Source organism: Rhodoferax bucti (assembly GCF_005876985.1).
Lineage (GTDB): Bacteria > Pseudomonadota > Gammaproteobacteria > Burkholderiales > Burkholderiaceae_C > Allorhodoferax > Allorhodoferax bucti.
Genome location: NZ_VAHD01000001.1, coordinates 844,771 through 899,319, shown reverse-complemented (window position 1 = coordinate 899,319; position 54,549 = coordinate 844,771). Strand labels below are relative to the sequence as shown.

Annotated in this window: 59 protein-coding genes (1 of these 59 only partly in view); 34 read left to right on the top strand and 25 right to left on the bottom strand. The window is 63.3% G+C overall.

Annotated features, from left to right (window positions below; all coding sequences use genetic code 11):
* Window positions 1-103 precede the first annotated feature (103 nt).
* Window positions 104-853, top strand: a complete 750-nt coding sequence (locus FDM28_RS04320) for a TerC family protein (protein ID WP_138513372.1) — start codon at window positions 104-106, stop codon at window positions 851-853.
* On the opposite strand, the gene FDM28_RS04315 is transcribed toward FDM28_RS04320, so the two are convergent.
* The 3 genes from FDM28_RS04315 to FDM28_RS04305 all read right to left on the bottom strand — a co-directional run bounded on the left by FDM28_RS04315 (window position 850) and on the right by FDM28_RS04305 (window position 6,220).
* A complete protein-coding gene (locus FDM28_RS04315) occupies window positions 850-3,939 on the bottom strand; it encodes an efflux RND transporter permease subunit (protein WP_138513370.1) in 3,090 nt (1,029 codons plus the stop codon). The two genes, FDM28_RS04320 and FDM28_RS04315, sit on opposite strands and share 4 nt — an antisense overlap.
* The gene (locus FDM28_RS04310) at window positions 3,936-5,195 is read right to left on the bottom strand and encodes an efflux RND transporter periplasmic adaptor subunit (RefSeq protein WP_138513367.1); all 1,260 of its coding nucleotides are present in this window, start codon (window positions 5,193-5,195) and stop codon (window positions 3,936-3,938) included. The genes FDM28_RS04315 and FDM28_RS04310 overlap by 4 nt, the downstream gene beginning before the upstream one ends.
* Window positions 5,196-5,293: 98 nt before the next feature.
* Window positions 5,294-6,220 carry a DMT family transporter gene (locus tag FDM28_RS04305; RefSeq protein WP_138513365.1) on the bottom strand — a complete coding sequence of 309 codons (927 nt, stop codon included), beginning with the start codon at window positions 6,218-6,220 and terminating at the stop codon, window positions 5,294-5,296.
* A gap of 96 nt (window positions 6,221-6,316) precedes the next feature.
* Between FDM28_RS04305 and FDM28_RS04300 the strand changes: the two genes are divergently transcribed.
* On the top strand, window positions 6,317-7,108 hold the full coding sequence (locus FDM28_RS04300; RefSeq protein ID WP_138513363.1) for an AraC family transcriptional regulator: 792 nt from the start codon (window positions 6,317-6,319) through the stop codon (window positions 7,106-7,108).
* A 16-nt stretch (window positions 7,109-7,124) separates the two neighbouring features.
* Here the strand turns inward: FDM28_RS04300 and FDM28_RS04295 are convergent, their stop codons facing one another.
* The 7 genes from FDM28_RS04295 to FDM28_RS04265 all read right to left on the bottom strand — a co-directional run bounded on the left by FDM28_RS04295 (window position 7,125) and on the right by FDM28_RS04265 (window position 14,652).
* Window positions 7,125-8,090: an AraC family transcriptional regulator gene (locus FDM28_RS04295; protein ID WP_138513361.1), complete on the bottom strand. Its 966-nt coding sequence runs from the start codon at window positions 8,088-8,090 to the stop codon at window positions 7,125-7,127.
* 57 nt (window positions 8,091-8,147) lie between these two features.
* Window positions 8,148-9,548, bottom strand: coding sequence for a D-arabinitol 4-dehydrogenase (dalD, locus tag FDM28_RS04290; protein ID WP_138513359.1), 1,401 nt, complete (start codon window positions 9,546-9,548; stop codon window positions 8,148-8,150).
* Window positions 9,549-9,583: 35 nt separating this feature from the next.
* Window positions 9,584-10,324 carry an SDR family oxidoreductase gene (locus tag FDM28_RS04285; RefSeq protein WP_138513357.1) on the bottom strand — a complete coding sequence of 247 codons (741 nt, stop codon included), beginning with the start codon at window positions 10,322-10,324 and terminating at the stop codon, window positions 9,584-9,586.
* Between the two features lie 24 nt (window positions 10,325-10,348).
* Window positions 10,349-11,392, bottom strand: coding sequence for an ABC transporter ATP-binding protein (locus FDM28_RS04280; protein ID WP_138513355.1), 1,044 nt, complete (start codon window positions 11,390-11,392; stop codon window positions 10,349-10,351).
* Window positions 11,393-11,545: 153 nt separating this feature from the next.
* Complete coding sequence (locus FDM28_RS04275; protein WP_138513353.1) at window positions 11,546-12,376, bottom strand: carbohydrate ABC transporter permease; 831 nt, start codon at window positions 12,374-12,376, stop codon at window positions 11,546-11,548.
* Window positions 12,377-12,391: 15 nt separating this feature from the next.
* Window positions 12,392-13,252 carry a carbohydrate ABC transporter permease gene (locus FDM28_RS04270; RefSeq protein ID WP_138513351.1) on the bottom strand — a complete coding sequence of 287 codons (861 nt, stop codon included), beginning with the start codon at window positions 13,250-13,252 and terminating at the stop codon, window positions 12,392-12,394.
* A 95-nt stretch (window positions 13,253-13,347) separates the two neighbouring features.
* Window positions 13,348-14,652: an ABC transporter substrate-binding protein gene (locus FDM28_RS04265; protein ID WP_138513349.1), complete on the bottom strand. Its 1,305-nt coding sequence runs from the start codon at window positions 14,650-14,652 to the stop codon at window positions 13,348-13,350.
* A 372-nt stretch (window positions 14,653-15,024) separates the two neighbouring features.
* On the opposite strand from FDM28_RS04265, the gene FDM28_RS04260 reads away from it, so the two are divergent.
* On the top strand, window positions 15,025-16,077 hold the full coding sequence (locus FDM28_RS04260; RefSeq protein ID WP_138513347.1) for a sulfate ABC transporter substrate-binding protein: 1,053 nt from the start codon (window positions 15,025-15,027) through the stop codon (window positions 16,075-16,077).
* Window positions 16,078-16,157: 80 nt separating this feature from the next.
* A complete protein-coding gene (locus FDM28_RS04255; RefSeq protein WP_087495629.1) occupies window positions 16,158-16,373 on the top strand; it encodes a TOBE domain-containing protein in 216 nt (71 codons plus the stop codon).
* A gap of 50 nt (window positions 16,374-16,423) precedes the next feature.
* On the opposite strand, the gene FDM28_RS04250 is transcribed toward FDM28_RS04255, so the two are convergent.
* Complete coding sequence (locus tag FDM28_RS04250) at window positions 16,424-17,314, bottom strand: DMT family transporter (protein ID WP_138513345.1); 891 nt, start codon at window positions 17,312-17,314, stop codon at window positions 16,424-16,426.
* A gap of 132 nt (window positions 17,315-17,446) precedes the next feature.
* Between FDM28_RS04250 and FDM28_RS04245 the strand changes: the two genes are divergently transcribed.
* On the top strand, window positions 17,447-17,989 hold the full coding sequence (locus FDM28_RS04245; RefSeq protein WP_138513343.1) for an RBBP9/YdeN family alpha/beta hydrolase: 543 nt from the start codon (window positions 17,447-17,449) through the stop codon (window positions 17,987-17,989).
* Between the two features lie 42 nt (window positions 17,990-18,031).
* Here the strand turns inward: FDM28_RS04245 and FDM28_RS04240 are convergent, their stop codons facing one another.
* Genes FDM28_RS04240 through FDM28_RS04225 form a run of 4 tightly spaced genes read right to left on the bottom strand, consistent with a single transcriptional unit; the run spans window position 18,032 to window position 22,152 of the window.
* A complete protein-coding gene (locus tag FDM28_RS04240) occupies window positions 18,032-19,384 on the bottom strand; it encodes an LLM class flavin-dependent oxidoreductase (RefSeq protein ID WP_138513341.1) in 1,353 nt (450 codons plus the stop codon).
* A gap of 47 nt (window positions 19,385-19,431) precedes the next feature.
* Window positions 19,432-20,292, bottom strand: a complete 861-nt coding sequence (locus FDM28_RS04235) for an ABC transporter permease (protein ID WP_138513339.1) — start codon at window positions 20,290-20,292, stop codon at window positions 19,432-19,434.
* Complete coding sequence (locus FDM28_RS04230; protein WP_138513337.1) at window positions 20,285-21,142, bottom strand: ABC transporter ATP-binding protein; 858 nt, start codon at window positions 21,140-21,142, stop codon at window positions 20,285-20,287. Before FDM28_RS04230 ends, FDM28_RS04235 begins: the two co-directional genes overlap by 8 nt.
* A complete protein-coding gene (locus FDM28_RS04225) occupies window positions 21,139-22,152 on the bottom strand; it encodes an ABC transporter substrate-binding protein (RefSeq protein WP_138513335.1) in 1,014 nt (337 codons plus the stop codon). Before FDM28_RS04225 ends, FDM28_RS04230 begins: the two co-directional genes overlap by 4 nt.
* Before the next feature lie 199 nt (window positions 22,153-22,351).
* On the opposite strand from FDM28_RS04225, the gene FDM28_RS04220 reads away from it, so the two are divergent.
* The 4 genes from FDM28_RS04220 (at window position 22,352) to FDM28_RS17580 (ending at window position 25,896) form a co-directional block, all read left to right on the top strand.
* Window positions 22,352-23,281, top strand: coding sequence for a TauD/TfdA dioxygenase family protein (locus tag FDM28_RS04220; protein WP_138513333.1), 930 nt, complete (start codon window positions 22,352-22,354; stop codon window positions 23,279-23,281).
* Window positions 23,281-24,468 carry an MFS transporter gene (locus tag FDM28_RS04215; RefSeq protein WP_138513331.1) on the top strand — a complete coding sequence of 396 codons (1,188 nt, stop codon included), beginning with the start codon at window positions 23,281-23,283 and terminating at the stop codon, window positions 24,466-24,468. The genes FDM28_RS04220 and FDM28_RS04215 overlap by 1 nt, the downstream gene beginning before the upstream one ends.
* A gap of 215 nt (window positions 24,469-24,683) precedes the next feature.
* Window positions 24,684-25,625: a CysB family HTH-type transcriptional regulator gene (locus tag FDM28_RS04210; protein WP_138513329.1), complete on the top strand. Its 942-nt coding sequence runs from the start codon at window positions 24,684-24,686 to the stop codon at window positions 25,623-25,625.
* 127 nt (window positions 25,626-25,752) lie between these two features.
* The gene (locus tag FDM28_RS17580; RefSeq protein ID WP_170211583.1) at window positions 25,753-25,896 is read left to right on the top strand and encodes a hypothetical protein; all 144 of its coding nucleotides are present in this window, start codon (window positions 25,753-25,755) and stop codon (window positions 25,894-25,896) included.
* Between the two features lie 48 nt (window positions 25,897-25,944).
* On the opposite strand, the gene FDM28_RS04205 is transcribed toward FDM28_RS17580, so the two are convergent.
* The gene (locus tag FDM28_RS04205; protein WP_138513327.1) at window positions 25,945-27,876 is read right to left on the bottom strand and encodes a 3'-5' exonuclease; all 1,932 of its coding nucleotides are present in this window, start codon (window positions 27,874-27,876) and stop codon (window positions 25,945-25,947) included.
* Between the two features lie 210 nt (window positions 27,877-28,086).
* Between FDM28_RS04205 and ssuE the strand changes: the two genes are divergently transcribed.
* The 7 genes from ssuE (at window position 28,087) to FDM28_RS04170 (ending at window position 33,376) form a co-directional block, all read left to right on the top strand.
* Window positions 28,087-28,677 carry an NADPH-dependent FMN reductase gene (gene ssuE, locus FDM28_RS04200; RefSeq protein WP_138513325.1) on the top strand — a complete coding sequence of 197 codons (591 nt, stop codon included), beginning with the start codon at window positions 28,087-28,089 and terminating at the stop codon, window positions 28,675-28,677.
* A 227-nt stretch (window positions 28,678-28,904) separates the two neighbouring features.
* On the top strand, window positions 28,905-29,837 hold the full coding sequence (gene osmF, locus FDM28_RS04195; protein WP_138513323.1) for a glycine betaine ABC transporter substrate-binding protein OsmF: 933 nt from the start codon (window positions 28,905-28,907) through the stop codon (window positions 29,835-29,837).
* 9 nt (window positions 29,838-29,846) lie between these two features.
* Window positions 29,847-31,040, top strand: a complete 1,194-nt coding sequence (locus FDM28_RS04190; RefSeq protein ID WP_138513321.1) for an ABC transporter permease — start codon at window positions 29,847-29,849, stop codon at window positions 31,038-31,040.
* Window positions 31,037-31,990, top strand: a complete 954-nt coding sequence (locus FDM28_RS04185; RefSeq protein WP_138513318.1) for an ABC transporter ATP-binding protein — start codon at window positions 31,037-31,039, stop codon at window positions 31,988-31,990. Before FDM28_RS04190 ends, FDM28_RS04185 begins: the two co-directional genes overlap by 4 nt.
* A complete protein-coding gene (locus FDM28_RS04180) occupies window positions 31,990-32,763 on the top strand; it encodes an ABC transporter permease (RefSeq protein ID WP_138513316.1) in 774 nt (257 codons plus the stop codon). Before FDM28_RS04185 ends, FDM28_RS04180 begins: the two co-directional genes overlap by 1 nt.
* Before the next feature lie 130 nt (window positions 32,764-32,893).
* A complete protein-coding gene (locus tag FDM28_RS04175; RefSeq protein WP_138513313.1) occupies window positions 32,894-33,115 on the top strand; it encodes a hypothetical protein in 222 nt (73 codons plus the stop codon).
* A gap of 3 nt (window positions 33,116-33,118) precedes the next feature.
* A complete protein-coding gene (locus FDM28_RS04170; RefSeq protein ID WP_138513311.1) occupies window positions 33,119-33,376 on the top strand; it encodes a hypothetical protein in 258 nt (85 codons plus the stop codon).
* Here the strand turns inward: FDM28_RS04170 and FDM28_RS04165 are convergent.
* On the bottom strand, window positions 33,361-33,543 hold the full coding sequence (locus tag FDM28_RS04165) for a hypothetical protein (RefSeq protein ID WP_138513309.1): 183 nt from the start codon (window positions 33,541-33,543) through the stop codon (window positions 33,361-33,363). The genes FDM28_RS04170 and FDM28_RS04165 overlap by 16 nt on opposite strands.
* A 225-nt stretch (window positions 33,544-33,768) precedes the next feature.
* Here FDM28_RS04165 and FDM28_RS04160 point away from each other — a divergent pair, with 225 nt between their 5' ends.
* The 7 genes from FDM28_RS04160 to FDM28_RS04130 all read left to right on the top strand — a co-directional run bounded on the left by FDM28_RS04160 (window position 33,769) and on the right by FDM28_RS04130 (window position 38,564).
* Window positions 33,769-34,173: a hypothetical protein gene (locus tag FDM28_RS04160; protein ID WP_138513307.1), complete on the top strand. Its 405-nt coding sequence runs from the start codon at window positions 33,769-33,771 to the stop codon at window positions 34,171-34,173.
* A 137-nt stretch (window positions 34,174-34,310) separates the two neighbouring features.
* Window positions 34,311-34,592 carry a hypothetical protein gene (locus FDM28_RS04155; protein WP_138513305.1) on the top strand — a complete coding sequence of 94 codons (282 nt, stop codon included), beginning with the start codon at window positions 34,311-34,313 and terminating at the stop codon, window positions 34,590-34,592.
* Window positions 34,589-35,818 (top strand): TolC family protein, encoded by a 1,230-nt coding sequence (locus FDM28_RS04150; protein ID WP_138513303.1) that lies wholly within the window; start codon window positions 34,589-34,591, stop codon window positions 35,816-35,818. The genes FDM28_RS04155 and FDM28_RS04150 overlap by 4 nt, the downstream gene beginning before the upstream one ends.
* A gap of 27 nt (window positions 35,819-35,845) precedes the next feature.
* Window positions 35,846-37,273, top strand: a complete 1,428-nt coding sequence (locus tag FDM28_RS04145; RefSeq protein WP_138513302.1) for a multicopper oxidase family protein — start codon at window positions 35,846-35,848, stop codon at window positions 37,271-37,273.
* Window positions 37,274-37,305: 32 nt separating this feature from the next.
* Window positions 37,306-37,788 (top strand): cupredoxin domain-containing protein, encoded by a 483-nt coding sequence (locus FDM28_RS04140; protein WP_138513300.1) that lies wholly within the window; start codon window positions 37,306-37,308, stop codon window positions 37,786-37,788.
* A complete protein-coding gene (locus FDM28_RS04135; RefSeq protein WP_138513298.1) occupies window positions 37,788-38,243 on the top strand; it encodes a DUF411 domain-containing protein in 456 nt (151 codons plus the stop codon). The genes FDM28_RS04140 and FDM28_RS04135 overlap by 1 nt, the downstream gene beginning before the upstream one ends.
* A gap of 12 nt (window positions 38,244-38,255) precedes the next feature.
* A complete protein-coding gene (locus tag FDM28_RS04130) occupies window positions 38,256-38,564 on the top strand; it encodes a copper-binding protein (RefSeq protein ID WP_138513296.1) in 309 nt (102 codons plus the stop codon).
* A 13-nt stretch (window positions 38,565-38,577) separates the two neighbouring features.
* Here FDM28_RS04130 and FDM28_RS04125 read toward each other — a convergent pair whose 3' ends face one another.
* The 3 genes from FDM28_RS04125 to FDM28_RS04115 are packed head-to-tail and all read right to left on the bottom strand — an operon-like array spanning window position 38,578 to window position 41,391.
* On the bottom strand, window positions 38,578-39,837 hold the full coding sequence (locus FDM28_RS04125; protein ID WP_138513294.1) for an MFS transporter: 1,260 nt from the start codon (window positions 39,835-39,837) through the stop codon (window positions 38,578-38,580).
* Entirely contained in the window at window positions 39,834-40,469 is a 636-nt protein-coding gene (locus FDM28_RS04120; protein ID WP_138513292.1) for a DUF599 family protein, read from the bottom strand. Before FDM28_RS04120 ends, FDM28_RS04125 begins: the two co-directional genes overlap by 4 nt.
* Before the next feature lie 13 nt (window positions 40,470-40,482).
* Window positions 40,483-41,391 (bottom strand): MBL fold metallo-hydrolase, encoded by a 909-nt coding sequence (locus tag FDM28_RS04115; protein WP_138513291.1) that lies wholly within the window; start codon window positions 41,389-41,391, stop codon window positions 40,483-40,485.
* A 109-nt stretch (window positions 41,392-41,500) separates the two neighbouring features.
* Here FDM28_RS04115 and FDM28_RS04110 point away from each other — a divergent pair, with 109 nt between their 5' ends.
* Genes FDM28_RS04110 through FDM28_RS04095 form a run of 4 tightly spaced genes read left to right on the top strand, consistent with a single transcriptional unit; the run spans window position 41,501 to window position 43,140 of the window.
* Entirely contained in the window at window positions 41,501-41,845 is a 345-nt protein-coding gene (locus FDM28_RS04110; protein WP_138513289.1) for an ArsR/SmtB family transcription factor, read from the top strand.
* A gap of 25 nt (window positions 41,846-41,870) precedes the next feature.
* The gene (locus tag FDM28_RS04105; RefSeq protein ID WP_138513287.1) at window positions 41,871-42,302 is read left to right on the top strand and encodes a YeeE/YedE family protein; all 432 of its coding nucleotides are present in this window, start codon (window positions 41,871-41,873) and stop codon (window positions 42,300-42,302) included.
* Between the two features lie 30 nt (window positions 42,303-42,332).
* On the top strand, window positions 42,333-42,785 hold the full coding sequence (locus tag FDM28_RS04100) for a YeeE/YedE family protein (RefSeq protein WP_138513285.1): 453 nt from the start codon (window positions 42,333-42,335) through the stop codon (window positions 42,783-42,785).
* 7 nt (window positions 42,786-42,792) lie between these two features.
* A complete protein-coding gene (locus FDM28_RS04095) occupies window positions 42,793-43,140 on the top strand; it encodes a protein tyrosine phosphatase family protein (protein WP_138513283.1) in 348 nt (115 codons plus the stop codon).
* Window positions 43,141-43,271: 131 nt separating this feature from the next.
* Here the strand turns inward: FDM28_RS04095 and FDM28_RS04090 are convergent, their stop codons facing one another.
* On the bottom strand, window positions 43,272-43,802 hold the full coding sequence (locus tag FDM28_RS04090) for an Rrf2 family transcriptional regulator (RefSeq protein WP_138513281.1): 531 nt from the start codon (window positions 43,800-43,802) through the stop codon (window positions 43,272-43,274).
* Between the two features lie 133 nt (window positions 43,803-43,935).
* Between FDM28_RS04090 and nhaR the strand changes: the two genes are divergently transcribed.
* The 7 genes from nhaR to FDM28_RS04055 all read left to right on the top strand — a co-directional run bounded on the left by nhaR (window position 43,936) and on the right by FDM28_RS04055 (window position 50,311).
* The gene (nhaR, locus tag FDM28_RS04085) at window positions 43,936-44,829 is read left to right on the top strand and encodes a transcriptional activator NhaR (protein WP_138513279.1); all 894 of its coding nucleotides are present in this window, start codon (window positions 43,936-43,938) and stop codon (window positions 44,827-44,829) included.
* Between the two features lie 70 nt (window positions 44,830-44,899).
* Complete coding sequence (locus tag FDM28_RS04080) at window positions 44,900-45,370, top strand: hypothetical protein (protein WP_138513277.1); 471 nt, start codon at window positions 44,900-44,902, stop codon at window positions 45,368-45,370.
* 14 nt (window positions 45,371-45,384) lie between these two features.
* Window positions 45,385-46,221 carry a MipA/OmpV family protein gene (locus FDM28_RS04075; RefSeq protein WP_138513275.1) on the top strand — a complete coding sequence of 279 codons (837 nt, stop codon included), beginning with the start codon at window positions 45,385-45,387 and terminating at the stop codon, window positions 46,219-46,221.
* Between the two features lie 156 nt (window positions 46,222-46,377).
* Complete coding sequence (locus tag FDM28_RS04070; RefSeq protein WP_138513273.1) at window positions 46,378-47,379, top strand: sulfate ABC transporter substrate-binding protein; 1,002 nt, start codon at window positions 46,378-46,380, stop codon at window positions 47,377-47,379.
* On the top strand, window positions 47,380-48,222 hold the full coding sequence (gene cysT, locus FDM28_RS04065; protein WP_138513271.1) for a sulfate ABC transporter permease subunit CysT: 843 nt from the start codon (window positions 47,380-47,382) through the stop codon (window positions 48,220-48,222).
* A complete protein-coding gene (cysW, locus tag FDM28_RS04060; protein WP_138513268.1) occupies window positions 48,219-49,196 on the top strand; it encodes a sulfate ABC transporter permease subunit CysW in 978 nt (325 codons plus the stop codon). Before cysT ends, cysW begins: the two co-directional genes overlap by 4 nt.
* Before the next feature lie 23 nt (window positions 49,197-49,219).
* Window positions 49,220-50,311 (top strand): sulfate/molybdate ABC transporter ATP-binding protein, encoded by a 1,092-nt coding sequence (locus tag FDM28_RS04055; protein WP_138513266.1) that lies wholly within the window; start codon window positions 49,220-49,222, stop codon window positions 50,309-50,311.
* Between the two features lie 17 nt (window positions 50,312-50,328).
* Here the strand turns inward: FDM28_RS04055 and FDM28_RS04050 are convergent, their stop codons facing one another.
* From FDM28_RS04050 to FDM28_RS04035, 4 genes are all read right to left on the bottom strand, one after another.
* A complete protein-coding gene (locus FDM28_RS04050; RefSeq protein ID WP_138513264.1) occupies window positions 50,329-51,003 on the bottom strand; it encodes a FecR family protein in 675 nt (224 codons plus the stop codon).
* Between the two features lie 8 nt (window positions 51,004-51,011).
* Window positions 51,012-51,407, bottom strand: coding sequence for a hypothetical protein (locus FDM28_RS04045; RefSeq protein WP_138513262.1), 396 nt, complete (start codon window positions 51,405-51,407; stop codon window positions 51,012-51,014).
* Window positions 51,408-51,490: 83 nt separating this feature from the next.
* Entirely contained in the window at window positions 51,491-53,431 is a 1,941-nt protein-coding gene (locus FDM28_RS04040; protein ID WP_138513260.1) for a caspase family protein, read from the bottom strand.
* Window positions 53,428-54,549: the 3' portion of a CHASE2 domain-containing protein gene (locus tag FDM28_RS04035; RefSeq protein ID WP_138513258.1), read on the bottom strand. It continues 585 nt past the right edge of the window; only the last 1,122 of its 1,707 coding nucleotides appear in the window; the start codon falls outside the window, past its right edge; it ends in the stop codon at window positions 53,428-53,430. Before FDM28_RS04035 ends, FDM28_RS04040 begins: the two co-directional genes overlap by 4 nt.

The following is a 54,549-nucleotide window of genomic DNA, read 5'->3' as shown; positions in this document are numbered from 1 at the left end:
AAAACAGGAGCAAAACAGAGACGTCCCCGCAAGAAGATGCCCCACACGGCAGGCCAAGCCGCTAGGATGCCACGCACAACCACCCTCTCTCAAGGACCTGACCATGGAATTTCTCACCGACCCGAATGTCTGGATTGCCTTCGCCATGCTGACCGCGCTGGAGATCGTGCTGGGCATTGACAACATCATCTTCATCTCGATTCTGGTGGGCCGCTTACCCCCGGATGTGCGCGACAAGGCCCGCCGCCTCGGGCTGGGTTTTGCCATGGGCTCGCGCCTGTTGCTGCTGTTTTCGCTGAGCTGGGTCATGGGCCTGACCGAAGACTTGTTCAGCGTGGCCGGCAAAGGCTTTAGCGGGCGCGACCTGGTGCTGTTGGCCGGCGGCCTGTTTTTGCTCTACAAGGCGTCGCACGAAATTTTTGTAGAGGTGGAAGCGCAGGATGAACATGCCCCTGCGGCCACCGACCCGGCAGTGGTCAAGTCGGCCGGCGCCAAGTTGTTTTGGTCGGTGATCGGGCAAATCGCCATCATCGACATCGTGTTTTCGCTGGACTCGGTGATCACCGCCGTGGGCATGGTGGACCAGATCAGTGTGATGGTGGCCGCCGTGGTGGCCTCGGTGGGGGTGATGCTGGTGGCGGCCAAGCCCATCGGGGAGTTTGTGGACCGCCACCCCTCTGTGAAGGTGCTGGCGCTGGCGTTTCTGGTGATGGTGGGCATGGCGCTCACCGCAGAAGCCTTTGACCAGGAAATCCCCAAGGGCTACATCTACGCGGCCATGGCGTTTTCGCTGGCGGTAGAAGCCTTGAACATCCGGGCCCGCGCCAAGCGCAAAGCCCGGACGGGTGCTTAAACCTCGACCTGCGCGGCCTCCGGCGTCTGAATAGGCCCGGTGCCGCTGAAGCGCTCCAGCATCAGGTAGAGCACCGGCGTGATGAAGAGGGTAATGGCCTGCGAGAAGATCAGGCCCCCCACCACCGCCAAGCCCAGGGGCTGACGCAGCTCGGCACCCGCACCCAGGCCCAAAGCAATCGGCAAAGCGCCCATCAAGGCCGCCAGCGTGGTCATCATGATGGGGCGGAAGCGCAAGATGCAGGCCTCGCGGATGGCCTCGGCCGGCGTCATGCCCTGGTGGCGCTGGGCGTCAAGCGCGAAGTCGATCATCATGATCGCGTTCTTCTTCACGATACCGATCAGCAGCACCAAACCGATGGTGGCAATCAGCGTCAGGTCCTGGCCGAAGAACATCAGCGTGGCCAAGGCACCGGTCGCGGCCGACGGCAAGCCCACCAGAATCGTGATGGGGTGGATGTAGCTCTCGTACAGCACGCCCAGCAGCACATAAATCACCAGCAGCGCCGCAACCACCAAAATGGCCTGGCTGCCCTGCGAGTTCTTGAACACCGCCGCATCGCCGCCCCAGGTGCTGATGATGGACACCGGCATCTGGATGGCTTCGCGCGCCGCATCGATATGGCTGGTGGCATCGCCCAAGGCCGCACCGGGCGCGAGGTTGAAGGACACCGTCACCGCCTGCAACTGGCCCACGTGGTTGATGGAGGTCGGCCCCACCGCGCGTTCCACCGTGGTGAAGCTGCTCATGGGCACCAGGCCGCCGTTGCTGGAGCGCACATAAATGCTGTTGAGGGCCGCCTCATCCTGCTTAGCCTCGGGCGCCACTTCCATGATGACCTGGTAACTGTCGGTCGGCAGGTAGATGGTGGAGACCTGGCGCTCACCGAAGGCGCTGAAGAGTGCGGTGCGGATGCTGTCCACCGACACGCCCAGGGAGTTGGCGCGGTCGCGGTCGATCTTGAGCTGGGCCTGCAGGCCACGCAGCTGCGAGTCGCTGGTGACGTCGCGGAACAGCGGGTCTGCGCGCAGCTTCTCTTGCAGCTTCTGGGCCCAGGTGCTGAGCTCATCAGCCTTGATGCTTTGCAGGATGTACTGGTACTGCGCCTTGCTCTGGCGGCCGCCCAGTTGCAAGTTTTGGGTGGGCCGCATGAACACGTTGATGCCGGCCACGCCGCGCAGCTTCTTGCGCAGGCCTTCCACCACTTTCTTCATGGGCTCGCGCTCGCTCTGCGGCTTGAGGGTCACAAACATGCGCCCGGTGTTTTGCGCACCATTGCCGCCGTTGAAGGAACTGACCATGGCCACATTGGGGTCCTTGCGGATGATCTCGGCAGCACGCTCCTGCAGGGCCACCATGGCGGGGAAAGAGGTGTCTTCTGCGGCTTCGGTGGTTACCTGGATCTGGCCGATGTCTTCTTCCGGGAAGAAGCCTTTGGGAATCACTTGCAGCAACCAACCGGTAGCCACAAAGGTGGCAATCGCCACGCCCAGAATCACATAGCGGTGCGCCAGCGCCAGGTCCAGCATGCGGGTGTAACCCGCCAGAGTGGCATTGAAGGCACGCTCAAAACTGCGTACCACAGCGCCCGGCGGCTTCATGTGCGCCTCGTCTTTGAGGAAGCGGCTGGCCAGCATGGGCACCAAGGTCAAAGACACAAAGGCCGATACCACGATGGACAAGGCCACCACCACCGCAAACTCGTGGAACAAGAGGCCGATCACGCCGGGCATGAAGAAGATCGGGATGAACACCGCAATCAACGACACCGAAATCGAGATGATGGTGAAACCCACTTCGCGCGCGCCGCGCAGCGCGGCCTGGAAGGAGTTCTCCCCGTTTTCAACGTGGCGGATGATGTTCTCCAGCACCACAATCGCGTCGTCCACCACCAGGCCCACGGCCAGCGTGAGGCCCAGGAGCGAGATGTTGTCCAGGCTGTAGTTCAGGCCCCAAAGCAGCGCCACCGCACCAATGAGCGACACCGGCAGCGAGAGCGTGGGAATGACCGTGGCCACAAAGCGGCGCAGGAACAAGAAGATCACCAGCACCACCAGCGCGATGGTGCCAATGAGCGTGAGCGTCACATCGTGCAGGGCTTCGCGCACCGACAGGGAGCGGTCGTTCACCGGCGTCATCTTCACCGAGGCGGGCATCTGGCTTTGCAGGTCCGGCAAGGCGGCACGGATGGAGTCCACCACGCGCACGGTGTTGGCGCCCGGCTGGCGCTGCACCGCCAAGGTGATGGAGGGGTCACCATTCAAGGTGGCCCAGCTCTTGAGGGTTTCCAAGCTGTCTTCCACCGTGGCCACATCGCGCAGGCGCACCGGGTTGCCGCCTTTGGTGCTGACGATGAGGTCGGCGAACTCCGCCGCGCTGCGCAGCTGTTTGTTGGCCTGCAGCACCAGGGTCTGCTTGGGGCCTTCCAGCGTGCCGACCGGCGTGTTGACGTTGGCCGCCTTGAGCGCCGCACTGATTTCGTCCAGACCGATGTTGCGCACCGCCAGCGCGTCGGGCTTGACGCGCACACGCACCGCATAGCGCTTGGCACCGAACACGTTGACCTGGGCCACGCCATCCACCGTCGACAAGGTGGGCACGATCAAATGCTCGGCGTAGTCTTGCAACTCGGCAGGCGAGAGCGAGGGCGACTGCAGCGCCACCAGCAGCACCGGCGCATCCGCCGGGTTGACCTTGCGGTACGACGGCGGGTTGGTCATGTCGCTGGGCAGCGAGCGTTGGGCGCGCAGCAAGGCGGCCTGTACGTCCACCGCAGCGGCATCGATGTTGCGGGACTCTTCGAACTCCAGGGTCAGCGAGGTGCTGCCCAGTGTGCTCGTCGAGCTGATGGTTTTGAGCCCGGGCACGGTCTGGAATTGCTTTTCCAGCGGCAAGGCCACGGAGGTCGCCATGGTCTCCGGGCTGGCGCCCGGCAGGGCGGCCGACACGTTGATCACCGGTGTGTCGTAGCTGGGCAAAGCCGACACGGGGATGCTGCGAAAACCGATCACCCCGGCCAAGACGATGGCCAGGTTCAGCAGCACCGTCATCACCGGACGGCGGATAAAGTGTTCGGAAATACTCATGGCTTCACCGGTGCTGCGGCGTCACTGGTGGACTTGGGATCGGTAGGCTTGGGATCGGTGGCTTTGGCATCGCCTTCTTTGGGCTTGTCTTTGCCATCCTTGCTCTCTTTGGCGCGCTCCACCACGGGCACATTGGGGCGCAAGTTCTGCTTGCCTTCCTGCACCACCACGTCGCCGGGCTTGATGCCGGTGACCGCGGCTTCGCCCGCCTCGGAGTACACCAACTTGATAGGCTTAAGCACGGCCTTGCCGTCTTCCACCACGTAGACGATGGTGCCGCGCGCACCTTGCACGATGGCCGCGACCGGAATGACAACGGCATCTGCAATCGTGCTTACCGTCTGCTGCACTTCGGCAAACGCGCCGGGCCACAACTTGTTGTCCTTGTTGGGGAACACGGCCTTGGCCTTGACGGCGCCCGAGCTGGCATCCACCGCGCTGTCCACAAACTGCAACTTGCCTTTGAACGTGCCGCCACCATCGGCCAGCGTGGCTTTGACCGCCGCACCGTCCTTCAGGGCCGCCAAGGCGTCACTGAGGTTGCGCTGGGGAATGCTGAACTGAATACCCACCGGGTCCAGCTGGGTGATGGTGACCAGGCTGGTCACGTTGGCTTGCACGGCACTGCCCGCAAACACATTGACGGCGCCGGCACGCCCCGAGGCGGGCGCCACGATGCGGGAGTACGACAAGGCCACCTTGGCAGCATCCAGCGCGGCCTGATCGGCATTCACCGTGGCGTTCACGCTGTCCACCAGCGCCTGGGCCGTATCGACCGAGCCTTGGGAAATGAAGTTCTGGGCAAACAGCTGCTTGGCGCGCTCGAACTGGCGCTTGGCATCCGCCAGCGACACATTGTCTTTGGCCAACTGCGCGGCAGCTTTGGCCACGTTGGCTTCGTCCGTGCGGGCATCCAGCGTGAACAGGAGTTGGCCGGCTTGGATGAACTGGCCTTCCTTGAAATGCACCGCCTTGATGGTGCTGCTGACTTGGGTGCGTACATCCACCACGTTCAGGGGCACCACGGTACCAGTGGCCTTGAGGGTGATGCTCAAGTCTTTCTTTTGTGCCTTGACCGTGCTCACAGATGCCGGCCCTCCGGCAGGAGCGCTGGCGGCCCCACTGGCCGGGGTTGCCGCCGGGCTGGCCGCTCCTGAGGAGGCGGCCGGAGGGGAATCTGTTTTGCCGGAGCAGCCCAGCATCAACAAGGGAAGGGCTGAGCAAGCCAGCGCAACTTTGGCACGGTAAAGATTCATGGGCGGGGCTTCAAAATCAAAAAAAGAGATACGGCGTCAACGCGAACGTTGTGCCTGCATTTTTGATGATATGTCGCCCAGATGTGAATTGATCGTGTCTATTCCGACTGCAATGCAAAGCGTCTGTAAAGTACGGGCCCGGCGCTCACCAGCACAATGCCCAGCAACACCGGAATGGCCCCCACGAGAAAGCCCGCCTCGATCGGCTCGCCCAGCAGCCAAGCGCCAAACAGCATGCCGAACAACGGTGTCATGAAAGAAAACACGCCCAAGCGCGAAGCCAGGTAGGTGCGCAACATCCAGAACCAAGCCAAAAAACTGGCGAATGACACGATGATCCCGTGAAAGGCCAGGCTCGCCCAGACCGCAGGCGTCCAATGCACCTGGGTTTGGCCTGTCCACACGGCTCCCGCCAGCAAGCACACACAGGCGATGACCAGCTGGTATTGCAGGGTTTGTGCCGGCGGCGCCGTGGACAACACGGAACAGCGCACCACCACCGTCGTCGCCGCCCACGACATCGCGGCCAAAACCCCCAGAAAGTCTCCCCACAAAATGGAGGCGGCATCTGCGCTGCCCGACTGGCCGCGCCCCAGAAAGGTCATGGCAATACCCGAGAAGGCCAGCGCGATGCCCAGCCATTGCACGGCACTCAGCCGCTCTGCGGGCAGACGCCAATGCAGGCCCAGCGCGGCAAAAATCGGTGCGGTGTACAAAAACACCACCATGTGCGAGGCACTGGTGTGGCGCAGGCCTTCGGCCACCAGCAAAAACTCCAGGGCAAACAACACCCCTACCGTAATACCCGGCCGCAACGTACCGTCGCGCAAGGACATGCGCTGCCCCCGCCAGCGCATAAAGCACCCCACAAGCACCGCCGCAATGCCCGAGCGCAGGCCGATCTGCAGGGCCGGCGAGATATCGGCCGCCGTGGCCTTCAGGACCACCTGCTGCATGCCCCATGCGGCGCAGAGCACCATCATCACGGCGATGGCCTGACCATCGATTGCCTTGCGCGTATCCATACCACTTCCTATCTAGCTACTTGGAGTCATTATTGAAGTGACGGCTTTCCTTGATATAGTGAAAAACCGACAAGCCATACGCCGTAGCCGACAAGCATGCCCATCCTGCGCCCGAAACTGGAAATACCACTCTCCAGCGCCAGCCTGCCGGCGCCCATCATGTTCCGCAGCGCCTATGTGCCCGACCACGGGCTCTACCCCGAGCACCAGCATGCCTGGGGCGAGTTTGTGTACTCCTTCAGCGGGGTGATGGAGGTAAAGGTGCTCGGCCACCACTACCTGGCGCCCCCGCAATACGGCATCTGGCTGCCCCCCCACCTGGAACACGTGGGCCTGAACCGCAAAGCCGCCCACCACTGCTCGCTGTATGTATCTACCCCGCTGTGCCACCACCTGCCGTCCGAGCCCTGCGCGCTCACGGTGAGCCCCTTGGTGCGGGCCTTGCTGGAGCATTTGCGCCAGCAACCCGCCGGCATTCCCGCCGCAGGGGCGGAGTCGCGTTTGCTCAAAGTGCTGTTGGACCAACTGAGTGCCGCACCGCGTGCCGGCAGCTACCTGCCGGGCTCTGACGACCCGGCGCTGGGCGCCGTGCTGCGCATGCTGGAGGCACAGCCCGGAGACAACCGCTCCCTGCCCGAATTTGCCAACGCCGTGCACAGCACCGAGCGCACCCTGATGCGCCGCTGCCAGCGTGACCTGGGCATGACCTTTGCCGAATGGCGCCAACGCCTGCGGGTGGTGCGGGCCATGCCGCTGCTGGAAGCGGGGCAAACGGTGGAAACCATTGCCCTCGATTTGGGCTATGGCAGCGCGTCCGCCTTCATCACCATGTTCAAAAAGATGGCCGGCAGCACGCCGGACGAGCTACGTAAGGCCGCCCACGCCTGACGCGCGAGACAGGCCTTTACACGCCGGCTGGTGCGCCGCCGAAACGGGTTTCCGCCTGCTTGCGGAACTCCGACGGCGTCATGCCCTTGAGCTCCAGAAAGCGGCGGTTGAAATTCGCCACGTTGTTGAAGCCCACGTCGTAGCAGATATTGGTCACATAGCGGTCCGAAGTCATCAGCAGCTGGCAAGCCCGGTTGATGCGCACCCGATTCACAAAATCAGTGTAGGTGTTGCCGGTAGCGCGGCGGAAGAAGCGCGAGAACCGGCTCTCGCTCATGGCCAGCTCGGCCGCCACCTCTGCCGCCGATTGGGAGTGCGAGGGGTTCTCCGTAATGCGGTTGACGATGGTGTTGATCTGGTCCAACTCGGTGTCGTTTTCCACCCCGCGCATCTGCACGTTCGAGAGCAGGCGGTAGTCCCCCCAGCGGGCCAGATCGGTCATGAAATCGCAAAACGCCGAGAAACGCTTGAGCCCCCGCGAACCCTTGATGGCACGCCAATGGGTTTCCGCTTGGTCCGACAGGCCGAAGAACTCGATACCGTGCCGCGCACGCTCCATCAAGGGCAACAACTCGCCTAACTCCGGGATGGACTGGCAAGCTTTCTCCAGGGGCTCGTGGCGGAACTGGATCACCAGGTCCCGGCGGGCCACGCCTTCCTCGGGCACATCCAGCGAAATCCAGTTGTGCGGCAAGCGGGGGCCGCAGAGCACGAGTTGCCCCGCCTCAAACGGGCCGATCCAATCGCCCACAAAAGCCTTGCCGGAAGTGGCCGTGATCAGGTGCAGCTCGTATTCGTCGTGGCAGTGCCACCGCGCCAGCGGCGTGGGGTAGCCGTGGTCCAGGCAACGGATAAAGCCGACCTCATTGGTCGGCTCATAACCCAAGGACGGGTTGCGGTTGTAGTCGGCCTCCAGCTCGGGCGCTTTGCTGCGACCGGCCGGACTTCCCGCCTGCGGATGTGATGAATAGGTCGCAACCATGGCAACTTCCTCACAAAAACGTCAAAGAAGCACCTTACCAGCATTCCAGCCGGCGGCTCAGCCCAAGTGGTTTTTGACGAACAACTGCACACGGGCACTCGCCACGCGCAAAGCGTCCACCAACTGGGGCTTGGAAGCCAGAGGGCCCCACAGCACCGGGTCGGCCGCGAAGGCCGCCACCGGGTCGGCCGCCTCGCAAATAGCGTGGGCAGCGGCCGGGTCCATGGCCTGGTCCTGGTAGGTGTAGGCAATTTCGCCTTTGTGCCAGCGCTGCAAGTAGGCCAGGAACAAGGCCGGCAGCATGGACACGCTGGCAATCGACTCGCCACGGGCCAAGCGCTCGCGGATGGTGGGCACGATAAAGCCCGGAATCTTGGAGTAACCATCCATGGCCACGCGCTGGTTGGTGTCGCAGATAGCGGGGTTGCCAAAGCGGTCCAGCACCACATCGCGGTAGGCGCGCAGGTCCAGCGGGCTGGGCTTTTCGGGCGTGTCCAGCACCGGGATGGTGTCATCCGTCACATAGTCGTAGGCGAAGCGGCGGATGACCGCATCGTGGGTGCCTTCGTGGATGTACTGGTAGCCCACCAAGGTGCCGGCCCAAGCGATGCAGCTGTGGGTGGCGTTGAGCAGGCGGATTTTGGCTTCTTCATAAGCGTCTACCGAGGCCACCATTTCCACCCCGACCGTCTCCCACGCGGGGCGGCCGGCGATGAAGTTGTCTTCAATCACCCACTGGATAAAGCTCTCACCCATGAGGGCGGCTTTGTCGTCCCAGCCGGTGGCGGCTTTCACGCGCTCGGCCACATCGGGTGTGGGGCGGGGGGTGATGCGGTCCACCATGGCATTGGGGCTGCGGGTGTTCTGCTCCACCCAGGCCTTGAGCGCGGCATCGCCGAGGGCATCGATGAATTGCAACAGCCCGCTGCGTGAACGCTCGCCGTTGTGGCGCAGGTTGTCGCAGTTCATCAGGGTGACTGGGCCGGCCCCGCTGGCCATGCGGGCCCGCAAGATGCTCACCAGGCCGCCATAAATGGTGTGGCCGGCCTTGCCGGCTTTGACGGCTTCCAGGTCCGCGCGCAAATCGGCAAACGTGGCCCAGTCCAGCTGGTTCTTGGCATCGAGGTAGTAACCGGCTTCGGTCACAGTGAACGAAATGATGCGCGTATCAGCATCCGCACCCGCGGCAATCAAGGGGGCCAAATCGTCTTGGTAAGGAATGACTTTTTGAATCGACTCAATGCGGGTGTAGCTGCGCTCGCCTTGGGGCGTCACCGTTTCCAGCGTGTAGGCACCACCTTGGGCTTGCAGGGCAGCCATGGTGTCGAGCATGTCGGGGCGCAGGTTGCCTCCGGTGATAGACCATGCGGCATCGCCCAACTGGCGCAGCTGGTGGATATACAGCGCTTGGTGCGCGCGGTGGAAGGAGCCCAATCCGAGGTGAAGAATCGTGGTCATGGTCAGCAATAAAAAGGAATAGGGTCAGAAAGCGCTCAAAGGTCGAACTGGGTGGGCATCATCACCACGTCGCGGATGGTCATGCCGCGCGGACGGGTGAGCATGAAGATGACCACATCGGCCACTTCGGAGGCCTCCAGCAAGCTGCCTTTGGCCTTGGCCTCGGCCAGTTTTTCCGCAGGCCAATCGGCCAGCAAGGACGTAATCACCGGGCCGGGAGAAATGGAGCCGACGCGGATGCCGTGCTTGAACACCTGGCGGCGCACCGTTTGTACAAAGCAGTTGATGGCCCATTTGGACGAGGCGTACACCGGCTCCCAGGGAGTCGGAAAGTGGGCAGCCAGCGAACTGGTGACGATGATGTCGCCCACGCCGCGCTCGATCATGTGCGGCAGCACGTTGTGCACGTTCTTCATCACCACGTTGACGTTGAGGTTCAGCATGCGGTCGATGGCGTCCGGGTCGTTCTCCACCAGATCGCCGCCCACATACAAACCGGCGTTGGCGTGAAAAATATCCAGACGTCCGGCCAGCTCCAGCACGCGCGCCAGCAAAGTGGCACATTGCTTGGGGTCCAGCAAATCCAGCACCAAGGGCAGCGCCTGCGCGCCCAGCGCGGCACAGGCGCGGTCCAGTGCCGCCTGATCGCGGTCGACCAGCACCACACGGGCACCGGCCTGCACGAGAGCCTGCGCGCTGGCAAAGCCGATACCGGAGGCCGCACCGGTCACAGCAGCGACCTGGCCTTGCAAAGGAGTTGTTGTGGAAGTTGTCATGGCAATCGGGCGGATAAGTTGGAATCAGGCAGCAGGCGCCGCCACGATGCGGCCGTTGGCGTCAAACAAGTGCGCAGCCTGGGAGTCGATCTGCACCTCCACGGCGTTGCCCACATGCAGGTCGGTGCGAGTGTTCAAGCGGGCGACCAGCTGGGCACCGCTGTCGGTGGTGACGTAGATCAGGGTTTCGGCACCCAGGGCTTCGATCAACTCCACCTTGGCTTGCACCGCACCCTGGCCGGCAGGCACCAGCGTGATGCTCTCGGGGCGCAGTCCGATGGAGCCCAGGGCAGGCACTTGCACACCGGCCACGTCGGTAATCGAGGGCAGCTTGGCGGCTTCGACCACGTTCATTTGTGGCGTGCCGATGAACTGGGCCACGAACTGGTTGGCCGGGCGGTCATACAGCTCCAGCGGGGTGCCGACTTGCTCGATGTTGCCGTCGCGCAGCACCACCACGCGGTCGGCCAGAGTCATGGCTTCCACCTGGTCGTGGGTCACGTAGATGGTGGTGGCGCCCAGGTCGCGGTGCAGCTTGGCGATCTCGATACGCGTTTGGCCCCGCAGTGCGGCGTCCAGGTTAGAGAGCGGCTCGTCAAACAAGAACACCTTGGGCGCGCGCACGATGGCACGGCCGATGGCCACGCGCTGGCGCTGTCCGCCCGACAACTCTTTGGGCGTGCGCTCCAAGTAGTTGGTGAGGTTCAGAATCTTGGCAGCGCGGTCCACCTTGTCTTTGATGATGGCGGGGTCCACATTGGCCAGCTTGAGCGCAAAGCTCATGTTTTCGAACACGCTCATGTGCGGGTAGAGCGCGTAGCTCTGGAACACCATGGCCAGGTCGCGCTTGCTGGAGGGCTGGTGGGTGATGTCGCGGCCGTCGAGCTGCAAGCTGCCGCCGTCGATGGTTTCCAGGCCGGCAATCAGGCGCAGCAGCGTGGACTTGCCACAGCCCGACGGGCCCACAAACACCACGAATTCGCCTTGCTTGATGGACAGGTCAATGCCCTTGATAACACGGTGTTCGCCGAACAGTTTTTCAACACCGCTGAGTTGGAGGTAAGACATGAAAGAGGTCTCCTGAATGTATTTGTTAGGAACGTTGACGTACCAGGCACACAGGCCCAGGGGTGCCGCAGAACCGGCTCAGCCGGGCTGCTGGCACCGCCCCCTGCAAGGGGGAGCGCGGCCACACGCAGTGGGCAAGCCGGGGGGTGTGCATCACTTCACGGCGCCGAAGGTCAGGCCTTGCACCAGTTGTTTCTGGCTGAACCAGCCGAAGACCACGATGGGGCCGATCGCCATGAAGGACGCGGCGGACAACTTGGCCCAGAACAAGCCTTCCGGGCTGGAGTAGCTGGCAATCAAGGTGGCCAGCGTGCCGGCCTTGGCCGCACTCAGGTTCAGGGACCAGAAGGCCTCGTTCCAGCTCAGCACCAGGGTCAACAGACCGGTGGAGGCCAGACCGCCCATGGTGAGAGGCAAGAGCACGTAGCGGAACTCGCTCCAGAGCGTGGCGCCGTCCATGCGGGAGGCTTCCAGGATCTCGTTCGGAATCTCCTTGAGGTAGGAGTACAGCATCCACACCATGATGGGCAGGTTGGACAGGGTGAACACGATCACCAAGCCGGTGCGGGTATCCAAGAGGCCACTGGTCTGTGCCATCACATACACCGGCACCAGGGCGCCGACCGCCGGCATCATCTTGGTGGAGAGCATCCACATCAGGATGTCCTTGGTGTACTTGCCCTTGAAGAAGGCCATGGCGTAGGCCGCAGGGAAGGCCAAGGCCAGGCCCAGAATGGTAGACGCCACGCTGGTGATGAGTGAGTTCTGGGCGTAGAGCATGTAGTCGCTACGCTCTTGCACGATCTCGAAGTTCTCCATCGTGGGCGTGAAAAACAGCAGGGGCGGCACCGAGATGGCTTGCAACTCCGTCTTGAAGGCGGTGAGCACCAGCCAGCCCAAGGGGAAGAACAGCATCAGGGTGACCAGCCACGCCACGATAGTGCGCAACCAATGCAGCCAGGGGAAAGATTTGGGTTGTGTCATGTGCAGCTCACTTACTCACTTGTCGAGGTTTTTGCCGACCATGCGGATCAGGAAGACGGCAGCAATGTTGGCCAGCACCACGGCAAAGAGCGCGCCTGCGGAAGCCACACCGGCATCAAAGTTCAACAGCGCCTGCTTGAAGATCAAGAAGGCCACGTTGGTGCTCGCATCGCCGGGCCCACCACCGGTGGTGGTATAGATCTCGGCGAACACGCTGAGCAGGAAGATCATTTCAATCATCACCACCACCGCCACCGAGCGGGCCATGTGGGGCAGGTAGAGGTAGCGCAGCTGTTGCAGGTAGTTGGCGCCGTCCATGCGGGAGGCTTCCAACTGCTCGCGGTTCATGCTTTGCAGCGAGGTGATGAAGATCAGGGTCGCAAACGGCAACCACTGCCAGGAGACGATCACGATCACGCTGAAGAGCGGGAAGTCGGTGAGCCAGTCCACCGGCGCAGCACCGAAGAAATGCCAGACCTGGGCCAGCACCCCGTAAATCGGGTTCATCATCATGTGCTTCCACAGCAAGGCATTCACGGTGGGCATCACGAAGAAGGGCGAAATCAGCAGAATGCGCACCAGACCACGGCCGGGGAAAGGCTCGTCGATCAGCAACGCAATCAAGGTGCCAAACACCACGGTGATCAGGATCACGCTGCCCAACAGCAGCAAGGTGTTCATCACCGCCGTGCCGAACGAAGGGTCGGTCACGAAGTATTCAAAGTTTTCCAGTCCGATGAAGCCGCTCTGGTCGGGCTGCATCAGGTTGTAGCGAATGACCGAGAAGTACAGGGTCATCACCAAGGGCACGATCATCCACAGAAATAGCGTGGCGATCGCCGGCGTCATGAGGGCGCGGGGGATAAATCGGTTCATGGGGAAGTCTCTCGCTGAGCGTCGCTCGAAAAGCGGTGAAAAAGGGCGCGCAGGTTTCCCCGCGCGCCTGAAGTCAACCTACCGGAGAGAAAGGCTTACTTGTAGTAGCCGGCCTTCTTCATTTCGCGGTCTGCCGCGACTTGAGAAGCCTTCAAAGCTGCATCCACCGATGTCTTGCCGGCCAAAGCTGCGCTCATTTGCTGGCCTACAGTGGCACCGATCGCCTGGAACTCAGGAATCGCGGCGAACTGCACACCGACATACGGAGACTTGGGCAAAGTGCTGTCGTTGGGGTTGGCAGAGTCGATCGCAGCCTTTTCAGCAGCAGCGAACTTGGCGGCCTTGGTGAACTCAGGGTTGGCGTAAGTGCTCTTGCGGGTACCGGTAGGCACGTGGGCCCAGCCATTGGTCTTGGCCACCAATTCGATGTATTCCTTGGAAGTCGCCCAGGTCACGAACTTGGTTGCTGCGTCCACTTTCTTGGAGCCGGAAGGAATGGCCAATGCCCATGCCCACAGCCAGTTGGCACCCTTGGGGGTCACAGCAGTAGGTGCTTGTGCGAAGGCCACCTTGTCAGCCACTTTGGACTGCTTGGGGTCGGTGATGAAGGACGCTGCAATGGTCGCATCGATCCACATGCCGCACTTACCTTCGTTGTACAGCGCCAAAATTTCGTTGAAGCTGTTGGCAGAAGAGCCGGGAGGGCCGTAGTTCTTCAGCAGGTCCACGTAGAAGTTGATGGAGTCTTTCCAGGGCTGGCTTTCCAGTTGGGGCTTCCAGTTCATGTCAAACCACTGGCCGCCGTTGGTGTTCACCAAGGTGCTCAGGAAGGCCATGTTGTCGCCCCAGCCTGGCTTGCCGCGCAAGCAGATGCCGTACACGCCGTTCTTGGGATCGTGAATCTTGGCAGCCAGGGCCTTGATGTCGGTCCAGGTGGGCTTGTCTGCCACCTTGATGCCGGCCTTGTCAGCCAAGTCCTTGCGGTACATCAGCATGGAGGATTCGCCGTAGAAAGGCACGGCAAACATCTTGCCGTCCACGCTCAAACCATTGCGCATGGCGGGCAGGATGTCGTCTGCGTCGTACTTGGCGTCGGTCTTGAGCTCTTGCAGCCAACCCTTTTTGCCCCAGATGGGGGTTTCGTACATGCCGATGGTCATCACGTCGAACTGACCACCCTTGGTGGCGATGTCGGTCGTCACGCGCTGGCGCAGCACGCCTTCTTCCAACGTCACCCATTTGAGCTTGATGTCGGGGTTGGCGGTTTCGAAGTTCTTGCTCAACTTTTGCATTTCGATCATGTGGCCGTTGTTCACGGTCGCCACGACCAACTCTGTCTGCGCAAACGCAGCACTAGCAACCAGACCGAAGGCCAAAGCCAAAGACGCTTTGAGTTTCATGTAACTGTCTCCTGTTGTTAATTTCCGGGGGTGTTCAGCCAATGCCAACTACGCATCGACAGGCCTGAATGGTAGGAGTCGGCCTAAATGGAGGTTAATACTTTTGGCACGATTGCATGTATTTTTATGCATCATGTGACTAGGGTTTTCCCATACAGATGCGATAACGTATTGATATTGGGAAATATTTGCAAAGTTCGGGCAGAGAAGTCCGGTGGCAGCGACAGGCCAACCCCACGCAGAGAAAGCATGCAAATCACCCGTCTAAGGATGTTTTAGTTATTAAGAACTGAAAATTCCGTAGTTCCAGTTTGATTAAAGGCTCTCCAGAATCCTCCTTATCGCATTAACGCGTTGTTTTCTGGAGTTGATATGCCCTTTGCTTCTATCGCCACCGCAGTTCGCGGCACCACTCTCACCCGCCGCGCTTTGGGCGGCTTGGTACTCGCTGGTACTTTGGCTGCCGCTGCGGGCCCTGCCCTTGCGCAACAAAGCATCACCCTGCTCAACGTGTCGTACGACCCGACCCGCGAGCTGTACGTGGAATTCAATGCCGCCTTTGCCAAGTACTGGAAAGCCAAAACCGGCCAGGACGTGACCATCAAGCAAAGCCACGGTGGCTCCGGCAAGCAAGCCCGCTCCGTGATTGACGGCCTGGATGCCGACGTGGTGACCCTGGCTTTGGCCGGCGACACCGATGCCATCGCCAAGAACGGCGGCTGGATCAAAGCAGACTGGCAAAAACGCCTGCCCCACAACTCCACGCCCTACGCCTCCACCATCGTGCTGGCCGTGCGTGAGGGCAACCCCAAGAAAATCAAGGATTGGGATGACCTGATCCGCCCTGACGTCAAAGTCATTACCCCCAACCCCAAGACCTCGGGTGGCGCACGCTGGAACTACCTCGCCGCGTGGGAATTTGCCAAGCGCAAATACGGCAGCGACGCCAAGGCCAAAGAGTTTGTGGCCAAGTTGTACGGCAATGTGCCTATCTTGGACACCGGCGCGCGCGGCTCCACCATCACCTTCGCCCAGCGCAACCAGGGCGATGTGCTGATTGCATGGGAAAACGAGGCGTACCTGCTGGAAAAAGAATTCGGCGCCAAGTTCGACGTGATTGCGCCGCCCCTGTCCATCCTGGCCGAGCCTGCCGTGGCCGTGGTCGACAAGAACGTGGACAGACGAGGCACCCGTGCCGTGGCCGAGGAGTACCTGAAATACCTGTACAGCGAAGAAGGCCAGGACATTGCCGGCAAAAACTTCTACCGCCCCGTGATTTCCGAGAAGGCCCGTGCGAAATACGCCAAGCAGTTCCAGCCTCTCAAGACCTTCACCATTGAAGAAGCATTCGGAGGCTGGGAAAAGGCAGACAAGGAACACTTTGCCGACGGCGCCAGCTTTGACCAGATTTACACCAAAAAGTAATCAAAAGTGCTGCTAGCGCTTATAGAACATGCGCAAGCAGCTACAAAAAATATAGCAAACTACAGCAAGGGAAAACTGCCATGTCCATTCAAGCCATCAACGTACGCAACCAGTTCAAGGGCAAGGTACGCGAAATCATCCGCGGCGACGTGGTCTCGGAAATCGATGTTGAAACCCCCTGGGGCATCGTCACTTCTGTCATCACTACGCGCTCTGTGGACGACCTGCAACTCGCCATCGGGTCGGACGTCGTCGCTCTGGTGAAGTCCACCGAAGTGTCCATCGCCAAGCTCTGATCGCCCGCATTCCAGCCAGCACAGCCCGCGGCCTCACGGCCCGGGCTTTTCTATTTGCGCGCCAGCCAGACTCCGAACACGGTGAGCCCCATGCCGGCCAGCGCCAAGCCCGTCAGCGTCTCGCCGAACAAGGCCCAGGCTACCAGCGCAGTGCAAGGCGGTACCAGGTAAAACAAGCTGGCCACATTGACGGCGCTGCCGCTGCGGATCAGCACATTGAGCAGCGTGACGGCCCCCAGCGACAACACCAGCACCAACCAGGCCAACGCAAACACGAAGGACCCGGTCCACTCGATGTGCAAGGTCTCGGTGGCAACGGCTGCCAAGCCGGTCAACATCAGGCTGGGAATGAACTGAATGAGCGAGCCCGTGCGCAAATCAAACGAAGGGCAATAGCGCTTTTGGTACAGCGTGCCGGCCGTGATGGCCAGCAGGGCCACAACCACCGGGAACAACAAGGTCCACAGCGTGGCCAACCCCGCACCGGCGGCCACCTTGTGCGCCACCACCAGCGCCACACCGGCAAAGCCTGCCGCCAAGCCCGCCCACTGCGTCGCCCGCACTTTTTCACGCAGCAACCAGCCAGCCCCCAGCGCGGTGAGCAAAGGCTGCAGCCCCACCACAATGGCCGCCACACCGGCCGGCAGACCATGGCCGATGGCAATGAACACACCACCCAGATACACCGCATGCACCAGCACGCCGGTCACGGCAATGTGCCTGCACTCGCGCAAGGTGGCCGGCCAGGGTGCGCGGGTGCGCCACACCACCACGCCCATCAACACCAACACCGCGGCGTAGCGCACGGCCAGAAAAGTGAGCGGCTCCACATAAGGCAAGCCGAACTTGGCTCCGATGAAGCCGGTGCTCCACAGGGCCACAAACAAGAGCGGATACAGGGCGGCCAAAGGCGAAGCGGAAGAGGTAGAGCGCAAAGTCATGCACCGATCTTAAAGACCCACCTTCAGCGCGCGTGGCCGTGCGTGCTGCGCATAAGCAAACAACAAAGTATTCGTTGGGTTTCGAAGGCGGCTTGCGCAGAATGGCCCCTCGCAAGTTTTGAAGGTGAGTCCATGTCTACTGTGTTGATTGTTCCCGGCTGGCGCGACTCCGGCCCCGGCCACTGGCAAACCCTGTGGGCCGAGCAGCTGCCGGGTGCCGTGCGTGTGCATCAGGACGACTGGATCACCCCTACGCGCTCCGCATGGGTCGCCTCCATCACCCGCCACATTCTGGACATTGAGGGCCCCGTGGTCATTGCCGCCCACAGCCTGGGCTGCATCGCCACCAGTCACTTGCCACCCGAAGCAACTGATCGGATTGTGGGCGCCCTGCTAGTAGCCCCGGCCGACCCCGAGCGGCGCGGCATTCTGGCGGACTTTGCGCCTGTGCCCTACCAACCCCTGCCCTATCGCAGCATCGTGGTGGCCAGCACCAACGATCCATTTTGCCCGGTGCGCACCGCAGGTGCTTACGCGCGGGCGTGGAAGAGCGAGTTTGTGCGCCTGCCCGACGCCGGCCATATCAACGTGGAAGCCGGCTTCGGCCCCTGGCCGCTGGGTAGCGCGCTGTTGCAATCGCTGCTGCCCCAACCCAGCACGGCCTTGGCCGCCTGAACACGCCAAACGGGCCGGGCATGCACCCGGCCACGCCTATGACTACGCGGCTTTCTGTTTGCGCACAGTGAACTGGTTGGCCGGGCGGTCCAGGCCCAGGTTCTCGCGCAAGGTGTTGCCTTCGTACTCGGTGCGGAACAGGCCGCGGCGTTGCAACTCCGGAATCACCAGCTCCACAAAGTCGTCCAGCGATTCAGGCAGTACTGGAGGCATCACATTGAAGCCGTCGGCCGCGTCGTTCTCGAACCAGGTCTGGATCTCGTCGGCAATCTTCTCGGGCGTGCCCACCACCACCCAGTGCCCGCGCGCACCCGCCAGGTACTCGTACAACTGGCGCACGGTGAGCTTGTCGCGGCGGGCTAACTCCAGCACCACGTGGGCGCGGCTGTTGCGGCCCAAGGGCGGCTGGGGAATGTAGGGCGGTGGTGCATCCAGGTCCCACTTCGACAAATCTTCACCGGGCCAGAACGGTGCAATCGTGCTGAGACCCACCGAAGGGTGAATGAGCTTTTGCAACTCGGCCCATTTGGCATCCGCCTCTTCTTGCGTGCGGCCCACCACCGGGGATATGCCCGGCAGCACCAGCAGCTGCTCGGGGCGGCGGCCGTACTTGGCCAGACGACCTTTCACATCGGCATAAAAGGCCTGCGCCTCGGCCAGGCTGGTCCAGGCGGTAAAAATGGCCTCGGCAGTGGCTGCCGCCAGCTCCTTGCCCGGCTCGGACGAGCCGGCCTGCACGATCACCGGGTAGCCTTGGGGGGAGCGCTCGATGTTGAGCGGGCCCTTCACCTTGAGGTACTTGCCCTCGTGGTTCAGGGTGTGCAGCTTGGCGGGGTCGAAGTACACGCCGCTGGCCGCGTCGCGGCTGAAGGCGTCGTCTTCAAAGCTATCCCACAAACCTTTGACCACATCCACAAACTCATGCGCTTTTTCGTAGCGCGTCTCGGGGTCGGGGTGCTTGTCGAAACCGAAGTTGCCGTACACATTCTCGGCGCCAGTGGTCACCACATTCCAGGCCGCACGGCCTTTGCTGATGTGGTCCAGCGACGCGAACTTGCGCGCCAACAGATACGGGTCTTCGTAGGTGGTGGACGCGGTGGCCACGAAGCCGATGTGTTTGGTGGCCGTGGCCAGTGCAGCCCAAAGCGTCACGGGCTCGAAGTGCGAGACCCGGCCTTGGCGGCTGAAGGCTTCGTCGTCTCCATCGAACCACAGGCCGGGGCTATCGGCCACAAAAACCTGGTCAAACAACCCGCGCTCGGCGGTTTTGGCCACCTCGATGTAGTGGTCGATATTGGTGCCCGAGTCGATTTGCGACCCTGGGTGGCGCCAAGCGGCAATGTGGTGGCCGGTGGCCATGATGAAGGCGCCCAGGCGCAGTTTGCGTTGTGACATAGCAGTTCCTTTTTTGCGAATGAAAGAATGAAACGTGGAGTGAAAAATCAGGTGTTGCCCGCGCCGGGTTTCCAGGCGGTCAGGCGGCGCTCGGCCACTTGCAGCAGCGCGTTGAAGAGCACCCCAATCAGCGTGATGGCGATGATTCCGAAGTACATGTCGGCAATCAGAAAGCTGTATTGCGCGTAAATGATCAGGTAGCCCAGGCCGGACTTGGCCCCCACCATTTCGGCCGCCACCAACACCAGAATGGAGGTGGCACTGGCCAGGCGGATACCCACAAAAATGGTGGGTACCGATGCGGGCAGGATGACCTTGAGAAACAGCTGCCGCGCGCTCGCCCCCATGGTGCGGGCCGACTTGATGAGCAGTGGGTCTACCTGCTTCACCGCTGCAATGGTGTTGAGCAACAGCGGCCAAGAGCAGGCGTAGACCACCATGGCCACCTTGGACACCTCGCCAATGCCCAGCAACAAAATGAACACCGGCAACAAGGCCAGTGCCGCGGTGTTGCGCAGCAGCTCAATCAGCGGGTTCAAAAACTCCCCGAGGCTGCGGTACCAGCCAATGGCCAGCCCCAAGGGCACGGCATACAACACCGCAATGCCAAAGCCCCCCAGCGCTCGGCCTACGCTGGCCGAGGTGTGCTGCCAGAGCTGGCCATTCAAAGCCAAGGCCCAGCCGGCAGCCAGCACCTCGCTCAATGGCGGGAAGAAGGCCGGGTCGGTCAGCTCCAGGCGCGGAGCCAGCTCCCACCACGCGGCCAATGCCACCACCAGCGCAGAGCGCCAGCCTATGTGTAGCACATGGCGCCACACCCGCAGCCAGGCGGCGGGCGGCGCAATCGCCAACGGCCCGGGGGCCGATACGCTGCCGGCATTGGCAGCACTCAAACTGATCTCAGACATGGCTGTTCTCCTTGCGGGTGGTGGGCAGCGTGGCGATATGGGCGCGGCGCTGTTGGCGGGCTGCGGCCACTTCGTCGTGCAGCAGGTTCCAGATTTCATGGCGCAATGCGCCGAACTGCGGCAGCGAGCGCACATCGGGCGTGCCGGCGTGCAGGCTCTCGGGGATGTCCACGATCTGCTTGATGCGCCCCGGGCGCGAGGTCATCACCGCGACCCGCTGGCCCAGCACCACGGCTTCGTCGATGCCGTGGGTGATGAACACAATGGTCTTGCCCGTACGGCGCCAGATGTCCACCAGCTCCTCTTGCAGGGTCTCGCGGGTTTGCGCGTCCAGTGCGGCAAACGGCTCGTCCATCAGCAGCACTTCGGGCTCATAAGCCAGGCTGCGCGCGATGGCCACGCGTTGCTTCATGCCCCCTGACATTTCGTGGGGGTAGTGCTTGGCAAAAGCGCTCAAGCCCACCAGGTCCAGATAAGCGGCCGCCTTGGCACGGCGCTCACTGCGGCCCAGCCCGGCGATCTCCAGCCCGAAGGCCACGTTGTCCAAAGCAGTGAGCCACGGAAACAGCGCGTATTGCTGGAAGACCACCCCGCGGTCCCGCGCAGGGCCGGTGATGGGCTTGCCATCAATCAACACCCGGCCGCTGCTGGGCAAGGTGAGGCCGGCCAACAAGTCCAGCAAGGTGGACTTGCCGCAGCCGCTGGGCCCGACCAGCACCAGAAATTCACCGGCGCGCACCTCCAGGCTCACGTCGTCGAGCGCCACAAAGCTGCTGGCGGGAGCGCCATCGTCAGCACGCACGGTGAAGGTCTTGCTCACGTGCTCGAATTGGATTTTGGCGGCGCTCATTTCAGGGCCACCTTGGCGCCGTTGGCGTAGGGGTTGAGGGCGTTGGTGTACAGATCGGTGGGCTTGACCTGGCCGGCCTTGATGATGTCTTCCTTCACCAGCCAGTCGATCCAGGTCTGCAGGTCTTTGTCCAGCACCAACCCGCCGGTGGAGGGCACGCCGGTGCTCTTCCAGTACTGGATGGCGTCGGCGCTCTCTGCACGACCCCGGGCTTTGATGATGCCTTCAAAGGTGCTGCGCACCTGGGCAGCGGGTGTGACTTTGGCCCACTCAATGGCCTTGGCTATGGCGCCCACCAGGTGCTTGGAAGCCTTGGGGTTTTGCTCAATGAACTTGTTGCGCAGCACATACGAGCCCGCAGTGAAGTTGCCGAACAAATCACGGTCCGTGAAGAGTGGGCGTATGCCGCCACGCTCCAGTGCCTTGTCGCGCAAGATGCCACCCAGGGTGGTGACTTCTACCTGCCCCTGGCGCAGCGCCTGCTCGCCGGTCACCGGCGGGGTGATCACAAACGTGACTTGCTTGGCTTCTGCATCCGTCACTTTGCTGCGCTCCAGGTATTCGCGCACCATGAAATCGTGGTGGGCACCCAGGGTGTTCATGGCCACTTTTTTGCCCAACAGGTCGCGGGCGGTTTTGATGTTGCTGTCGTTTTTGACGTAGTAGCCCGTCCAGGTGTTGTCGTCCACCCCGTAGTAGCCAATCACCGCCTTGACCGGTGCGCGCTTCACGATGAGCTTGACCAACGCGCCATTGAAGGCACCGCCAATGTCGATGTCGTTGGTCACCACCGCCTGCACATCCTGCGGGCCGCTGATGGTGTTGCCCACCCACTTGGCTTTGAGCGGGGCCAGATAGCCCAGGTGCTCGGCCAGTTCGATCCAGACCACGGTGCCCACACTGCCCTGGTAGCGGATGTCGGTGAGCTCCAGCGCCTCCTGGGCGGTAGCACTGTTGACGGTGCCCCACGCCAGCCAGGCGGCGGTGAGGAGCTTGAAGATTTTTTGCATGGGTTTCCCTCGTTGGTTGTTGATGGGGTGTCAGCGTAAAGACGCATCACCCCACCGACAACGAAGGAAAACAAGCAAGCAAATACCCCCGCAAAAAGCACATGTGCACATGCGAAATGCGCGCTTCGCAAAGCGCTTGCCGCTTCCTAGGATGCAGACCTCTTCTCTATTTTTTAGCTGTCACTTCAAGGAGTTTTTTATGTCTGCTGTTTTGCAAAGCCCACTCGCCACCGCGCCCGCAGCGCTGGAAATCAAACCCCTGGCGGGCCGCATTGGCGCCCTCATTCAGGGGGTGCGCCTCTCGGGCGACTTGGCACCTGAAACCTTCGTGGCCATTCACCAGGCATTGCTGCGCCACAAGGTGATCTTCCTCCGCGGCCAGCACCACCTGGACGACGCGGCGCAACAAGCGTTTGCCTCCCTGTGGGGCGAGCTGGTGGCTCACCCCACTGTGCCGGCCAAAGCGGGCACCCAGAATTTTGAACTCGACTCGCAACACGGCGGGCGCGCCAACTCCTGGCACACCGATGTGACCTTCACCACCGACTACCCCAAGGTGTCGGTGCTGCGCGGAATCACCATTCCCGATTCCGGCGGCGACACGGTGTGGTCCAACACCGCGGCCGCTTACGAGGAGTTGCCCCCTGAACTCAAAGCCCTGGCCGAGCAGCTCTGGGCCGTCCACAGCAACGACTATGACTACGCCGCCACGCGTATCGACATCGACGCCACCGGCGCCCAACACCATAAAGAGGTATTTGCCTCCCGCCTGATTGAGGCCCAACACCCGCTGGTGCGTGTGCACCCTGAAACCGGTGAGCGCACGCTGGTGGCGGGCCATTTCATCAAGCGCTTTGCGGGCTACAACACCCACGACTCGGACCGCTTGTTTGAGATCTTCCAGCACCACATCACCCGCCTGGAAAACACCGTGCGCTGGCAGTGGACCACGGGCGACGTAGCCATCTGGGACAACCGCGCCACCCAGCACTACGCCATCAACGACTACGGCAAGCAACACCGCGTGGTGCGCCGCGTGACGGTGCGCGGCGAAGTACCGGTGGCGGTGAACGGCCAGCACAGCTTTGTGCCCGGCGACGCGGCCAACGCTGTCACGCACACAGCCTGATGCGCGGGTTCCTCACCCGCCATGCCTTTCTGCTTCGCTTTGCCCTGCTGTCCTCATTCATGGGGACCAGCGTGGGCCTGGCCAAGTTCACCACCACGCTGTATGCGCTGGAGCTGGGCGCCCACGGCTGGTTGCTGGCCGCCATGGCGGGTGCGCAATCAGTGGGCATTCTGTTCATGAGCCTGCCGGTGGGATTCTGGGTGGAGCGCTTCGGGCCGGCGCGGCTGTTCATCGCGGGCAGCTGGCTCATGGGGGCGCTGTATGCGCTGATTCCTGCGGTTCCCCATGCCTTTTTCTTGCTGGGCGTAACTGCGTGTATCAGCTTTCTGATGCCACTGCGCTTTGTGTCGCTCAATACCGTGTTCATGGCGGCGCTGGAGCGCATCGGCCACGCGCAAGCGGGTTGGCAGCGCGGAGCGCACATGTCAGGCATGTTTTTGCTCGGGCCGGTGGCGGCTGCCAGCGTGATCCACTGGGGCGGCCATGCCGGCAGCTACTGGCTGATTGCCGGCATGTTTGTGCTCACCGCCCTGCTCGCCGGGCCGGTGTTGCGCGCACAGCCGCACACCCCGCCTGCAGCGGGTGCGCGCGTGGGCATCTTTCGCTCGGTGCGTGCGCTGTGGGCCGAGCCCGCCGTGCGCACCCTGGCCAGCCTGGAGTTTGTGGTGCAGGCGGCGCACATGTATTACGCCTTTTACATCGTGGTGATTGCGGTGCAGCAGCTGGGCCTGCCCGCGCTGGGGGCCGGCACGCTGGTGGCGGTGCAGGGCAGCGCATTCATCTTTGCGCTGATTTTTCTGGGGCGCTGGGCAGCGCGGCTCGGTCCCTTGCGCACGGTGGTGGGCGGCGCAGTGGCGGCGGCGCTGGCCATGGTGCTGCTGGCCAGCGCCCGCAGCATGGGCGGGCTGTGGGCGGGCGGTGCGCTCTTGGGCTTGGGCTTGGGGCTGCTGCAGATCCACACCCTGAGCCAGTTCGCGGTGTGGGGCGCCAAGCTGGGGCGGGGGCGGGTATCGGGCCTGAGCGCGCTGGCCGGGCCCACAGGTGGCTTTCTGGGCGGACTGCTGGGCGGCACCGCAGGTACGGCAATCGGGCTGCAAACCATGTTTGTCTGTTTTGTGCCGCTGTTTGCGTGGCTTGCATGGAACAGTGTGCGGGCCCGCAGCGCGCCTCAGATGATTTCGGCGTAAAGAATCAACTTTTTATTCGTTTGCGTTTTGAAAGTGGATGGCTACAGTCCCCCACACCCGACTGCCATCCACGCACTGCAGCACAGACTTTTAGGCATTCAATAGGCCTCTAGCGCAGGTGCAACAAGCGCAAGCAGCTACAAAATCAATAGCAAAAAAGAGATTCCCATGTCACACCCCCAGAATGCCGCCGCCCTCACATGGAAGGAGCGCGCATGAATTTCCAACAACTGAGATCCGTGCGCGAGGCCGTGCGCTGCGGCTACAACCTGACCGAAGTAGCCGGCATGCTGCACACCTCGCAACCCGGCGTGAGCCGCCAGATTCGCGAGCTGGAAGAGGAGCTGGGCGTTGAAATATTCAACCGCGCCGGCAAACGCCTGACTGGCCTGACGCCGCCCGGCAAAGACCTGCTGCCCATCGTGGAGCGCTTGCTGCTGGATGCCGACAACCTCAAGCGCGCCGGCCAGGACTACAGCGCGCAACTCGAGGGCCAGTTGTCGGTAGCCGCTACCCACTCGCAGGCACGCTACGCCTTGCCCCATGTGGTGAAAGATTTCCGCGACAAATTCCCCAAGGTCACGCTGCACCTGCACCAAGGTTCGCCCAAACAAGTGGCAGCCATGCTGCTCTCGGGCGAGGCGGACATCGGCGTGGCTACCGAAGCACTGGCCGACTACGCCCAGCTGGTCACCCTGCCCTGCTACCGCTGGACGCACAGCATCGTGGTGCCCCCGGGCCACCCACTGCTGGAGCAAACGGAGCCCGTCACGCTGCGCCAGTTGGCGCACTACCCCATCATCACCTACGAGCTGGGCTACACCGGCCGGGCCCACATCGATAACGCGTTCGCGGCAGAAAACCTGCACCCCGATGTGGTGCTCACCGCCATGGATGCGGACGTGATCAAAACCTATGTGGAACTGGGCATGGGCGTGGGCATCGTCGCCTCGGTGGCGCTGGATGCGGAGCGCGACCGCAATCTGCGCATCCTGGATGCGGGCCACCTGTTTCAGGTGAATGTGACCCGGCTGGGCCTGCGCAAAGGCGCGTGGCTGCGCGGTTATGCCTACAGCTTCATCGAGACCTTTGTGCCTACGCTGAACAAAGCGGTGGTGGCCCGCACGCTGGCCGAGGCCAGCCACCTGGACGCATGAAGCCCGGGGCAGCCCGACCCGGGCTGCCCTTATGCAGTTTGCGCAGTTGCTGACGCTTTTTCATTCCTAATCATCCTGGCACTGTCCTTGCACAATGACTTTCACCGTGCCGTTCAGGAGAGACACCATGCCCAACAACCCACCCCACCACGAGCTGGACAGCCCCTTCACCTGGCGTGAATTGGGTGTATCGCTAGGGTACGCCCTGGTGGGTGTTACGGCCATTGCCCTCCTCGTGAACCTGTGGCTGCTGTCGGTGCAAATGCGCTGAAAGGCAACGCACCATTTGCATGGTGAAGCGCGGCCCTGCAGGTTCGCTCTAGTGCGCGAAATGCTTCAGGTACGAGGACTCTGCGCCTTGGTCATGCCCCATGACTAACAGCTCTTTGGCGCGGGATGCGGCCACGTAAAACAGGTTGCGCTCATCCTGGCTCGTGCTGTCGAAGGTCTTTCTATTGCAGTCGGGTATGAACACGATCCGGAACTCCAGGCCCTTGGCATCCTCGATGGTGGAGAGCCGAAGTTGGCGATGTGCTGCGCTTGGCTTTCGGAGCGTGTGGTCAAACATATTCATGGCTGCCAAAAAGGCATCCATCGACGAGTATTGGCTGGCGACCTTGCCGATGCTGTCCAGCGCGTAGCGCACCTCCTCAAAGTCCGCCTGCGTCACATAGATCTTCTGGCCGATGCGGTTGAAATCCAAGGCGTCCATAAACTCTTTGATTTTCGAAGCGTCATTGGTTGCCGCAATCTCCAAGGCGGCGTGGATGGCGTGCTGGGTCTCCTGATCGGCCGCACCCAGCAAATCTGGAAACACAAACTGCCTGAAGTTGTCTTCTGTGGCGGAGCTGATGATGGCATCCGTCGCGTCCTGCGCATCAGGCACCGAGAGGTTGCTGCCCATGAATTCCCAAACGGCTTGCTTGGCCTCCAGCAGCGCAGGCGCAATGAATTTGCTTTGGTGGTCAACAGCGATGGCCAGCAGCATCCGCACAAAGGCAATCTCGGGTCGCTGCAGGAAAGGCCGGAAGCCCACGGTCTGGTAGGTCATGCCTTTCAACAGCAATTCGTGCTCAATGCCGACTGCGGCGCCCGGATGCCGCAACAAAACCGCAAAGTCATTACCCAGGGTATTGGGGTCAACCTGATGCTGCTGAATCAGCTGCACGATCAGGTCAGCATTGGCCTTCGAGCTATCGGCCAACCGCAGCACGGCGTTCGAGGTGTGGTCCGTATGCACGTTGTAGGCCTTGTTCGCAAACACGCCCAGGGGGCGGGCGATGGATGGACCGAACCGGCGCGTCACCGTCAGCGGGAATGTGGCTATCTCCCCCAGCTCCCGGCTGAGGTTGGGCCCCAGGAAATAGGCGTCCGCGCCGTTCTTTGCATGAATGACTTGATCCCTGTCGCCCACGCCCAAAAACGTGGCCCCCGGGTTGCACTCCAACAAGGCACGAATGACGGTGAAGATCGCCCAGCCGCAATCGTGCATTTCATCCAGCACGATGGCTTCGATTCCCAAGCTAAGGGGGTGTCTGTCCCACGACCAGGGTGCGTTTTCCGACAACAACCACCTGGCCATGTCGTAGGTCGCGTCCCCCGGATAGCGAAATTTGACTTGCTCGCCCTCCGGGTTGACGAAACCGGTTCTGTCCCGTTCGTACTGGAGAAACACAGCCAGTGGGGTGTAGTCCGTGCCCAGCTCCGCAGCCACCGCAGGGGTGCACCTGAAGTCCTCGCCATAGCGGGGTACGGCCAAGGTGCCTTTGAGCACCGCAAACTCTTCCAGCAGGTGCTCTACCGACAGCGCGCCGGTGCCTTGAATAGAAAAGTCGTTGGCAAACCGCTCTTGCGAAACCTCACGGGCCCGCTGGACAGCCTGCAGCACATAGGGCCGGACTTGTACTGCCCGCTCAAAGCTTTTAACCGGCTGGGCCCGCACGCCATCCTGCACCGGTGCTTCCACCCGCTTAAGACGGGTGGCACACAGCGCATCCACCGTTCCCACGCGCACCTTGGACGACACCGAATCGGGCATGCCGATGCGGTGAAACGCCCCTGCATACGCGCTCACCCCTGGAGTGCTGTAGGCCAAGGCCACGATCTTGCCGGGGTCCACCCCGCGCTCCACCAGCTTTTGAATCCGCATGGCCGCTGTCGTGGTCTTTGCCGAACCAGCATTGGCCTCAATAAGGATGCGCGGTGCGACAGCGTTGATGATGTCGACCTGCTCTTTGCTTGGAACTAACAAAATCCAACTCCCTTGATATGCCGCTGCGGCGGCGAATGGTAGCGCTATGGCGCAAGGGGACTACTACCTTGGCGCGCTCACACGGCTGCGCAGGTGCGGATAGAGCGCCGGCTCGCATCACAAAAGTCATAAGGAAATGAAAAATCAGACCTTCTTCAAAAGATGGCGGCATTCCACAATGCCTGCATTCTTTGAACCAGGTACCCATTCATGTCTGTTTTACTCATTGCCGGAAGCCCCTCTGACCGCTCGCGCACCGCAGCCTTGCTGGAAGCCGCAGGCCAGCGCCTGGAGGCACGGGGTGTGCTGGTAGACCGCTTGCGGGTGCGCGACTTGTCGCCCCAGGCCCTGCTGCTCGCCGACTTCGGCCACCCCTCCATCAGCCAAGCCACGGGGCAGGTCGCGGCGGCCGATGTGGTGATCGTGGCCACACCGGTTTACAAGGCGGCCTACAGCGGCGTACTCAAGGTGTTTCTCGACTTGCTGCCACAAGATGGCTTCAAGGGCAAAGTAGTGCTGCCACTGGCCACCGGCGGCAGCCCGCACCACATGCTGGCGCTGGACTACTCGCTGCGCCCGGTGCTGCAGTCGCTGGGGGCCAAGCACATTCTTCCCGGCATCTATGCCACCGATGCGCAGGTCACGCTGAACGAGTCCGGCAGCTACCAGGTGAGTGCCGACATCGGCCAGCGCCTGGATGACGCGGTCAACACCCTGCTGACCGAGTCTTTGCAGACCGGGTTGTCGATTGCGGGGCGCTTTCCCCCGATTGCGTTCTCGCAAGTGCAATGCAGCGTGTAGCGCAGCGCTCCTAATTTGATAGCTGCTCGCGCATATCCTACCTGCGCTAGAGAACAAAATGATGCTTGAATACGGCCTGTACCGGGTGGGGGCAGGCCGCTCGCCCAAGGGGCTCCGCCCGGTGGGCGCACGGTGGAGCCCAACAACCACTACCATGCGGTACACCGCGCCCATCCGGGCGATGGACTCGACAGCAAGCCACATTGCTTTCACCACAAGGACCTAGCATGACCCCCACCCTCACCCGCCGCACCCTGGCACTGGCCACCCTGGCCTCGGCCCTCGCAGTCACTAGCGTCTGGGCGCAAAACGCGCCGGTGCGCGTGGGCTCCAAGATCGATACCGAAGGTGCATTGCTGGGCAACCTCATCGTGCAGGTGCTGGAAGCCAACGGCATCAAAACCGAAAACAAAGTGCGCCTGGGCAACACCAAGATCGTGCGCAGCGCCATCGTGGCCGGCGAAATCGATATCTACCCCGAATACACCGGCAACGGCGCCTTCTTTTTCTCTGATGAAAAGAACGCGGCCTGGAAGAGCGCCAAGGCCGGCTACGAGCTGGTGAACAAGCTGGACTCCGCCGCCAACAAAATCACCTGGTTGGAGCCGGCACCGGCCAACAACACCTGGGCCATAGCCGTCCGCAAAGACGTAGCGTCGGCCAACCACCTGAAAACCCTGGAAGACTTGGGCCGCTGGGTCAACGCGGGCGGCAAGTTCAAGCTGGCGGCCTCGGCCGAATTTATTGAGCGCTCCGACGCCCTGCCCGCCTTCCAAGCCGGCTATGGCTTCAAGCTGAGCCAGGCGCAGTTGCTCACCCTGGCGGGGGGCGACACGGCGGTCACCATCAAGGCCGCCGCAGAAGGCACCTCCGGAGTGAACGCCGCCATGGCGTACGGCACCGATGGCCCGGTCGCCGCCTTGGGGTTGGTGATTCTGGATGACCCCAAAGGCATTCAGCCGGTCTACGCCCCGGCGCCCATCATCCGCGAAGCCGTATTGACCAAGAACCCCAAAATCCGCGAGGTGTTGGCACCAGTATTCAAGACGCTGGATGGCCCCACTTTGCAATCGCTCAACGCCAAGATTGCACTGGAAGGCCAGGACGCCAAAAAGGTGGCTGCGGACTACCTGAAGTCCAAAAACCTGATCAAAGGCTAAGCCCCCCGCATGCGCAGCCCGGCGTCTTCCCGCACGGTGCCCTTGTTACTGCTGGCAAACGCGGGCTTGCTGGCCGGCCTGCCGCTGCTGAGCGAGGCGCCGAACCGCTTGCTCAGCGGCAAAGGCCGGCTGCTGCTGGAGGCACTCAGCCCGGCAGGGCCGGGCTGGTGGGCGGCGGCCGGGGTGTGGGGCGTTGCCGGTGCGCTCTTGGTAGGGGCGCGCCAGGTGGGCGCAGCGCAGCGGTATGCGTCTTACGGCATGCTGGTGTGGCTCGCAGGGCTGGTGTGGGGCTTGTGTGCGCTGAGCGGCAGCCTGGCGGCGGCCCACCAAGTGCAGACCGACGGCCTGGGCCGTGCCAGCGTAGCGAGCGGGTTTTGGCTCACGCTGTTGCTGGTTTGGCTGCTGGCCAACGAGTTGCTGCGCGGCCTGCGCGCCGGCAAACGGCTTACCCTAGGCTTTTGGGCCGGGCTGCTGGCAGGCGTGCTGGTGTTGCTGGCCAGCGGGCAGCTGGATGCGCTGTCCACCCTGCGGGAGTACGCCAACAGGCAAGAAGACTTCTGGCGCGGTGTGCGGCAGCACCTCCACCTCATCGGCTGGACCGTGGGGCTCACCCTGGCCGCCGGGCTGCCCTTGGGGGTATGGCTGCACCGGCAACCGCGGTGGGCGGCGCGGGTGTTCCCCGCATTGAGCCTGGTGCAAACCATTCCATCGATTGCCCTGTTCGGCCTGTTGATGGCGGCGCTGGCCTGGCTGGGGGCGGTGTTCCCGCTGCTGCCGGCATGGGGCATTCAGGGCATTGGCCTCGCTCCGGCGGTGCTGGCACTCACGCTGTATTCCTTGCTGCCCTTGGTTCGCAGCACCTTTGAAGGCCTCGCCAGCGTGCCGGCTGCGGCGGTGGAGTCGGCCCAGGCCATGGGCATGTCGGGCCGGCAGCGCTTGTGGCAGGTGGAGCTGCCGCTAGCGGCGCCTGTGATGCTCTCGGGGTTGAAGGTGATGCTGATCCAAACCATCGGGCTGGCGGCAGTGGCCGCACTCATTGGCGCGGGGGGCCTGGGAGCCCTGATGTTTGAAGGCCTGTTCAGCAGTGCGCTGGACCTGGTGCTGCTGGCAGTGGCGCCCATTGTGGTGCTGGCCTGGTGCGCCGAAGGCTTGTTTGCGGCAAGCACCGCTTTTTTGCCACCCGGACTGCGCACCTCACCATGATTGAGTTTGACCACGTCAGCAAACGCTATGGCGACCGCGTTGCGGTGGCCGACCTGAACCTGGGCATTGCCGCCGGAGAGCTGGTGGTGCTGATCGGCCCCTCGGGCTCGGGCAAGTCCACCACGCTGCGCATGATCAACCGCCTGGTCGAGCATGACGCCGGCCGCATCCGCTTTGCGGGCCAGGAAATCCGCAACTTCGCCCCCGAGGACCTGCGCCGGCGCATGGGCTACGCCATCCAGTCGGTAGGGCTCTTTCCGCACTGGACGGTGGAAAAAAACATCGGCACCGTGCCGCGCTTGCTGGGCTGGCCGGCCGCCAACATTGCGGCGCGGGTGCAAGAGCTGCTTTTGCTGCTGCAACTGAACCCTGCCGACTTTGCCCACCGCTTTCCGCACGAGCTCTCCGGGGGCCAGCAGCAGCGCGTGGGGGTGGCCCGCGCCCTGGCCGCCGACCCCGAAATTCTGCTGATGGACGAGCCCTTTGCCGCGCTCGACCCGGTGACCCGCATCGCACTGCAAAAAGAGATCAAGCGCATCCACGCCCTCTCCGGCAAAACGATTGTGCTGGTCACCCACGACATTGACGAAGCCCTGTTTCTGGCCACCCGCATCGTGCTGTTCCGCGACGGGCAGGTGGTGCAGGACGGACGCCCGCTGGACCTGCTGGCGCGCCCGGCCAACGATTTTGTGCGTGCGTTTTTGGGGCCTGCCGACCTCGGCATCAAGCGCCTGGGCCTGGACTTGGTGCGCAGCCGGGTGCGACAGGGCGCTGGGGCCGAGGGGCCGCCACTGGCCATGGACGCCACCTTGCGCGAGGCCTTGTCTGCGTTCATCAGCCAGGGGCGGGATCGCCTGCCGGTGGTGCACACCGACGGCAGCCACGCCGGCGCGCTGCATTTTGAAGACCTGCTGCACACCGGGCCCGCCCCGCAGGCGGCAAACGCCTGATGGCCGCGCCCGCCTGCCGCCTGCCCGCCTGGGCCGTGCCCCTGGGCCTGAGCGGGGCGCTGGCTCTGCTGGCCTGGGGAATGCCTGCGCTGGAGCCTGTGTTCCACGCCGCATTCCCGGCGCAGGAGCGGGCCATGTACCGGCAAGAGCCGTTTTGGCAGCTGCTGCTGGCGCACTTGTCGCTGGTGGGCATTTCCAGTGGCGCGGCCTTGCTGGTGGCGCTCCTGGCGGGGGTGTGGGTCACCCGCCCTGGCGGACGGGTCTACCGGCCGCTGGTGGAATCGTTGGTGGCTATGGGGCAGACGTTTCCGCCGGTGGCGGTGCTGGCCATTGCGGTGCCGCTCATCGGCTTCGGGGAGCAGCCGGCTTACATCGCCCTGGCGCTGTACGGGCTGCTGCCCATGCTGCAGGGGGTGATTACCGGGCTGGAATCCACGCCGCCTGCGGCCATGGACGCCGCCAAAGGCCTGGGCATGCGGCCCTGGCAACAGTTCCGCGCCGTGGAGTGGCCGCTGGCGGCACCCCTCATGCTGGCGGGCCTGCGCACCTCGGTCACCATCAACATCGGCACGGCGGCCATTGCAGCCACGGTGGGCGCGCAAAACCTGGGGTCGCCCATCATCATCGGCCTGAGCGGCTTCAACACGCCCTACATCCTGCAAGGCGCCTTGTTGACCGGGTGGCTGGCCCTGACCGCAGACAGCTGGTTTGCCTACGGCGCACACCGCCTGCAAGCCTGGAAGCAGGGCTCGCAAGTGGCAGATCGCTCCTGATTTGATAGCTGCTTGCGCATACGGCGCGGGTGCCAAAAGCCATTTTGATGCCCAAATTGCGCAGCGCATGACCGGGCAGCCGCACGGTACGCCCGGACGCGCTACAGTCCTGCCAACCCGCAGGACATGCATGAACTGGTTCACCGCCCTTTCCACCCTCCTTTTCCGCCCCAAACCCCGCAGCGCCGAGCAGCGCGCGCGGGACTTGCTGCGGGCGGTGGACGCCGGCGGCGTGCCGCTGAACGTGGCGGTGGTGAACCACATTGCCCGCGAGCTGGGCCTGGATGTATCGCGCAAGGCGCGCATGCCCGAGACGATTGAGCGCATCCGCAAAGTGATTGCGGCACGCTGACCCATGCTCAAACTCGGATTCAACTTTTTGATCGCGGTGCTGCTGGTGCTGGTAGTGGTCTTCACCTGGCGCACCAAGCGGCGCGAAAAGTGGGAGCGTGCCGGCCTGTGCTACAGCTGCGGCGCCATGCCCCAAACCACCGACCGGCACGGTCGCATCTGCAACGACTGCGTACTGACCCGCAAGATCCAACGCTGGCTGGGCGGCTTTATGGCGCTGGTGATCGCGGCGATTGCGGCCTGGGTTTACTGGCCGCTTTGACCCGTGCTGGCTTGCACGACCTGTGTAGCGGCAGCACTGCGCCCCTGTTGGGGCGATTTGCCCTCTGCCTTGTGCGAGTTCCCGGCCATCCAGCCAATGCACGCAGCAATCACCAGCCAGCGCCAGTAGTGCACAGGTCGGGGGCGGAATGCGGCAAAACGGTTCATAAAAATAAAGCGCCGGAGCGTGACAAAGGGAAACGCCGCCATTGTTACGGCCACGGCTCGTACCGTCCAACCCGACTGTCCAGCGGTAAACAGTTCGTGAACCGCCCTTGTCATTACTATGAATTTCATAGCTGCTTACGCATATTCCATAAGCGCCAGAGGCCGATTTCATACCCAAACCAATAGCGCACGGAACTTCACAAGCCTGCGGCGTATCATTCACTTATGCGTGTTGTCCTCCTCATCCTGCTGATCGCCTTGGCGCCCCTGCGCGGCATGGCCAATGAGTGGATGGCGACGCGCATGGCCAGCACCGTGGCAGCCAGTGTGGGCGCCCCCGCCCACCAGCATGCGCCGCCCGCCGCAGGCCACCACTGTGAAGACATGGCCGACAGCGCCATGGCGGAACACACCAGCACCACAGCCGCGCACCACTCTGACACCACCACCGCAGCCTCGCACGACGGCTGCGAAAACTGCTCGCTGTGCCAGATGTGCGCCTCTGCCGCCTTGCCAGCCGAGCTGCGCGTAGCCTTGCCCGTGCTTGTGCCGCAGTTGCAAGCGCCTGCGCACACCGATCGCTTTGCCAGCGCCCCTGCGGCATTGGCCCAAAAACCACCCATTTCCTGATTCCAAGGCCCGTAGTGGGTCTATCGTCCGCCCCACGCTGCCCTGCGCAGCCTGCCGGCGGGGTGTTTTCACCTTGAATCAGGAAACCAACCATGTTCATTTGTCGTCCGCTTTGGCGGCCCGCTTGCGTCTCTGGCGTGAGGCTCGCCGTCGCACTTTTGCTGGCATCCCCGGCCCACGCCCAACCCGCCACCCCGACGCTGGCCGAACCTGCCCGCACGCTGCAAGCCAGTGATGCCGCCAGCCCCGTGCCCGCACTGGCCTACCGCTCGGTGTTTGCCGACCTGCCGCGTGGCGTGGAAGAAGCCAGCACCGACTGGAAAGCCGCCAACAAGGCGGTTGCCCAGTTTCCGCGCGGCCACGCCGACCTGTTGCAGTGGGAAAAAGCCCGCGCTGCGGCACCCAAGGAGCAGCCATGAACGGCCCGCGAAAAACACAAGTTGCACCGACATTGACACGCCCCATCGCACACGGGTTCACACACCGGTTCGTACGACCCATGGTGCGCGCGCTGGGCTTGGCGCTGCTGCTCAGCCACGCCCACGCGGCTGCGCCCATCGATGGCGGCGTGCAAGGCCTGCAAGCCGAGGTGCAGACCCGGCTGAGCAGCCTGCTGGGCCCGGCTGCCGCGCCCCTGCGCATTGCCAGCCCCACGTATGGCGGTGCCGAGGAGCTCACGAAGCTGCTGCAGGCCCCCATGGACGGCCCTGCCACTATCCGCATTGCCCTGCTCCACAACCCCGAGCTGCAGATGGCGCTGGGTGCAGAGGGCAGCAGCATCACCGACATGCAAAGCCCCGGCTTTCCGGCCCGGCTGCGTGCCCGCGAAGAAGCCACCCGGCTCGCCCTGCGCGCCTACAAAGCGTGGGTGAACGCGGTAGCCGCAGAACGCAGCGTCCAGCTTCTACGCGAGGCCAAAACCACGGCCGAAACCGCTGACGAACTCACCCGCCGCATGGTGCGGGCCGGCAATGTGAGCCGCCTGACCCAAGCCCAAAGCCAAGCCACGCTGTCAGACGCCGCAGTTGCGCTGGCGCGGGGCGAGCAAGCGGCGTTTGCCGCGCGCGAGCAACTCATCCGGGTGCTGGGCCTATGGGGTGCGCAGACCGGCTTTACCCTGGCGACGTCCCTGCCGGCTTTGCCCGCCAGCCCCGCAGACACCACCGATCTGGAAGCGCGCGCCCTTGCCGCCCGCAGCAACCTGCAAGCCGAGCGCCTGAGCTGGCAGCGCAAACAAGCCACCCAAGTACCGGCAAGCATTGACGAGCGTTGGGACGCACTGGGCGATGCCGCCAAAGTGCGCTCCCAAGCGGTGCAAGTGCGCAGCGAGGCGCGCGAAGCGGCCTTTAACCTGCGCACGCAGTGGGACATTGCCCACCACCTGCAAACCGAGGTGGTGCCGCTGCGCCAGTTCATCCACGACGAGCTGACCTTGCGCTACAACGGCATGCTGACCAGCGTGTTTGAGGTGCTGGCCGACAGCCGCACCCGCACGCTCAGCAACCTGGCAGCCGCAGAAGCGCTGCGCGACTACTGGCTGGCGTTTGCCGATATGCAAGCGGTGCTGGCCGGTGTGTCGCCCGAAGGCAATGCACCCGCCCGCACCGGTGCCGCAGCCGGCTCTGACGCCAAAGCGACGCATTGAGCGCCCCGCCCCCATTCAAGGATCTGTATGAACCGACGTAACTTTTTCAACGGTGCCGCCGCCACCGCCATGGGCGCAGTGGCAGCCGCCTCCGTCAGCCGCGTAGCCCTGGCCGCCCTGCCTGAGCCGGTGCTGCAAACATCGCCCGCCACCATGCCGCCCCTGGTGCCCGGCACCGGCCGGCCCTACAACCCGGTGGTCACCCTCAACGGCTGGACCCTGCCCTGGCGCATGAACCAGGGCGTGAAGGAGTTCCACTTGGTGGCCGAGCCGGTGGTGCGCGAGATGGCGCCCGGCTTCAAAGCCAATATGTGGGGCTACAACGGCCAGAGCCCCGGCCCCACCATCGAGGTGGTGGAGGGCGACCGGGTGCGCCTGTTTGTAACCAACAAGCTGCCTGAGCACACCAGCGTGCACTGGCACGGCCAGCGTCTGCCCAACGGCATGGACGGCGTGTCGGGCCTGACCCAGCCCCCCATTCCGGTGGGCAAGACCTTTGTGTACGAGTTTGTGGCGCGCCGCCCCGGCACCTTTATGTACCACCCGCATGCGGACGAGATGACGCAAATGGCCATGGGCATGATGGGCTTCTGGGTCACCCACCCCAAGGCGAAAAACCCACTGATCAGCGAGGTAGACCGGGACTTTTGCTTCCTGCTCAATGCCTACGACATTGACCCCGGCAGCATGACGCCCAAAGCCATGACCATGCTGGACTTCAACCTCTGGAGCTGGAACAGCCGCGTCTTCCCCGGCATTGACACGCTCAACGTGCGCAAGATGGACAAGGTGCGCATCCGCGTGGGCAACCTCACCATGACCAACCACCCCATCCACCTGCATGGCCACGAGTTTGTGGTGACCGGCAGCGACGGGGGGCCCTGGCCGCTGGCTGCGCGGGTGCCCGAGATCACCACCGACATTGCGGTGGGGCAGATGCGGCAGTTCGAGTTTGTGGCCGATGAAGAAGGCGACTGGGCCTTCCACTGCCACAAGAGCCACCACACCATGAATGCCATGGGCCACAACGTGCCCAACATGATCGGCGTGGACCACCGCGGGCTGGTGGGCAAGCTGCAGCGTGCAATGCCCGACTACATGGTGATGGGGGAGCGCGGCATGGCCGACATGGGCGAGATGGAAATGCCCATCCCCGACAACACCGCCCCCATGATGACGGGCCAAGGCCCCTACGGCGGGGTGGAGATGGGCGGCATGTTCAGCATTCTCAAGGTGCGCAAAGACCAGAAGCCGGGAGATTACAAAGACCCCGGTTGGTACGCACAGCCCCCGGGCACCCGCGCTTTTGAGTGGAAAGGTGCTCTTTCCGAACCCACCCGCCCCGCCATGCACGAAGGCATGCACCACGGCCACGGCAGCATGCCTCTGAGTGCCCCCGCCACCGTGGAGACCGAGGTGCAAGTGCGCAAGCCCGCAGGCACCGCCCACCACTGAAACTTTTTCTCCTTATTCAACCCAGGACACCCATGAAAAACACTATCAAATTCATAGCTGCTTGCGCATTACTGGCGAGCGCTACCGGCACATTTGCTGCAGGAAACCACGCCGGTGGCCACGGCCATAGCCTGGCCGCCATCGGCAAGCCCGGTGTCGCCGCCAAAGTGAGCCGCACGGTGCAAATCGACATGAGCGACGCCATGCGCTTCACGCCCTCCACCGTGACGGTGCGCAAGGGCGAGACGGTACGCTTTGTCGTCAAAAACTCGGGGCAGCTCAAGCACGAGTTCAACCTCGGTACCGAGAAAGACCTCAAGGCCCACTACGAGATGATGAAGAAATTCCCTGAAATGGAGCACGACGAACCCAACATCGCCAGCGTGGCACCCGGCCAGACCGGCGAGGTCATCTGGCAGTTCACCCAAGCGGGCACCGTGAGCTTTGCCTGCCTGCACCCCGGCCACTATGAGGCCGGCATGAAGGGTGCCGTGAAAGTGGGGGCCGCAAAATGATGACCACACGCCGCACCCTCATCACCTCCTTGGGCGCCGTGCTCGCCCTGCCCGCGTTGGCGGCTAAGCCCCAAGGCACCGCCATGGAAGTCTGGAAAGACCCCAACTGCGGCTGCTGCAAAGACTGGGTGAAGCACCTGGAGCAAGCCGGCTTTGCCGTGCGGGTGTTTGAAAAAGGCAACGAGGCCAAACGCGCCGAGCTCGGCATGCCGCAGGCCCTTGGCTCCTGCCACACCGGCGTGGTAGGCGGTTACGCCATCGAAGGCCATGTGCCGGCCAAAGACATCCAACGCCTGCTGCGCGAAAAGCCGGCCGCCCTGGGCCTGTCGGTGCCCGGCATGCCCATTGGCTCGCCGGGCATGGATGGCGCCATCTACAAGGGTCGCAAAGACCCGTTCGATGTGCTGCTGGTGGCCAAGAATGGCAGCAGCACCGTATTCCAAAGTTACCGGTAAAGGACTGCCGCCATGACCCTGATTACTTCCACCCTGCGCACCGCCGCCACCGTGGCCGCCCTGCTGGCCAGCTGTGTCGCGGGCGCGCAGCCTGCCCAGCCGCTGGCCCAAGGCGAAATCCGCAAGATCGACAAGGCCGCCGGCAAAGTGACGATCAAGCACGGCGACATCCCGTCCATCGAGATGCCGCCCATGACCATGGTCTTCACCGTGAAAGACCCCGCCTTGCTGGAAGGCGCCAAGGCGGGCGACAAAGTCCGCTTCGATGTGGTGCAAGACAGCGGCAAGCTGGTGCTCATACGCATGGAGCCGGATCGCTAAGGGCGCAATCCGCTCACGGTGCCCGCGCCCGGCGCGCCAAGGCCTGGTGGCTTTCTTCCCCGCAGACCAGCAAGCAGGCACCGGATGCGCCCATGGCAGCCGCCACGGCCCAAAACGCCGGCTCCAGTTGCCCCGAGAAGTGCGCCACCGCGCCCAGGAGCAGCGCGCCCACGCCGTAGCCCAGGTCGCGCCAGAAGCGGTAAATGCCAATGGCGCTGCCCCGCCACGCCGGATCGGCCAAGTCCGCCACGGCGGCCGACAGATTGGGGTACAGCAAGGCCATGCCCAGCCCGGTGACTGCGGCCGACGCCAGCCACCACACCGCACCGTGGCCGCTCACCATCAGCGCCACCCCGGCACCGCACAGCCACATGCCGCCCACATTGAGCCCGTGCCGGCCCAGGCGGTCGGACAAGCGGCCGGTGCCCAGCTGCGCCACGCCCCACACCAAGCCATACACGCCGGTGACCCCGCCCACCTCGGGCAAAGTCAGCCCCTCGCGGTGGAGGTACACCGGCACAAACACCCACACCAGGGCATCGACAAACTTTTCCACCAAGCCGGCCTGGCTCAGAGCCATGAGCCGCAGGTCGCCCCCACTCATGCGCCAGAACACGGCGCGGGTGCTGAGCACCACCTGCGGTGTTGCGGCCGCGGCCGGCGCAGTGAGGCTGCGCGCCCAGGGCAAGGTTTCGTGCACCGCATAGCGCGCCAGCAGCAACGCGCTCACGGTGGTGAGGCCGCCAAACAGCATCAGGGCGGGGCGCACGCCCCATGTGGCGGCCAGGCTGGCGGTGGCCATACCCGCGAGCGCCACGCCGGCGTAGCCGGCAAACTCGTTGAGGCCCAGGGTGAGGCCGCGCTCTTCCGGGCGGGTGAGGTCGAGCTGGGCGGTTTGCGTCATCGACCACGTCAGGCCCTGGTTCACCCCCAGCAGCACGGTGGCGGCCACCACCCAGCCCCAGCTGGGTGCGAAGCCCATCATCCACGGCATGGGCAGGGCGAGCCACCAGCCCCACTCCAGCACCGCACGCCTGCCGTAGCGCTCGGAGAGGCGGCCGGCCAAAAAATTCATCCCTGCCTTGACCAGCCCGAAGGCCACCACAAACGAGCTCAGCAGCAAAAAAGAGCCTCGGGGCACACCAAAATCCGCCTCCGCCATGACCGGAATCACGGTGCGCGTCATGCCGAGGGTGAGGCCCACCTGAAACACCTGCAGCAGTTGCAGGCCGAATTGCTGGGCGTTGGGGCGGATGCCCCACCGCCGTGTCATGCCGGCGCCAGAGGCTGGGTGGGGCGCTCCATCCAGCCCACGGCCAACAGCAGTACCAGCGCCAACACCGGCCCGGCCGACGCCCAGGCCAGTCCCGCCAAAAACGGCGTCACCCACACCAGGCTGCGCAGGCCCACGCTGTAGAGCACACCGGCGTGGCGCAGGTGTTGGCGGCCCGTGTCCATCCACCGCACCCGCGCTGCCGAACCCACCGGCATGGCGCACACAAAACCGGCATGGTGGTAGTAGCGGATCGACAAGGTAGTGCTCACCAGCGTCACCACCAGGAGCAGCAAGACCATCACTTCACCGGCCAAGGCCGGGGTGAGCGCAGGGCTGCCTGCCGCCTCCGACAGGGCGCGCAGGGCAGGCGCAGCGAAACCGAGCGCCCCCATCAACCCAAGGGCGGCGGTGGAGGCAGTCATGGTGGCGGTCATCACCGAGTTGCGCAGGGTTTGCACCGCCAGCACCTCGGTGCCGGGCTGGGCGGACATGGCGTCCAGCCAGTCGTGCCGCAGCCGGCCATGCACCCGCCAGGCGGGGCCACGGGCCAGCACGGCGAGGTACAGCGCATAGATGAGCAGCAGCGCGGCCGTGGCGCCCCAAGCCCACCAGAGAGCGAGCGTGTTCATGGCAGCGCCCGCCTTACAGGGCGTTGAGCGGCACCCGCAGGTAGGACACGCCGTTGTTGTCGGGCGGCGGCAGGTCGCCGGCGCGGATGTTGATTTGCACCGAGGGCAGGATGAGTGTGGGCATGGCCAGGCCGGCGTCGCGCGCGCTGCGCATGGCCACAAAGGCCTGCTCGCTCACGCCATCGCGGATGTGGATGTTGGCCGCGCGCTGGGCCGCCACCGTGCTCTCCCACGCGGCTTCGCGGCCTTCGGGCGGGTAGTCGTGGCACATGTAGAGGCGGGTGTCCGCCGGCATGGCGAGCAGCGACTGCACGCTGCGATACAGGGTGTTGGCATTGCCGCCGGGGAAGTCGCAGCGGGCGGTGCCCACGTCGGGCATGAACAAGGTGTCGCCCACGAACACCGCATCAGGCTCGCCGCCACCATCCACCTTGAAGGCCATGCAGGCGGGTGTGTGGCCGGGCACCGCCAGCGCTTGGGCGTGCAGGCTGCCGATGGCAAAGGTCTCATCCGGCGCAAACAGGTGGTCGAACTGGCTGCCATCGGGGTAGAACTCGGGCTCCAGATTGAAGATGCCTTTGAACACGTTTTGCACCTGGGTGATGGCCGCGCCTATCGCAATGCGACCGCCCAAATGCTTGCGCAGGTAGTGCGCCGCCGACAGGTGGTCGGCATGGGCATGGGTTTCCAGAATCCACTGCACGCGCAAGCCCTGCTCTTTCACAAAAGCCATCAACGCATCGGCTGACGTGGTGCTGGTGCGGCCGGCTTTGGGGTCGTAGTCGAGCACCGAGTCGACGATGGCGCACTGGCCGCCGGCATGGTCATAGACCACGTAGCTCACGGTCCAGGTGGCGGGGTCAAAAAAGGCTTTGATCTGCGGGGTGGCAGACGACAGGGGGGTGGCAGTGGAAGCGGTCATCGAAAACTCCTTGTAAAGGTCGTTGTATCAATTGCGATGAAGATAGTTTATTGACTTATATATTGTTTGTCAATAAACTATCGGCATTGAATGTGAAAAGGAGCCTGCCATGCCAGCCGACATTGCCACCCCCTCTCCCGCCACGCTGGACCTGGACCAGCTGCGCCGCGCTGCGGACGCCGCCTGCCGCCTGATGAAAGTCATGTCCAACCCCGACCGCCTGCTGCTGCTGTGCCAGCTCAGCCAAGGCGAAAAGCGGGTGGGCGAACTCGAAGAGCTGGTGGGCATTGCCCAGCCTACCCTGTCGCAACAGCTGGGCGTGCTGCGGGAAGAAGGCCTGGTGACCACCCGGCGCGAAGGCAAATCCATTTACTACGGCATCGACAGCCCGCAGGCCATGGCGGTCATGAGCGTTCTCTACAACCAGTACTGCGAAGCCTCTGGCACCGAGTAAGCACTAACATTTTTAGGAGAAAACTATGCACATCGATTGGAACCATTTCACCCCCTGGGCGTCGCTGCTCGGCGGCATCCTGCTCGGGCTCTCCGCCAGCCTGTTTATTTTGGTGAATGGCCGCATTCTGGGCATCAGCGGCATCGTGGGCGGCCTGCTCATGCCACGCGGTGGAGATGCGGCCTGGCGCCTGGCGTTTGTACTGGGTCTGGTGATCGCGCCCGCGGTGTACGCATTGGTAGGCGGCCCGGTGCCGGCCACGGTCGATGCCGGCTGGGCCACGCTGATCGTGGCCGGCCTGCTGGTGGGCGTAGGCACCCGCTACGGCGCGGGCTGCACCAGCGGCCATGGCGTGTGCGGTTTGTCCCGCCTGTCACCACGTTCCTTGGTCGCCACCCTGTCCTTCATGGGCGCGGGCTTCGCGGTTGTGTTTGTCATTCGCCACTTGCTGGCTTGAATAGAGCCCTTTACCTCTGGAGCTACTGCTATGAAAAACGCTTTTCACCACCACCGCCTGGCCGAATTCGGCGTGGGCTTGCTCTTCGGCGTGGGCCTGATCCTGGCCGGCATGACCGACCCGTCCAAGGTTCTGGGCTTTCTGGACTTGGCCGGCTTGTGGGACCCCTCGCTCGCCTTCGTCATGGGCGGCGCCATTCTGGTGAGCCTGGGCGCCTTCGCCCTGGCCAAGAAACGTACGACCAGCTTTCTGGGCGGGGCCATGCACTTGCCGACCAGCCGCAACATCGACAAACGCCTGGTGATCGGCAGCCTGCTCTTCGGCGCGGGCTGGGGCCTGGCGGGCTTTTGCCCCGGCCCGGCGCTCGTGTCTTTGGGCACCGGCAACCCCAAGGCCGTGGTGTTTGTGCTGGCCATGCTGGCGGGCATGGCCTTGTTTGAAGTGCTGGAGCGCCGCCCCGCTACACTCGCCCCCAAAGGATGAACCCGCCATGAGCCTGCCCGTACGTTCCGTCACCCCCGAGTTCTATGTCGCCGCACAGCTGGCGCCGGCTGACATGGCCGCTGCCGCTGCCATGGGCTTCAAAACCGTGATCTGCAACCGCCCCGATATGGAAGGTGGCGCCGAGCAACCCGCCAGCAGCAGCATGCAAGCGGCCGCCGAGGCCGCCGGCTTGCACTACGTGTACTTGCCCGTGGTGGCCGGCTCCATCACCCCCGAGCAAGCCGTGGCCATGAAACAGGCATTGGACGCCGCCCAACAACCCGTGCTGGCGTTTTGCCGCTCGGGCGCCCGCTCCACCCAGCTGTTCATGCTGGCGCAGCAAAGTGCCACCTGACCCACGCTTTTTGTACGCCACAAACAAAAGGGCTGCCAGCATTGCCGGCAGCCCTTTTTGCTATGGTTTCAGGAGCTACTCGCGCACAACTACCGTGCGCTAGCGGCCGATTAGGCTCTTAAATCTCGGTATCAACGACCGCTGTTGAACGAAAACGCCTGCCCCAAGGCAAACACCGAGTTCGGGGCCGTAGTGCGCACCGGCGCCAAAGGCTTGAGCTTTTGAAGCACACCCTTTTTGGCCACTTTGCGCTCTTTCACCGCAAAGCCCTTGGCGCGCTGTTCTTCAGCCAGGCTGCGCAAAGTGATGGTGCGCATGTGCGCCACCACGGTGCTTTGCAGAGCTGCCCACAGGTCGCGGGTCATGTCCTGCGCGCTCTGCGAGGTTTCGCGGCTGGACTCTTCTTTTTCTTCAATGGCGCCAATGATGTCGGCCACGGTGATGCTGTCGCCCCGGAAGCCCAGGGAATAACCGCCGCCGGGGCCACGGGTGCTCTCTACCAGACCGTGCTGGCGCAGCTTGGCGAACACCTGCTCCAGGTACGACAGCGAAATGCGGTGCCGCACAGCGATGTCCTGCAAAGGCACCGGCTGGCCGCTTTCGCGCAGGGCCAGGTCAATCATGGCGGTGATGGCAAAACGTCCGCGGGTACTGAGTCGCATACAAGGTCTCCTTTGGTGAACGACTGATAGACCTGTACTGTAAGGATGGTTATGCTTCGCGTAAATTCGAATTTTGTAAATTTTTAATTCGTTTTTTTCGCAGTATTTCAGTTTGTTTCAGTCGGGGCCGCGCATGAACTTCAAGCACCTTCACTACTTTTGGGTCACCGCCAAGGCCGGCGGCATCATGCGCGCGGGCGAGCAGCTGCACACCACGCCCCAAACGCTGTCGGGCCAGATCAAGCTGCTGGAAGACTGGCTGGGCCGCAAACTCTTTCAAAAAAGCGGCCGCAAGCTGGAGCTCACCGAAGACGGCCGGCTGGCACTGGGCTATGCCGACCAGATCTTTACCCTGGGCGCCGAGCTGGAAAACGCGGTGCGCCTGCCGCGCGGCAGCAACCGGGTGCTGGACTTCAAGGTGGGCGTGGCCGACTCGGTGACCAAATCCCTCGCCTACCGCCTGCTGGAACCCGCCCTGACGCTGGACGACCCGGTGCGCATGATTTGCAGCGAGGGCAAGTTCCCCGACCTGCTGGCCAAGCTGGCCCTCAACCAGCTGGACCTGGTGATTGCAGACGAGCCCATGTCCAAGCGCATGAGCGTCAAGGCCTTTAACCACGCGCTGGGCAGCACGCCCATGAGCTTCTTTTGCGCGCCCACCCTGCGCAAGACGCTCCAAGGTGATTTCCCCGAATGCCTGAACGATGCGCCGGTGCTCATCCAGGGCGCACAGGCCTCGGTGCGCCAGCAGTGGGAGGGGTGGCTCAGCCGCCACCAGCTGCACCCGCGCACCATCGGCGAGTTTGACGATGGCGCGCTCATGACCGCCTTCGGCCGCAAGGGGCGCGGCGTGTTCATGGCGCCCTCGGTGATGGAGGCCGACATCGTGGAGCAATTCGGTGTGGAGGTGATCGGCCGCAGCGACGAACTGGTGGAGGAGTTTTTTGCCGTCTCGGTGGAGCGGCGCATCACCCACCCCTGCGTGGTGGCGATTACCAAAACCGCGCGGGGCCAATTGTTCAGCTGACCCCGTTCTGTCACCGCCGCGTGGACAATGCGGCCTCACCTCCCCACCGAATCCCCCACTGAAAGACTGCATGTACGACCTGCTCAAACTCCTGCACCTGATTGCCGCCATCGTCTGGATGGGGGGCATGACCTTCATGCTGATCGCCCTGCGCCCTGCCGCCTTGGCGGTCATGGAGGCCCAGCCCCGTGCGGTGCTGATGGCCGCCGTGTGGCAGCGCTTTTTTGTGGCGGTGCTCATCGCGATCGTAGTGCTGCTGGCGACCGGCGGCTACATGTTCGGGGGCACCATGAAGGCCGCCCGCGAAGCCACCGGCCATGGCGTGGTGCCCTTGGGCTGGACCGTGATGACCGCACTGGGCGGGCTGATGTTTTTGATCTTCGGGCACATCTACTTTGCGGGTTTTGCCAAGTTCCGCCGTGCGGTGGCGGCCGCCCAATGGCCTGTCGCCGCCAAGGCAGCGGGGCAGATCCACATGCTGGTGGTCACCAACTTTGCACTGGGCTGGGCCGCGATTGCCGCCGTCAAACTCCTGAACTGAGCCTGCAAACCGCCATGACACGCACCACCCTGCCCCTTCTGGCCGCCGGACTTGCGCTCAGCCTGGGCGCTGCCGCACAAACCCCAAGCACGGACGAAGCCCACCTGCCGCTGTGGGAGCTCGGCGTGTTTGCCGGTGCCGTTTCCACGCCGGCCTACCCCGCGTCCATCGAACGCAGCGGGCTGGTGGCGGTGCTGCCTGTGCTGGTGTACCGCGGCGACATCTTCCGCGCCGAGCGGGGCAATGTGGGTGCGCGGCTGGTACACACCGAAGACACCGAATTCGACATCGGCTTTGCCGCCTCGCTGCCGGCGAGCTCCAACGACATTGCCGCGCGCAACGGCATGCCCGACCTGGGCACCCTGGTGGAGTTCGGCCCCCGGCTCAAAACCGTGCTGGCCCGGCCCAGCCCCCACAGCCAGGTGCGCGTGGAGCTGCCGGTGCGCAGCGTGCTGGAATTGCGCGGCGGTGTGCGCAGCCAGGGCTGGGCCGCCGAGCCCGAGCTGATCTGGGAAACCCGGGCCCCCGGCTCCGCCTGGCGGTTTGCCACCGGCGCCAGCCTGATTTGGGGCGATGCGCAGCTGAACCGCTACTTATACAGCGTACCTACCGAATACGCCACCGCCACCCGCCCTGCCTACGAAGCCGGCAGTGGCCTGATCGCAGCGCGCCTGAGCCTGAGCGCCTCACGCGCACTCACACCGGATGTGCGGGTCTTCGGCTTTGTGCGCAGCGAAAGCTATGCCGGCAATGCCAACACCGCCAGCCCCTTGCACCTGCGCAATACCGGCACGTCAACCGGCATCGGCCTGAACTGGACACTGGGCCGCTCCGAGGCCCGCGCCCGCTAATAACCAAAGAGTGGGCCCAGAACCCCGCAGATAGATTGTTTTTGGCATAAACAAACAACGAACTATTCGTTGTAGTTTGAACGCGGCGTCCCCAGAATCGGGGTTCACCGACTCAACGGCCGCATTCTCGCGGCCCTTTTATTCCCAGGAGCCGATATGAATTTCAAACAAAAAGCCACGCTGGCGCTCGCCGCTGTTGCGCTGACAGCTAGCAATTTGGTAGCAGCCCAAACCACGCTGCTCAATGCCTCGTACGACGTGGCACGCGAGTTTTACAAAGACATCAACACCGCCTTCATTGCCAATTACAAGAAAACCAGTGGCAAGGACCTCAAAATCGACCAGGCCCATGGTGGCTCCAGCGCGCAAGCCCGCGCGGTGAACGATGGCCTGGACGCCGATGTGGTGACCTTCAACACCAGCACCGATGTGGACTTTCTGGCCAGCACCGGTGTGGTGGCCAAAGACTGGACCAAAAAATTCCCGCACAACGCCTCGCCCACCAGCTCCACCATGCTGTTCCTGGTGCGCAACGGCAACCCCAAGGGCATCAAGGATTGGGACGACCTGATCAAGCCCGGCGTACAGGTGGTGGTAGTGAACCCCAAAACCGGCGGTAACGGCCGCATGGCCTACCTGGCCGCCTGGGGCCAGGTGCGCAAAAAAGGCGGCACCGACGCGCAGGCGCTGGACTTTGTGTCCAAGCTCTACAAAAACGTGCCCGTGCTCGCCAAGGGCGGCCGGGATGCGACCACCATCTTTCTGCAGCGCAACATCGGCGACGTGCTGATCACCTTCGAATCTGAAGTGGTGAGCGTGGACAACGAATTCGGTGCCGGCAAGGTGGATGCGGTGCACCCCAGCAGCTCCATCGTGGCTGAGAACCCCGTGGCCATCGTAGAACGCACCGTGGCGAAAAAGGGCACGGCCGACGTGGCCAAGGCCTACCTGAACTTCCTCTACTCCGATGAGGGCCAGGAGATCGCCGCCAAGCACGCCATCCGCCCCACCAACGCAGCCATCCTCAAGAAGTACAGCAACGTGTTCAAGCCCATCAGCCTGTTCCGCGTGGAAGACTACTTCGGCTCTTTCAGCGAGGCGCAAAAAGTGCACTTCAACGATGGCGGCCAGTTCGACAAGCTCTACACCGTGAAGTAAATGACGACTGCAAAACGTGCCCCCAAGCGGGTGCTGCCGGGCTTCAATCTCACGCTGGGTTTCACGCTGTTTTATCTCAGCGTGATCGTGCTGATCCCGCTCTCGGCCCTGCTGTTCAAAACCTTCAACCTGACCTGGGAGCAGTTCGTCGCCGCCGTCACCAGCCCGCGGGTGCTGGCCTCTTACCGGCTGACCTTTGGCGCCTCCTTTCTGGCGGCGCTGGTCAATTCGGTGTTCGGCCTGCTGGTGGCCTGGGTCCTGGTGCGCTACCAGTTCCCCGGCAAAAAGATCGTGGATGCGCTGGTGGACCTGCCGTTTGCCCTGCCCACGGCGGTGGCCGGCATTTCGCTCACCGCGCTCCTGGCCAGCAATGGCTGGATCGGCAGCCTGCTGGAGCCTTATGGCATCCAGCTCGCCTTCAACCGCAACGGGGTGGTGATCGCCCTGATCTTCATCGGCCTGCCCTTTGTGGTGCGCACGGTGCAGCCGGTGCTGGAAGACGCCGAAAAAGAGCTGGAAGAAGCCGCCACCTGCCTGGGCGCCACGCGCTGGCAGACCTTTCGCTTCGTTATTTTCCCGACCATCGCGCCTGCGCTGCTCACCGGTTTTGCGATGGCGTTTGCCCGCGCCATCGGTGAATACGGTTCGGTCATTTTTATCGCCGGCAACATGCCCATGGTGTCTGAAATCACGCCCCTCATCATCATCGGCAAGCTGGAGCAATATGACTACGCAGGCGCCACGGCGGTCGCGGTCGTCATGCTGAGCTTCTCGTTCCTCATGCTATTTGTCATCAACTCGCTGCAGTCCTGGCAGCGCAAGCGCGGAGGAGCCCAGTCATGAGCGGCGCCAATTCCCGCCCGAACACCGCCGGGCCGTCCCAAGGTGTGAGCACCCCCTCGGGGGGCAGCGCAGTACGCAAAGCGACAAGCGTGGGGGCTCGAGATGTCCGGCGTGCCAAGGCCGGCACCACCGAGCCCGCTTGGGTGAAGTGGACGCTGATCGGCATTGCGCTGGTGTTCATCTTTTTGTTCCTGATCCTGCCGCTGGCGGCGGTGTTCACCGAAGCCTTGCGCAAAGGGTTCGACGCCTTTCTGGAAGCCTTCAAAGAGCCGGACGCATGGAGCGCCATCAAGCTGACGCTGATTACGGCGGCCATTGCCGTGCCACTGAACCTGGTGTTCGGCGTGGCGGCGGCCTGGGCCATTGCCAAATACGAGTTCCGCGGCAAGGCCTTTTTGACCACGCTGGTGGACCTGCCCTTCTCGGTGTCACCGGTGGTGGCGGGCTTGATTTATGTGCTGCTGTTCGGCGCCCACGGCTGGTTCGGCCCTTGGCTGCAGGCGCACGATGTGAAGATCATCTTCGCCGTGCCCGGCATCGTGCTGGCCACCATCTTTGTGACCTTCCCCTTCGTGGCGCGGGAGCTGATTCCGCTGATGCAGGCGCAGGGCACCGACGAAGAACAGGCGGCCCAGGTGCTGGGTGCCAGCGGCTGGCAGACCTTCTGGCATGTGACGCTACCCAACATCAAGTGGGGCTTGATCTACGGCGTCATCTTGTGCAACGCGCGCGCCATGGGTGAGTTCGGTGCGGTGTCGGTGGTGTCGGGCCACATCCGCGGCCAGACCAACACCATGCCCCTGCACGTGGAGATTTTGTACAACGAATACCAGTCGGTAGCCGCCTTTGCCATTGCCTCGCTGCTGGCGCTGCTGGCGCTGGTCACCCTGGTCATCAAATCTTTTGTGGAGTGGCAGTTTGAGCGCGACCAGAAGGTAGCCGCCGAACTTCCGCCCGAGCGCCCCACGGCCTGAACCCCCGAATTGAGAAAACCATCATGAGCATTGCAATCCGCAACGTCAGCAAAGACTTCGGCAGCTTCAAGGCGCTGCAGGACGTGAACCTGGACATCGAATCCGGCGAACTCGTCGCCCTGCTCGGCCCCTCCGGCTGCGGCAAAACCACCCTGCTGCGCATCATTGCCGGGCTGGAAACGGCCGACCAAGGCAACATCCTCTTCAGCGGCGAAGACACCACCGACGTGCATGTGCGCGAGCGCAACGTGGGCTTTGTGTTTCAGCACTACGCGTTGTTCCGCCACATGACCGTGTTTGACAACGTGGCCTTCGGCCTGCGCATGAAACCACGCGCCCTGCGCCCTTCAGAAGCCGTCATCAAGCAAAAGGTGCATGAACTGCTGGGTCTCGTACAGCTGGACTGGCTGGCCGACCGCTACCCCGCGCAGCTCTCCGGCGGGCAACGCCAGCGTATCGCCCTGGCCCGCGCTCTGGCGGTGGAGCCCAAAGTGCTGCTGCTGGACGAGCCCTTCGGCGCGCTGGATGCCAAGGTGCGTAAAGAGCTGCGCCGCTGGTTGCGCCGCCTCCACGACGACTTGCATGTGACCAGTATCTTCGTGACCCACGACCAGGAAGAGGCCCTGGAAGTGGCCGACCGCGTGGTGCTGATGAACAGCGGCAAAGTCGAGCAAATCGGCTCCCCCCAGCAGGTGTGGGACCACCCCGCCAGCCCGTTTGTCTACGGTTTCCTGGGTGATGTGAACCTGTTCCACGGCCGTGCCCACGAGGGCGAAATGCTGATCGGCGAAGACCACCACGGCGTGCGTCTGGACAGCCCTGAACACAGCGAAGCGCAGAACGCCAAAGCCTTTGCCTATGTGCGCCCCCACGACCTGGATGTGCAGCCCTACAAGGCCGGCCAGCCTGCAGGCGGCATCGTCGCCAAGCTGGTGCGCGCCATTGTGGTCGGCCCGATTGCCCGCCTGGAGCTGCTGCCCGAAGACCGCAGCGCAGCGGGCAGCGGCGACATCATCGAAGCCCAGATCGGCGCCCAGGAATACAAAGCGCTTGATCTGAAGGACGGCGACACCGTGGTGCTGACGCCGCGCAAAGCGCGGGTGTTTACCGCCTAAAAAGTAGCCCGCGCGGGCTACTTCATCAACGCGTCCAGGCCGGACTTTTTAAAGATACCTGCCAAGCCCTGCAGTTTGCGACCTGCAGGGCGTTTGACGCCGCCCTCACCTTTGGGCGTCAGGTCAGGTTCGCCGCCAAAGGCCTGCTCGCCACGCTCCACATCCAGCACCGTGCCATCCAATGCCTGCAACACCGCAGCGCCTTGGTTGACTTGCAAATAGGTGCCAGTAGGCGCATCCGGCTGCGCGTCTTTGGACACCGCAATGTCCAGGTCGGTACCGCGAATGCCGATCGTGGCCGTGTCGGTCTCAAAAGCCACCCGGTGGCGGGCAGCCCCCACGCCGGTGATGTAACGCAATCCGCCTTGCACCAAGCGGATGGCTTTGCGGCGCTTGCTCACCGGCCCGCGCTCGCGCAAGGTGGTGAAGCGCACGGCCGAATCCGCCCGCACCAGCATGCGGGCGCCGTTGTCAAAGCGCAGCAAGGTCTCGCCGCCAGCAGCGGTGTGCAACACATCTTCTTCCTGCAACTGCATGCCGGCCACCACGGGTAAGGTTTTGTCACCACGCTCCAGACTCAAATTGCCTTGGGCCAGCACCACTCGAGCCGCCTGGGCAGAGCCCATCAGAGTCATGCAAGCTACAAAAATGGTTGCCGCCATGCGCGGCTTGGCTTGAAAGGGTTTGCTCACCACGGTGCTCACTCCACTTCCAAACGCAGTTCGCGCTCAGCCACCCGCTGTTTGACGTCCTGAATCTGCAAGGTGAGCCGGTGCTTGCCCGGGGGGATTTGGGCGTTTTCCAGAGTGAAGCCCTCTTTGCTGATCTTGACGTACTTGGCAATGCGGTTGGTGATGTCTAGCTTCAAGGCGCCGTACATCACCTTGAAAGTGGCGGGGTCGATGTCGGCATCGCTTTGGGCCTTGAACTGCACCGCAATCGCAAAGGGCGCTTTGACCTTCATATCGGCCGTTGGCTCGGGCTTCAAAATGTCAATCACCGGCACCACGGATCGGGGGCGCAAGGCAGGCTCTTCATTGAAGGCCGGAGCACCTTCGAACGATTGCGCCTCCTCCGACGTGACCAACCAGACCATGGGTGCCTGAGCCCAACCAGATACGGCGCCAAACGCTATACAAACAATAGCAGTACGACGCAAATATTTTCTGAAAATCGATGTCATTTCACTTCCTCCACCGCCACCATGGCAGCACCATAAGCATCTGAACATGCGGAGTTTTGCACACGGGTCGCGGCATTCTGGCACTGGGTGGTATCGGCCAAGCGCGCACTGCTCAAGAGCGCACCGAGCTGGGCCCGCCCTTGGGCATCGTTGAGTGAGCTGACAAATGGCCCGGCCTTGTTGGCCGCCAGGGCGCTCAAGTCGCGGGGCGCGTCGCTCACCATCACCATCACGTGGTCGGTACCCACCGGGCCGCCGGCCGTCACGCGCCAGTTGGGCCGTGGCAGCACCAGCTTTTGGCCGGCTTTGATGTGGTTATTGCCATCCAGCGCGTTGGGGAACAGCATGTACACCGCCTGGTTGTCCGACCCCGCCAAGGCAATATAGACGTAGCCATCGCGGTCGGACTGCACCGTCAGGTCCAGGGCGTCTTTGCCGATGCGCAGAGAGGCTTGGCCCAGGCTGACCTGCACATTGCGTTTGGCATCGCGCTGGTCAAACATCTGGCGCAAGGCCTGCTCGCCGGTGAGAGGCGGAGGCACTGGTGCAGGCGTAGCGGCCACGACGGCTACCGGCGCTGCCGGAGAAGAAGCGATCACGGAAGGTACAGGAGCAGCCACCACGGCTGCAGGAGCTGCCACCGGCACACTGACAACGGGAGCCGCACTGATCTGGCTGAACCAAGCCGGCACAAAGTCGGCATTGCCATTGAGCACCAGGTTGTGGGGCTTGTAGTTGGTGTCATTGGCCATGCGCTTGTTGATTTTTTCCTGCGCACAGATACGGATTTCTTCCATGGAAATCGCGCCGGACCGGTCCAAGTCCTTGGCATCGCGCAACATGCAATCGCGCATGTACTGGGTGGCCAAGCCGCCTTTGAGCTCGTCATCGAAACTGATTTCGTTGTCCCGCGAGGCACTCACGTGAATGATGTCTTGCGGCAATGCGCCTGTGCTTTGCGCCTCCACCACCAGGTTGCGGGTTTTGACGTTCACCGGGCGGCCGCATGCATCCGAAATGCTGGCGAACTTGGGTCGGAGCACACCCACGTCGTTGATGTTGCTAAAACCACGGGTGCGCACGCTGGAGGCGGCCTGCACCACGCCCCCAGAGTGGCAGGCGTCGTACATCACGAACAGCTTGTCGGTCTTGTTGGTCATGGGCTTGAGCAGGCTCGCCACTTCGCGGTTGGTGAGCGTGCCACTCTGGCCACCGTCGTAGGCCAGCAAGGCTTCTACGCAGCCACCGGCCGCAGGATCGTTGTAGCGGGTGCCGTGGCCGGAGAAATGGATGAACACGCGATCCCCGTCTTGCACCTTGTTGGTCAGCTCGCGCAGTGCGTTGCGAATGTTGTCGCCGGTGGCCTGGTCGTCCTGCAAATACTGGATGTTGCTGGCAGGCACTTGCATGGCGCGTGCCATTTGGGTGGCGGACTCTTTGTCGATACGCGCGCCGGGCAAGGGCGGCGTGGCGGCATCGGCGTAGCGGCTGATGCCGATGATCAGGGCATGGCGGTTGGAGCGCGCGGGCAGGCTGCGTACCCCCAAGGTCAGCGCCGTGTTGCCCGCACTCTCGCGCCCGCTGGACAGGCCCGACGCCGCCGAGCTACCGGCTTGTAAATTGACCGTGCTGGCCCGCACCCAACCTGTGAGGGCAGGCGCCGCTTTGTCGGCCGCTGGCGCTTCCACCAAGGCCCAACCCCCCTCCACACTCAGCAAGCGCAGGGGTGCACCGGCGCTCACAGCACGCAGCACCGGGGCGGAGCCCAGCTTGTCGGACCGCAACTCGGTCGCGCGCACGGCAGTCAAGGCCTGGCCCGGCGCAGTGCCGGGTGCCAGCTGGGCCTGCGCGGGTGGGCCCAGCGCCGCACCCAAAGTCAGCGCACAGGCAATGTGCCATGCGGCACCCGGCCTGCGACGTGCAGGTAATTGATTCATGGTGTCCTCCCCGGAACGTTGTAAGTGATAGAAATCGTATCCCCGGCAGCATCCCACTGCGCCCACGCACGATAGGCACACTGCGCCAAGTGCAAACGGCCCGCCGCAGTTGCAAAAAACAAAGCTGCGCCATTGGGGGCGCTAACCTCCACCGGCTCGCCACTGCGCTGTACCAGGCGCCGCAGGGCGGGCGTCAGCTGCGGCAAGGCGCTACGCAAGGCATCGGGCGGCCCCACCAGAGCCGCGTTGCGGGCCAACTCCGGCCAGCGCAGCGTAGCGGGCCAGGCAATGTGGGCGTCACACACCAGCACCCGGCAGGCGGGGGCGTGGCGCTCTACGGCATCTATCAAGCGATCCAGCTCGCCCTCCAGCCAAGCGCTATCGCGCTGCAAGGGCCACAACAAAAGCGGGCCTTGGGCCGGCGGTGTGCACCAATGCACCCGGCGCAAAGTGCTCCAAAACCGCAGCACTGCCAAAAACACCAGCGCCAGTGCGGCGGACAAATGCAAGTCCACAAACACCGGGCCCCCATTCAGGCTCAAATAACTCAACCCCAGCAAAGACACCGGCAACACCAGCAAGGCGGGCGCGAGGGAAGCCACGCTTTTGAACTGCACCCACAGGGCCAAGGCGATGCACAGGGCAATCGCCAAACACGCCTGCAAGCTGCGCGGCAGCTCGCGCAGGTGGCGCTGGTTCAAGGCGTTGTCCAACACCGCCGCCAGTGAATCCACACCGGCTTGCATGTTGGACAGCGGCGTGGGGTGAATATCGTGCAAGCTGGGCGCAGTGGAACCGATGATGACCACCTTGCCCGCAAACGACGGTACCGGCGCCAGAGGCTTGCCCCCGTCTGCAATGGCGAACACATCGGCAAACGCCACATGCGGATACGCATCGGCGCGCCGGGGCCAGACAATGAGCTCGCCTTTGGCGTTATTTACGGCGCTAGCCTCCGTAACGTATGCGCCAGCCGCTTCTTTATTGATAGCAGACAGCACACTCATGGGCAGCGACTGCAAAGCGCTTCCATCGCGCAGCGGCTCAATGTAGCGGTAGCGGCGCAGCACGCCATCCGCATCCACATACCCGTTGTTGTAGCCCAGGCGGCCATTCGC

Bases quoted from the DNA above. Each gene is read 5' to 3' on its own strand.
- FDM28_RS04075 (WP_138513275.1), top strand. From the start codon at position 45,385: ATGACACGCACCACCCTGCCCCTTCTGGCCGCCGGACTTGCGCTCAGC.
- FDM28_RS04080 (WP_138513277.1), top strand. From the start codon at position 44,900: ATGTACGACCTGCTCAAACTCCTGCACCTGATTGCCGCCATCGTCTGG.
- FDM28_RS04285 (WP_138513357.1), bottom strand. From the start codon at position 10,324: ATGACAACTTCCACAACAACTCCTTTGCAAGGCCAGGTCGCTGCTGTG.
- ssuE (WP_138513325.1), top strand. From the start codon at position 28,087: ATGTCTGTTTTACTCATTGCCGGAAGCCCCTCTGACCGCTCGCGCACC.
- FDM28_RS04245 (WP_138513343.1), top strand. From the start codon at position 17,447: ATGTCTACTGTGTTGATTGTTCCCGGCTGGCGCGACTCCGGCCCCGGC.
- FDM28_RS04105 (WP_138513287.1), top strand. From the start codon at position 41,871: ATGCACATCGATTGGAACCATTTCACCCCCTGGGCGTCGCTGCTCGGC.
- FDM28_RS04115 (WP_138513291.1), bottom strand. From the start codon at position 41,391: ATGACCGCTTCCACTGCCACCCCCCTGTCGTCTGCCACCCCGCAGATC.
- FDM28_RS04130 (WP_138513296.1), top strand. From the start codon at position 38,256: ATGACCCTGATTACTTCCACCCTGCGCACCGCCGCCACCGTGGCCGCC.
- FDM28_RS04260 (WP_138513347.1), top strand. From the start codon at position 15,025: ATGCCCTTTGCTTCTATCGCCACCGCAGTTCGCGGCACCACTCTCACC.
- FDM28_RS04280 (WP_138513355.1), bottom strand. From the start codon at position 11,392: ATGTCTTACCTCCAACTCAGCGGTGTTGAAAAACTGTTCGGCGAACAC.
- FDM28_RS17580 (WP_170211583.1), top strand. From the start codon at position 25,753: ATGCCCAACAACCCACCCCACCACGAGCTGGACAGCCCCTTCACCTGG.
- FDM28_RS04170 (WP_138513311.1), top strand. From the start codon at position 33,119: ATGCTCAAACTCGGATTCAACTTTTTGATCGCGGTGCTGCTGGTGCTG.
- FDM28_RS04095 (WP_138513283.1), top strand. From the start codon at position 42,793: ATGAGCCTGCCCGTACGTTCCGTCACCCCCGAGTTCTATGTCGCCGCA.
- dalD (WP_138513359.1), bottom strand. From the start codon at position 9,548: ATGACCACGATTCTTCACCTCGGATTGGGCTCCTTCCACCGCGCGCAC.
- FDM28_RS04150 (WP_138513303.1), top strand. From the start codon at position 34,589: ATGAACGGCCCGCGAAAAACACAAGTTGCACCGACATTGACACGCCCC.
- cysT (WP_138513271.1), top strand. From the start codon at position 47,380: ATGACGACTGCAAAACGTGCCCCCAAGCGGGTGCTGCCGGGCTTCAAT.
- FDM28_RS04190 (WP_138513321.1), top strand. From the start codon at position 29,847: ATGCGCAGCCCGGCGTCTTCCCGCACGGTGCCCTTGTTACTGCTGGCA.
- osmF (WP_138513323.1), top strand. From the start codon at position 28,905: ATGACCCCCACCCTCACCCGCCGCACCCTGGCACTGGCCACCCTGGCC.
- FDM28_RS04210 (WP_138513329.1), top strand. From the start codon at position 24,684: ATGAATTTCCAACAACTGAGATCCGTGCGCGAGGCCGTGCGCTGCGGC.
- FDM28_RS04225 (WP_138513335.1), bottom strand. From the start codon at position 22,152: ATGCAAAAAATCTTCAAGCTCCTCACCGCCGCCTGGCTGGCGTGGGGC.
- FDM28_RS04270 (WP_138513351.1), bottom strand. From the start codon at position 13,252: ATGAACCGATTTATCCCCCGCGCCCTCATGACGCCGGCGATCGCCACG.
- FDM28_RS04215 (WP_138513331.1), top strand. From the start codon at position 23,281: ATGCGCGGGTTCCTCACCCGCCATGCCTTTCTGCTTCGCTTTGCCCTG.
- FDM28_RS04310 (WP_138513367.1), bottom strand. From the start codon at position 5,195: ATGAATCTTTACCGTGCCAAAGTTGCGCTGGCTTGCTCAGCCCTTCCC.
- FDM28_RS04320 (WP_138513372.1), top strand. From the start codon at position 104: ATGGAATTTCTCACCGACCCGAATGTCTGGATTGCCTTCGCCATGCTG.
- FDM28_RS04125 (WP_138513294.1), bottom strand. From the start codon at position 39,837: ATGACACGGCGGTGGGGCATCCGCCCCAACGCCCAGCAATTCGGCCTG.
- FDM28_RS04255 (WP_087495629.1), top strand. From the start codon at position 16,158: ATGTCCATTCAAGCCATCAACGTACGCAACCAGTTCAAGGGCAAGGTA.
- FDM28_RS04100 (WP_138513285.1), top strand. From the start codon at position 42,333: ATGAAAAACGCTTTTCACCACCACCGCCTGGCCGAATTCGGCGTGGGC.
- FDM28_RS04230 (WP_138513337.1), bottom strand. From the start codon at position 21,142: ATGAGCGCCGCCAAAATCCAATTCGAGCACGTGAGCAAGACCTTCACC.
- FDM28_RS04090 (WP_138513281.1), bottom strand. From the start codon at position 43,802: ATGCGACTCAGTACCCGCGGACGTTTTGCCATCACCGCCATGATTGAC.
- FDM28_RS04140 (WP_138513300.1), top strand. From the start codon at position 37,306: ATGAAAAACACTATCAAATTCATAGCTGCTTGCGCATTACTGGCGAGC.
- FDM28_RS04120 (WP_138513292.1), bottom strand. From the start codon at position 40,469: ATGAACACGCTCGCTCTCTGGTGGGCTTGGGGCGCCACGGCCGCGCTG.
- FDM28_RS04055 (WP_138513266.1), top strand. From the start codon at position 49,220: ATGAGCATTGCAATCCGCAACGTCAGCAAAGACTTCGGCAGCTTCAAG.
- FDM28_RS04300 (WP_138513363.1), top strand. From the start codon at position 6,317: ATGCCCATCCTGCGCCCGAAACTGGAAATACCACTCTCCAGCGCCAGC.
- FDM28_RS04070 (WP_138513273.1), top strand. From the start codon at position 46,378: ATGAATTTCAAACAAAAAGCCACGCTGGCGCTCGCCGCTGTTGCGCTG.
- cysW (WP_138513268.1), top strand. From the start codon at position 48,219: ATGAGCGGCGCCAATTCCCGCCCGAACACCGCCGGGCCGTCCCAAGGT.
- FDM28_RS04160 (WP_138513307.1), top strand. From the start codon at position 33,769: ATGCGTGTTGTCCTCCTCATCCTGCTGATCGCCTTGGCGCCCCTGCGC.
- FDM28_RS04235 (WP_138513339.1), bottom strand. From the start codon at position 20,292: ATGTCTGAGATCAGTTTGAGTGCTGCCAATGCCGGCAGCGTATCGGCC.
- FDM28_RS04315 (WP_138513370.1), bottom strand. From the start codon at position 3,939: ATGAGTATTTCCGAACACTTTATCCGCCGTCCGGTGATGACGGTGCTG.
- FDM28_RS04220 (WP_138513333.1), top strand. From the start codon at position 22,352: ATGTCTGCTGTTTTGCAAAGCCCACTCGCCACCGCGCCCGCAGCGCTG.
- FDM28_RS04265 (WP_138513349.1), bottom strand. From the start codon at position 14,652: ATGAAACTCAAAGCGTCTTTGGCTTTGGCCTTCGGTCTGGTTGCTAGT.
- FDM28_RS04165 (WP_138513309.1), bottom strand. From the start codon at position 33,543: ATGAACCGTTTTGCCGCATTCCGCCCCCGACCTGTGCACTACTGGCGC.
- FDM28_RS04240 (WP_138513341.1), bottom strand. From the start codon at position 19,384: ATGTCACAACGCAAACTGCGCCTGGGCGCCTTCATCATGGCCACCGGC.
- FDM28_RS04295 (WP_138513361.1), bottom strand. From the start codon at position 8,090: ATGGTTGCGACCTATTCATCACATCCGCAGGCGGGAAGTCCGGCCGGT.
- FDM28_RS04135 (WP_138513298.1), top strand. From the start codon at position 37,788: ATGACCACACGCCGCACCCTCATCACCTCCTTGGGCGCCGTGCTCGCC.
- FDM28_RS04045 (WP_138513262.1), bottom strand. From the start codon at position 51,407: ATGGTCTGGTTGGTCACGTCGGAGGAGGCGCAATCGTTCGAAGGTGCT.
- FDM28_RS04145 (WP_138513302.1), top strand. From the start codon at position 35,846: ATGAACCGACGTAACTTTTTCAACGGTGCCGCCGCCACCGCCATGGGC.
- FDM28_RS04305 (WP_138513365.1), bottom strand. From the start codon at position 6,220: ATGGATACGCGCAAGGCAATCGATGGTCAGGCCATCGCCGTGATGATG.
- FDM28_RS04250 (WP_138513345.1), bottom strand. From the start codon at position 17,314: ATGACTTTGCGCTCTACCTCTTCCGCTTCGCCTTTGGCCGCCCTGTAT.
- FDM28_RS04180 (WP_138513316.1), top strand. From the start codon at position 31,990: ATGGCCGCGCCCGCCTGCCGCCTGCCCGCCTGGGCCGTGCCCCTGGGC.
- FDM28_RS04040 (WP_138513260.1), bottom strand. From the start codon at position 53,431: ATGAATCAATTACCTGCACGTCGCAGGCCGGGTGCCGCATGGCACATT.
- FDM28_RS04185 (WP_138513318.1), top strand. From the start codon at position 31,037: ATGATTGAGTTTGACCACGTCAGCAAACGCTATGGCGACCGCGTTGCG.
- FDM28_RS04175 (WP_138513313.1), top strand. From the start codon at position 32,894: ATGAACTGGTTCACCGCCCTTTCCACCCTCCTTTTCCGCCCCAAACCC.
- FDM28_RS04110 (WP_138513289.1), top strand. From the start codon at position 41,501: ATGCCAGCCGACATTGCCACCCCCTCTCCCGCCACGCTGGACCTGGAC.
- FDM28_RS04275 (WP_138513353.1), bottom strand. From the start codon at position 12,376: ATGACACAACCCAAATCTTTCCCCTGGCTGCATTGGTTGCGCACTATC.
- nhaR (WP_138513279.1), top strand. From the start codon at position 43,936: ATGAACTTCAAGCACCTTCACTACTTTTGGGTCACCGCCAAGGCCGGC.